60 protein-coding genes are annotated in these 54,999 nt (G+C 65.3%); 26 read left to right on the forward strand and 34 right to left on the reverse strand.

Features of this window, described 5'->3' with window-relative positions; genetic code table 11:
* Positions 1-349: 349 nt before the first annotated feature.
* The 3 genes from U1739_RS11075 (at position 350) to U1739_RS11085 (ending at position 3,072) form a co-directional block, all read left to right on the forward strand.
* Positions 350-715: a hypothetical protein gene (locus tag U1739_RS11075; RefSeq protein WP_332707979.1), complete on the forward strand. Its 366-nt coding sequence runs from the start codon at positions 350-352 to the stop codon at positions 713-715.
* Between the two features lie 341 nt (positions 716-1,056).
* Positions 1,057-1,833 carry an energy transducer TonB gene (locus tag U1739_RS11080; protein WP_332707980.1) on the forward strand — a complete coding sequence of 259 codons (777 nt, stop codon included), beginning with the start codon at positions 1,057-1,059 and terminating at the stop codon, positions 1,831-1,833.
* Positions 1,834-2,100: 267 nt separating this feature from the next.
* Positions 2,101-3,072 (forward strand): GGDEF domain-containing protein, encoded by a 972-nt coding sequence (locus tag U1739_RS11085; protein WP_332707983.1) that lies wholly within the window; start codon positions 2,101-2,103, stop codon positions 3,070-3,072.
* 248 nt (positions 3,073-3,320) lie between these two features.
* Here U1739_RS11085 and U1739_RS11090 read toward each other — a convergent pair whose 3' ends face one another.
* Positions 3,321-4,007, reverse strand: coding sequence for a GNAT family N-acetyltransferase (locus U1739_RS11090; RefSeq protein WP_332707985.1), 687 nt, complete (start codon positions 4,005-4,007; stop codon positions 3,321-3,323).
* A 261-nt stretch (positions 4,008-4,268) separates the two neighbouring features.
* Here U1739_RS11090 and U1739_RS11095 point away from each other — a divergent pair, with 261 nt between their 5' ends.
* Genes U1739_RS11095 through U1739_RS11105 form a run of 3 tightly spaced genes read left to right on the forward strand, consistent with a single transcriptional unit; the run spans position 4,269 to position 8,182 of the window.
* Complete coding sequence (locus U1739_RS11095; protein WP_332708702.1) at positions 4,269-7,013, forward strand: [protein-PII] uridylyltransferase; 2,745 nt, start codon at positions 4,269-4,271, stop codon at positions 7,011-7,013.
* A 15-nt stretch (positions 7,014-7,028) separates the two neighbouring features.
* Positions 7,029-7,412 (forward strand): VOC family protein, encoded by a 384-nt coding sequence (locus U1739_RS11100; RefSeq protein WP_332707987.1) that lies wholly within the window; start codon positions 7,029-7,031, stop codon positions 7,410-7,412.
* The gene (locus tag U1739_RS11105) at positions 7,409-8,182 is read left to right on the forward strand and encodes a glycine-rich domain-containing protein (RefSeq protein ID WP_332707989.1); all 774 of its coding nucleotides are present in this window, start codon (positions 7,409-7,411) and stop codon (positions 8,180-8,182) included. The genes U1739_RS11100 and U1739_RS11105 overlap by 4 nt, the downstream gene beginning before the upstream one ends.
* 249 nt (positions 8,183-8,431) lie before the next feature.
* Here U1739_RS11105 and U1739_RS11110 read toward each other — a convergent pair whose 3' ends face one another.
* From U1739_RS11110 to U1739_RS11125, 4 genes are all read right to left on the reverse strand, one after another.
* Entirely contained in the window at positions 8,432-11,221 is a 2,790-nt protein-coding gene (locus U1739_RS11110) for a TonB-dependent receptor (protein ID WP_332707991.1), read from the reverse strand.
* Positions 11,222-11,474: 253 nt separating this feature from the next.
* Entirely contained in the window at positions 11,475-11,978 is a 504-nt protein-coding gene (infC, locus tag U1739_RS11115; protein WP_332707993.1) for a translation initiation factor IF-3, read from the reverse strand.
* A 217-nt stretch (positions 11,979-12,195) separates the two neighbouring features.
* Positions 12,196-14,187, reverse strand: coding sequence for a threonine--tRNA ligase (thrS, locus tag U1739_RS11120; RefSeq protein ID WP_332707995.1), 1,992 nt, complete (start codon positions 14,185-14,187; stop codon positions 12,196-12,198).
* 222 nt (positions 14,188-14,409) lie between these two features.
* Positions 14,410-15,228, reverse strand: a complete 819-nt coding sequence (locus tag U1739_RS11125; protein WP_332707997.1) for an LD-carboxypeptidase — start codon at positions 15,226-15,228, stop codon at positions 14,410-14,412.
* Positions 15,229-15,293: 65 nt separating this feature from the next.
* On the opposite strand from U1739_RS11125, the gene U1739_RS11130 reads away from it, so the two are divergent.
* The 3 genes from U1739_RS11130 (at position 15,294) to U1739_RS11140 (ending at position 17,946) form a co-directional block, all read left to right on the forward strand.
* Positions 15,294-16,685 carry a UDP-N-acetylmuramate--L-alanine ligase gene (locus tag U1739_RS11130; RefSeq protein ID WP_332707999.1) on the forward strand — a complete coding sequence of 464 codons (1,392 nt, stop codon included), beginning with the start codon at positions 15,294-15,296 and terminating at the stop codon, positions 16,683-16,685.
* Between the two features lie 301 nt (positions 16,686-16,986).
* The gene (locus U1739_RS11135; RefSeq protein ID WP_332708001.1) at positions 16,987-17,241 is read left to right on the forward strand and encodes a DUF6356 family protein; all 255 of its coding nucleotides are present in this window, start codon (positions 16,987-16,989) and stop codon (positions 17,239-17,241) included.
* Between the two features lie 147 nt (positions 17,242-17,388).
* The gene (locus U1739_RS11140) at positions 17,389-17,946 is read left to right on the forward strand and encodes a CHAP domain-containing protein (protein ID WP_332708003.1); all 558 of its coding nucleotides are present in this window, start codon (positions 17,389-17,391) and stop codon (positions 17,944-17,946) included.
* Position 17,947: 1 nt separating this feature from the next.
* On the opposite strand, the gene msrB is transcribed toward U1739_RS11140, so the two are convergent.
* From msrB to U1739_RS11160, 4 genes are all read right to left on the reverse strand, one after another.
* A complete protein-coding gene (msrB, locus tag U1739_RS11145) occupies positions 17,948-18,436 on the reverse strand; it encodes a peptide-methionine (R)-S-oxide reductase MsrB (RefSeq protein WP_332708005.1) in 489 nt (162 codons plus the stop codon).
* Between the two features lie 203 nt (positions 18,437-18,639).
* A complete protein-coding gene (locus tag U1739_RS11150) occupies positions 18,640-19,875 on the reverse strand; it encodes a cytochrome P450 (protein WP_332708007.1) in 1,236 nt (411 codons plus the stop codon).
* A gap of 226 nt (positions 19,876-20,101) precedes the next feature.
* Positions 20,102-21,349, reverse strand: a complete 1,248-nt coding sequence (locus U1739_RS11155; RefSeq protein ID WP_332708009.1) for an ABC transporter permease — start codon at positions 21,347-21,349, stop codon at positions 20,102-20,104.
* Positions 21,346-22,287 carry an ABC transporter ATP-binding protein gene (locus U1739_RS11160; protein ID WP_332708011.1) on the reverse strand — a complete coding sequence of 314 codons (942 nt, stop codon included), beginning with the start codon at positions 22,285-22,287 and terminating at the stop codon, positions 21,346-21,348. The genes U1739_RS11155 and U1739_RS11160 overlap by 4 nt, the downstream gene beginning before the upstream one ends.
* 80 nt (positions 22,288-22,367) lie before the next feature.
* On the opposite strand from U1739_RS11160, the gene queG reads away from it, so the two are divergent.
* On the forward strand, positions 22,368-23,432 hold the full coding sequence (gene queG / locus U1739_RS11165) for a tRNA epoxyqueuosine(34) reductase QueG (protein WP_332708013.1): 1,065 nt from the start codon (positions 22,368-22,370) through the stop codon (positions 23,430-23,432).
* A 73-nt stretch (positions 23,433-23,505) separates the two neighbouring features.
* Positions 23,506-24,285, forward strand: coding sequence for a helix-turn-helix domain-containing protein (locus tag U1739_RS11170; RefSeq protein WP_332708015.1), 780 nt, complete (start codon positions 23,506-23,508; stop codon positions 24,283-24,285).
* A gap of 17 nt (positions 24,286-24,302) precedes the next feature.
* Here the strand turns inward: U1739_RS11170 and U1739_RS11175 are convergent, their stop codons facing one another.
* The gene (locus U1739_RS11175) at positions 24,303-24,659 is read right to left on the reverse strand and encodes a hypothetical protein (protein ID WP_332708017.1); all 357 of its coding nucleotides are present in this window, start codon (positions 24,657-24,659) and stop codon (positions 24,303-24,305) included.
* A gap of 11 nt (positions 24,660-24,670) precedes the next feature.
* On the reverse strand, positions 24,671-25,351 hold the full coding sequence (locus U1739_RS11180) for an EI24 domain-containing protein (RefSeq protein WP_332708019.1): 681 nt from the start codon (positions 25,349-25,351) through the stop codon (positions 24,671-24,673).
* A 133-nt stretch (positions 25,352-25,484) separates the two neighbouring features.
* Between U1739_RS11180 and U1739_RS11185 the strand changes: the two genes are divergently transcribed.
* Positions 25,485-26,477, forward strand: a complete 993-nt coding sequence (locus U1739_RS11185; protein WP_332708021.1) for an adenosine kinase — start codon at positions 25,485-25,487, stop codon at positions 26,475-26,477.
* A gap of 100 nt (positions 26,478-26,577) precedes the next feature.
* Here the strand turns inward: U1739_RS11185 and U1739_RS11190 are convergent, their stop codons facing one another.
* The 9 genes from U1739_RS11190 to hisB form a co-directional block, all read right to left on the reverse strand.
* The gene (locus U1739_RS11190) at positions 26,578-28,155 is read right to left on the reverse strand and encodes an amino acid permease (protein WP_332708022.1); all 1,578 of its coding nucleotides are present in this window, start codon (positions 28,153-28,155) and stop codon (positions 26,578-26,580) included.
* 107 nt (positions 28,156-28,262) lie between these two features.
* Entirely contained in the window at positions 28,263-28,640 is a 378-nt protein-coding gene (locus U1739_RS11195; protein ID WP_332708023.1) for a histidine triad nucleotide-binding protein, read from the reverse strand.
* Between the two features lie 112 nt (positions 28,641-28,752).
* On the reverse strand, positions 28,753-29,073 hold the full coding sequence (locus U1739_RS11200) for a phosphoribosyl-ATP diphosphatase (protein WP_332708025.1): 321 nt from the start codon (positions 29,071-29,073) through the stop codon (positions 28,753-28,755).
* 32 nt (positions 29,074-29,105) lie between these two features.
* Positions 29,106-29,294: a hypothetical protein gene (locus U1739_RS11205; RefSeq protein ID WP_332708027.1), complete on the reverse strand. Its 189-nt coding sequence runs from the start codon at positions 29,292-29,294 to the stop codon at positions 29,106-29,108.
* Between the two features lie 177 nt (positions 29,295-29,471).
* Positions 29,472-30,242, reverse strand: coding sequence for an imidazole glycerol phosphate synthase subunit HisF (gene hisF / locus U1739_RS11210; RefSeq protein WP_332708029.1), 771 nt, complete (start codon positions 30,240-30,242; stop codon positions 29,472-29,474).
* Positions 30,243-30,353: 111 nt separating this feature from the next.
* Positions 30,354-31,091 (reverse strand): 1-(5-phosphoribosyl)-5-[(5-phosphoribosylamino)methylideneamino]imidazole-4-carboxamide isomerase, encoded by a 738-nt coding sequence (gene hisA, locus U1739_RS11215; RefSeq protein WP_332708030.1) that lies wholly within the window; start codon positions 31,089-31,091, stop codon positions 30,354-30,356.
* Complete coding sequence (gene hisH, locus U1739_RS11220) at positions 31,079-31,681, reverse strand: imidazole glycerol phosphate synthase subunit HisH (RefSeq protein ID WP_332708032.1); 603 nt, start codon at positions 31,679-31,681, stop codon at positions 31,079-31,081. The genes hisA and hisH overlap by 13 nt, the downstream gene beginning before the upstream one ends.
* Positions 31,678-31,989 carry a YciI family protein gene (locus U1739_RS11225; protein WP_332708034.1) on the reverse strand — a complete coding sequence of 104 codons (312 nt, stop codon included), beginning with the start codon at positions 31,987-31,989 and terminating at the stop codon, positions 31,678-31,680. Before U1739_RS11225 ends, hisH begins: the two co-directional genes overlap by 4 nt.
* Positions 31,989-32,576 carry an imidazoleglycerol-phosphate dehydratase HisB gene (hisB, locus tag U1739_RS11230; RefSeq protein ID WP_332708704.1) on the reverse strand — a complete coding sequence of 196 codons (588 nt, stop codon included), beginning with the start codon at positions 32,574-32,576 and terminating at the stop codon, positions 31,989-31,991. The genes U1739_RS11225 and hisB overlap by 1 nt, the downstream gene beginning before the upstream one ends.
* Before the next feature lie 70 nt (positions 32,577-32,646).
* On the opposite strand from hisB, the gene U1739_RS11235 reads away from it, so the two are divergent.
* The 5 genes from U1739_RS11235 (at position 32,647) to gmk (ending at position 35,985) form a co-directional block, all read left to right on the forward strand.
* Positions 32,647-33,129 (forward strand): SspB family protein, encoded by a 483-nt coding sequence (locus tag U1739_RS11235; RefSeq protein ID WP_332708036.1) that lies wholly within the window; start codon positions 32,647-32,649, stop codon positions 33,127-33,129.
* Between the two features lie 97 nt (positions 33,130-33,226).
* Positions 33,227-34,612: a class II fumarate hydratase gene (gene fumC / locus U1739_RS11240; protein ID WP_332708038.1), complete on the forward strand. Its 1,386-nt coding sequence runs from the start codon at positions 33,227-33,229 to the stop codon at positions 34,610-34,612.
* Positions 34,613-34,804: 192 nt separating this feature from the next.
* Complete coding sequence (locus U1739_RS11245; protein WP_332708040.1) at positions 34,805-35,029, forward strand: hypothetical protein; 225 nt, start codon at positions 34,805-34,807, stop codon at positions 35,027-35,029.
* On the forward strand, positions 35,026-35,232 hold the full coding sequence (locus tag U1739_RS11250; protein WP_332708041.1) for a hypothetical protein: 207 nt from the start codon (positions 35,026-35,028) through the stop codon (positions 35,230-35,232). The genes U1739_RS11245 and U1739_RS11250 overlap by 4 nt, the downstream gene beginning before the upstream one ends.
* Positions 35,233-35,322: 90 nt before the next feature.
* Positions 35,323-35,985 (forward strand): guanylate kinase, encoded by a 663-nt coding sequence (gene gmk, locus U1739_RS11255; protein ID WP_332708043.1) that lies wholly within the window; start codon positions 35,323-35,325, stop codon positions 35,983-35,985.
* 97 nt (positions 35,986-36,082) lie between these two features.
* Here the strand turns inward: gmk and U1739_RS11260 are convergent, their stop codons facing one another.
* The 7 genes from U1739_RS11260 to U1739_RS11290 form a co-directional block, all read right to left on the reverse strand.
* Entirely contained in the window at positions 36,083-36,766 is a 684-nt protein-coding gene (locus U1739_RS11260; RefSeq protein WP_332708045.1) for an ATP12 family chaperone protein, read from the reverse strand.
* A 7-nt stretch (positions 36,767-36,773) separates the two neighbouring features.
* Positions 36,774-36,992 (reverse strand): hypothetical protein, encoded by a 219-nt coding sequence (locus U1739_RS11265; protein WP_332708047.1) that lies wholly within the window; start codon positions 36,990-36,992, stop codon positions 36,774-36,776.
* A gap of 1 nt (position 36,993) precedes the next feature.
* Complete coding sequence (locus U1739_RS11270) at positions 36,994-37,650, reverse strand: HAD-IA family hydrolase (RefSeq protein WP_332708049.1); 657 nt, start codon at positions 37,648-37,650, stop codon at positions 36,994-36,996.
* Positions 37,647-38,249 carry an FMN-binding negative transcriptional regulator gene (locus U1739_RS11275; protein ID WP_332708051.1) on the reverse strand — a complete coding sequence of 201 codons (603 nt, stop codon included), beginning with the start codon at positions 38,247-38,249 and terminating at the stop codon, positions 37,647-37,649. The genes U1739_RS11270 and U1739_RS11275 overlap by 4 nt, the downstream gene beginning before the upstream one ends.
* Positions 38,250-38,385: 136 nt before the next feature.
* Positions 38,386-39,591, reverse strand: a complete 1,206-nt coding sequence (locus tag U1739_RS11280) for an RluA family pseudouridine synthase (RefSeq protein WP_332708053.1) — start codon at positions 39,589-39,591, stop codon at positions 38,386-38,388.
* Complete coding sequence (gene crcB / locus U1739_RS11285) at positions 39,588-39,974, reverse strand: fluoride efflux transporter CrcB (protein ID WP_332708055.1); 387 nt, start codon at positions 39,972-39,974, stop codon at positions 39,588-39,590. Before crcB ends, U1739_RS11280 begins: the two co-directional genes overlap by 4 nt.
* Positions 39,975-40,135: 161 nt before the next feature.
* Positions 40,136-40,906, reverse strand: coding sequence for a hypothetical protein (locus tag U1739_RS11290; RefSeq protein WP_332708057.1), 771 nt, complete (start codon positions 40,904-40,906; stop codon positions 40,136-40,138).
* 116 nt (positions 40,907-41,022) lie between these two features.
* On the opposite strand from U1739_RS11290, the gene U1739_RS11295 reads away from it, so the two are divergent.
* The gene (locus U1739_RS11295) at positions 41,023-41,265 is read left to right on the forward strand and encodes a hypothetical protein (protein WP_332708059.1); all 243 of its coding nucleotides are present in this window, start codon (positions 41,023-41,025) and stop codon (positions 41,263-41,265) included.
* A 57-nt stretch (positions 41,266-41,322) separates the two neighbouring features.
* On the opposite strand, the gene U1739_RS11300 is transcribed toward U1739_RS11295, so the two are convergent.
* From U1739_RS11300 to U1739_RS11310, 3 genes are all read right to left on the reverse strand, one after another.
* Positions 41,323-41,865, reverse strand: a complete 543-nt coding sequence (locus U1739_RS11300; RefSeq protein ID WP_332708706.1) for a glycine zipper 2TM domain-containing protein — start codon at positions 41,863-41,865, stop codon at positions 41,323-41,325.
* 98 nt (positions 41,866-41,963) lie between these two features.
* A complete protein-coding gene (locus U1739_RS11305) occupies positions 41,964-42,392 on the reverse strand; it encodes an OsmC family protein (RefSeq protein WP_332708061.1) in 429 nt (142 codons plus the stop codon).
* Positions 42,393-42,464: 72 nt separating this feature from the next.
* Positions 42,465-42,776, reverse strand: coding sequence for a glycine zipper 2TM domain-containing protein (locus U1739_RS11310; protein ID WP_332708063.1), 312 nt, complete (start codon positions 42,774-42,776; stop codon positions 42,465-42,467).
* Between the two features lie 920 nt (positions 42,777-43,696).
* Here U1739_RS11310 and U1739_RS11315 point away from each other — a divergent pair.
* On the forward strand, positions 43,697-44,326 hold the full coding sequence (locus tag U1739_RS11315) for a trimeric intracellular cation channel family protein (protein ID WP_332708065.1): 630 nt from the start codon (positions 43,697-43,699) through the stop codon (positions 44,324-44,326).
* A gap of 78 nt (positions 44,327-44,404) precedes the next feature.
* Here U1739_RS11315 and U1739_RS11320 read toward each other — a convergent pair whose 3' ends face one another.
* From U1739_RS11320 to sppA, 3 genes are all read right to left on the reverse strand, one after another.
* Entirely contained in the window at positions 44,405-44,779 is a 375-nt protein-coding gene (locus U1739_RS11320) for an endonuclease domain-containing protein (protein ID WP_332708067.1), read from the reverse strand.
* 89 nt (positions 44,780-44,868) lie between these two features.
* Complete coding sequence (locus tag U1739_RS11325; RefSeq protein ID WP_332708069.1) at positions 44,869-45,429, reverse strand: GNAT family N-acetyltransferase; 561 nt, start codon at positions 45,427-45,429, stop codon at positions 44,869-44,871.
* A complete protein-coding gene (sppA, locus tag U1739_RS11330) occupies positions 45,426-47,327 on the reverse strand; it encodes a signal peptide peptidase SppA (protein ID WP_332708071.1) in 1,902 nt (633 codons plus the stop codon). Before sppA ends, U1739_RS11325 begins: the two co-directional genes overlap by 4 nt.
* A 253-nt stretch (positions 47,328-47,580) precedes the next feature.
* Here sppA and U1739_RS11335 point away from each other — a divergent pair, with 253 nt between their 5' ends.
* The 7 genes from U1739_RS11335 (at position 47,581) to U1739_RS11365 (ending at position 53,791) form a co-directional block, all read left to right on the forward strand.
* Positions 47,581-48,984 carry an MATE family efflux transporter gene (locus tag U1739_RS11335; protein WP_332708073.1) on the forward strand — a complete coding sequence of 468 codons (1,404 nt, stop codon included), beginning with the start codon at positions 47,581-47,583 and terminating at the stop codon, positions 48,982-48,984.
* A gap of 274 nt (positions 48,985-49,258) precedes the next feature.
* Positions 49,259-49,531: a hypothetical protein gene (locus U1739_RS11340; RefSeq protein WP_332708075.1), complete on the forward strand. Its 273-nt coding sequence runs from the start codon at positions 49,259-49,261 to the stop codon at positions 49,529-49,531.
* 285 nt (positions 49,532-49,816) lie between these two features.
* Complete coding sequence (groES, locus tag U1739_RS11345) at positions 49,817-50,104, forward strand: co-chaperone GroES (RefSeq protein ID WP_332708077.1); 288 nt, start codon at positions 49,817-49,819, stop codon at positions 50,102-50,104.
* A 91-nt stretch (positions 50,105-50,195) separates the two neighbouring features.
* Complete coding sequence (groL, locus tag U1739_RS11350) at positions 50,196-51,842, forward strand: chaperonin GroEL (RefSeq protein WP_332708084.1); 1,647 nt, start codon at positions 50,196-50,198, stop codon at positions 51,840-51,842.
* Between the two features lie 221 nt (positions 51,843-52,063).
* Positions 52,064-52,633, forward strand: a complete 570-nt coding sequence (locus U1739_RS11355) for a Uma2 family endonuclease (RefSeq protein ID WP_332708087.1) — start codon at positions 52,064-52,066, stop codon at positions 52,631-52,633.
* 1 nt (position 52,634) lies between these two features.
* Complete coding sequence (locus tag U1739_RS11360) at positions 52,635-53,195, forward strand: Uma2 family endonuclease (RefSeq protein ID WP_332708089.1); 561 nt, start codon at positions 52,635-52,637, stop codon at positions 53,193-53,195.
* 80 nt (positions 53,196-53,275) lie between these two features.
* A complete protein-coding gene (locus U1739_RS11365; RefSeq protein WP_332708091.1) occupies positions 53,276-53,791 on the forward strand; it encodes a hypothetical protein in 516 nt (171 codons plus the stop codon).
* 44 nt (positions 53,792-53,835) lie between these two features.
* On the opposite strand, the gene U1739_RS11370 is transcribed toward U1739_RS11365, so the two are convergent.
* Positions 53,836-54,885: a mannose-1-phosphate guanylyltransferase/mannose-6-phosphate isomerase gene (locus tag U1739_RS11370; RefSeq protein ID WP_332708093.1), complete on the reverse strand. Its 1,050-nt coding sequence runs from the start codon at positions 54,883-54,885 to the stop codon at positions 53,836-53,838.
* Positions 54,886-54,999: the final 114 nt, after the last annotated feature.

Here is a 54,999-nt window from a genome sequence, read left to right on the forward strand (position 1 = left end):
GCCATCGCTCTGGTCGGCGTGCCGGGGCTAATCGCTGCGATGCAGGCCTGAGCGCCCCGCGCTAGCACGCGCCGCTATCAGCGCTGCTCGACCACCGTTCTCACACAGCCTCGGTGGGAAGCGGACCTTCCGCTTTCGGGCCCGCATCCCAGGAAACCAGCCACTGATTGGGTGTCCCAGATGCATCAGCCTTTTGCATCGGCGGAACCCCATGCTTCCTTCCGTTCTTTGCTCGATGCAAAACTCGTGATTTTCGCATCGCGCCGTCGTGGATCGTGGCGTTGACCCTTTCGTTACGACTGCGCCTTAGCATCCTTGCGGTCGAGGTAGTCGCGCTAAGGGTGTCCCAATGCTATGGAAGATATTTGCCGTAATCTCGGCCATTGTGTTAGCAGATGGAATATTCAGATTTGATCCAAAAGACTGGATAGACGTTGCCGCTATTCCTGTCGAACTTATCGCAATCACAGGCATAGTAATCTATGCCTTTAACATCACTTATGGCAGATCAACTTACTGGATGGGCTTTGCGTGGTTCTACGCAGCATTCGCCATTTTTGAACTATATGTTGGCGCATCTCGCAGTGCGGCGCAGAAACTATCCATACCTATTATCATAGTTGGGACAATAACTGCCGCCGCATACCTATCCATTAACTGGATCGCGCTCCACCGGCTCGGTAAAAAAAGACGTTCTCTGCCAAGTACGGCCTAAAACATATCCGACATTCTCATTTTGATGCAAAATTATTGATTTTTGCATCATGAATTTCCGAGTGGCATCATCGTGATGAACGGATGTCCGCTTTCTGGCCTGCGAGTTTCCCATCGGAACGTCCGACTCTGGGCGTTAGCTGCCGTGGCCGAAACTGGTGGAAGTCGGGCTCCCGCGACACAGGAACGAGATCATCAGCGTCGGTTTGTCGCTCTGCAGCACGTCAGTCACAAGCGGGGCCACTCCTCAGCCGAAACATAGTTGCTTGTGATTAGATCATCCTCGGATCAACAAGAGCAAATTGCGCGGCGTTTCTTCGCGTTCTTGGAGTTGGTAATACCATGCTTGTCGTTCTGAACTTGCTCCAAGCCGTGACGGCGCCTGTGCTGCAACCCGTGAGCCGGTGGGTCGTCTCGTACAACGAGACTGAATGCTCGGCTTCCCGCAGCTTCGGCGATCCCGAACATCCGGTCGTGGTGACGTTCGTTCCTTATCCCACTAACAAGGAAGGTTATGTGTATTTCAGCGTTCCCGGGCGTGCGACAAACGTCAGGATCGGTGCAGCTGCTGTTCAACTGATGCCCACTGGCGAGACGTCGTCATCCACGGTCGTCGGAGCGAAATACGCCTCAGGCAGTCACGTGATACGCTTATTCGCCGACGAGGCATTATGGGCCAACATCTACAAATCGTCGGCGCTGAAAATTAGTGGAACCCGTAGGGATGACCTATTCGTCACACTGCAGGGCATTCAGCAGATTCGAGCAGCCGCAAAAACATGTGGAGACGATCTGCTGAAAAGCTGGGGAGCCGATCCTAGCGCAATGGTTTACCTAAAGCCGAAAAACGGAACCAGTCCTTTTTGGTTTACCAATAACGATTATCCGATCAATGCCATCGAAAACGACGAAGAAGGCAGGTTGCAGAGCCTGACCAGTATCGATCGAGACGGAAAACCAATTGCGTGTCGCGTCGTGGCCAAGTCCGGGTCGGAGACGCTGGATGTAAATACCTGTCGACTTCTTGTCGAACGCATACGTGCACCTGCTGTTGGTCCAGAGGGTCCTGCAACGCGATATTTCTATCACGCGGTGACCTGGAAACTGCCACGAAACTAGCCGAAAATGGGCGGCTTGATCGGCCTGACATTATTTGAACCGCGACCATTGGTGGAATACGGCATGGCCCGTGAAGCGACGATCCGAGTAAGCGTACTTCGTTCTTGTCTCAGGACCTTCGCTACGGCCCTAACCTCTGTCGTTGTCGGCGCGGCCGTTGGTTCTTCGGGCAGCCATTGAAGCTGCGCCAATGCCCTCTCACGCCCGATACGGCTTGGCCGAGCCATCGTAATACAAGCTTTACCCTCTTGTCGTTACGGCAGCAAAATGAATAAACGTTCGTTTCCTCAAGCGATGCCGCCGGCCCGGCGCTGGCATGACCGGCTGGACGCTGTGATTGCCTGGACCACCGCGCTCTCGCGCGCCCAGGCATGCACCGTGACCGCCGCCGCTGTGGTCGTCGCCGGACTCGCCGATCGTGCGACCGGAAATACCCTGTGGTTCGGCCCGATCTACCTGCTGATCGTCTGCCTGCCGGCCTGGACCTTGGGGTGGCGCGAGGCTGCGCTGACCAGCGTCGCGTGCGTGGCGGTATCGCTCGCCGTGAACGGGTCGGAGGCGTATCCGCTCGGTCACACGGCGTTCGCGTGGAACATGGCCATGCGGATCCTGGCGGTGACGATCATCATCGTATTGATGTCCGGCACGCGTCGCTCGCACGATCGCGAATGGACTCGCGCGCGCAGCGATCCCTTGACCGGGCTCGTCAACGAGCAGGCCTTTTACGACAACGCCAGTGCGGCCGCGCGGCATCGGGCGTGGGGCATACTCGCCTATGTCGATCTCGACGGCTTCAAGCAGATCAACGACCGGCACGGCCATGCCGCGGGGGACGAAGCACTACAGGCCTTCGCGAGCGGGGTCCGCGATATGATTCGATCGAGCGACGTGTTCGCCCGGATCGGGGGCGATGAATTCCTATTGTTCCTGCCGGTCGACAGCGAAGCCGAAGGCTATCGGCTCGCCACGGCGCTGCATGTGCAGATGAACTGCATGCAGACGCCATTCCCGCTGGGTTGCAGCATCGGCGCCCTGGTGTTGAACCTGAGCGAAACCCGTGTCGATAAAGCGCATGTCGCGGTTGCCGACCGGCTGATGTATCAGGCCAAGAACGAGGGCAGCGCCATCTGGATTCGCACGCCCGGGGAGCCGGAAGGTGGCGGCTGGACGGCCCCGACAGCGGCCAGCGATCGCCGCGATATGTTCAGCCTTATCCCAGTCTCGACCGTGCTGCATTGATGTTCGCGCGGCATATCGATGCCTGCGGAAGACGTTAAGCGAGACCGAGCCTGCCAGGCATGCCGAGAAATGATTTTAAGGGGCGCTTCAGAGCTCGATCATCTTCACGAACACATTGCCCCTCGTGATGCTTCGGATCGTGCTTGAAAGCCGCCGTCCGGCCAAAAGTGACCGGGTTGGGAAACGCCCGCGGCGCCTGAACGTCGTGTTGTGGGCGCTCGCCGACTGTTTGCTGTCCCGCCGATGATCTAGGCGTCTTCGAGGATCGTGTAGAGCATTTCGCGGCGGAAACGGAAGCCGAGCGCTTCGTAGAGCGTGATCGCGCCGGTGTTGGTCGCATAGACGTGTAGGAACGCGGCATCGCCGCGCGCGAGAATGCGGGCGATGACGATTTGCATCAGCGCGCGCGCCAAGCCCTGGCCGCGGTGAGCGGGGTGGGTGCACACCGCGCTGACTTCGGTGAAGCCGGGCGGCTTGGTGCGCTCGCCGGCCATGGCGATCAACTCGCGCTCGTGGCGGACGCCGATGAACGCGCCGAGCCGGTGCGTTTCGGCGAAGAAGGGGCCGGGCGCGGTGAGCGTGGCGAGTGCGAACATATCGGGGGCGTCGCGATCGCCGAGCTCGTCGAACGCGCTCGTGGCGCCGGTGGTGGTGAGATCGGTGAGCACCATCTGGTTGATCGTGGCGCGGGAGCGGATCCGGGTGCCGGGCGGGGGATCGCTTGCCTCCGCCTGGAGTAGGCCGAGCGTGCCGCCGGCGGGCCGCAGGCGGGCGAGGGCGACGAGGCTGTCAGGGCCGTCGTCCGGGGTGGCGGCGAAGAAGTGGATGTCGGGGCGGTAGCGTCGCGCGGTGCCGTCGCCGAGCGCGAGCGGGGCGTGGGGGCCGCTTAGGGAGTGCCAGATCGGGCGGTCGAGCGGGTGGGCGGGGGGTGCCATGGCGCGATGATGCACCGATTGGGGGAGGCGATCATCCTGATTTTTGTGGTGGAATTTGGGAGCGGCTATCTACTCCGCCCCGGAACGGGGAGGGGGACCGTTCGGCTTCTTCAGGCGAATGGTGGAGGGGGGGCGCCGCATACGCCACGGTTGCGCTGCCGGCCTACCCCCTCCGTCATGCTACGCATGCCACCTCCCCGTGCCGGGGAGGAGTGCGAAGCCGGGTGACGCGGTGGCCGAGACTCCCTATCTGCAATGGCAATGCACAATCGCTTCGACTCCCTCCCGCAACGCCGCGCGATCATCGATCGGCCCCGCATCGCCGAGCAGCTCGCCGCGCTCGAGGGCGACGACCGCGTCGCGCTGCGCCGCGCGACGGTGCCGATCCTCAAGGCCGCGCTCGACGCGGGGCGGGTGGAGATTGAGCGGCGCTTGATCGAGCATCCCTCGCGCGGGCTCGAATCCGCCGCCGGCCAGGCCTATCTGACCGATCGGTTGCTGCGGCTGATCCAGGATTTCACGCTCGAGCGGCTCTATCCCGTCGGCAATGCTACCGCCGGCGAGCGGCTGACGTTGATCGCTGTGGGTGGCTATGGCCGCGGCGAGATGGCGCCTTATTCCGATCTCGATATCGGCTTCCTGACGCCGTGGCGGCAGACCGGCTGGGCCGAGCAGGTGATCGAGACCATGCTCTACACGCTCTGGGATCTGGGCTTCAAAGTCGGCCATTCGAGCCGCTCGCTTGACGAGATGGTGCGCCAGGCCAAGAGCGACATCACCATCCGCACGGCCTTGCTCGAGGCGCGCTATGTGTGCGGCGATACCGCTCTGTACGAGGAAGCGGCGCGGCGCTTCAAGGCCGAGGTGCAGACCGATACGCCGCGCTTCGTGGCCGACAAGCTCGCCGAGCGCGAGGTGCGGCACAAGAAGATGGGCGATACGCGCTATGTCGTCGAGCCCAACGTCAAGGAAGGCAAGGGCGGACTGCGCGATCTGCACACGCTCTTCTGGATCGGGAAATACGCCTATAACGTGCAGCGCGCGGCCGAGCTGGTCGATGCCGGATTGCTCACCGCCAACGAATATCGCCAGTTCCACCGCGCCGACAATTTCCTCTGGGCGGTGCGTTGCCATTTGCACAGCATTGCCGGGCGGGGCGAGGACCGGCTGACTTTCGATCTGCAGCGCGACATTGCCGAGCGCATGCGCTTTGCCGATCGCCCGGGCAAATCGAGCGTCGAGCGGTTCATGCAATATTACTTCCTGCAGGCCAAGACCGTGGGAAATCTGAGCGGGGTGTTCCTGGCCCATCTCGACGAGAAGTTTGCCGCGCGCGGGCGGCGCTTCGGGCTGCCGACGCTGCGGCGATCGCCGCGCAAGCTCAACGGGTTCACGCTGGATCGGGGGCGGCTGGCGCTGCCGGCGGACGATTTCCTGGCGCAGAAACCGCTGCGGTTGATCGAACTTTTCGCATTGGCCGACCGGCATGGCCTGGAGATCCATCCGCTGGCCATGCGCATCGCCGCGCGCGACGCCAAGCTGGCCGACGAACTGCGCCCCGATCCGGCGGCCAATGCGTTGTTCCTCGATATCCTGACCTCGCCGCGCGATCCGGAGATCGTGCTCAGGTGGATGAACGAGGCGGGCGTGCTGGGCCGCTTCGTGCCCGATTTCGGCCGTATCGTCGCGCAGATGCAGTTCGACATGTATCATCACTATACGGTCGACGAGCATACCATTCGCGCCATCGGGCTGCTCAGCAAGATCGAGCATGGCACGCTGGCCGACGATCACCCGCTGGTCACGGCGATCTTCGAGCAGATCGTGTCGCGCCGGGTGCTGTACGTCGCGGTGCTGCTGCACGATATCGCCAAGGGGCGCGGCGGCGATCATTCGATCCTGGGCGCGGAAGTGGCCGAGCGGCTGGGGCCGCGCTTCGGCCTGACCCCGGCGGAAACCGAGACGACGGCGTGGCTGGTGCGGTTCCATTTGTTGATGTCGGCCACCGCGTTCAAGCGCGATCTGTCCGACTTCAAGACGATCCTCGATTTCTGCGACGTGGTGCAAAGCCCCGAGCGGTTGCGGCTGCTACTGGCGCTCACCGTGGTCGATATCCGCGCGGTGGGGCCGGGCGTGTGGAACGGCTGGAAACGGCAATTGCTCTCCGATCTGTACGAATCGGCCGAGGAAGTGCTGCGGCTGGGGCACAAGCAGAAGGGGCGCAGTGAGCGGGTCGCGGCCAAGCAGGAAGCGCTACAGGCGGCGCTGGGCTGGGACGCGGCGGCGTTCGCCAGTCTCGTGCGGCGCTTGCCCGAACCCTATTGGGTGGCCGAACCCGAAGACGTGCTGGTGCGCAATGCGCGGCAGATCGTCGCGGCGGGCGACGCGCAATTGTCGATCGCGGCGCAGGTCTATCCCGAGCGCGGCGCGACCCTGGTCACGGTGTATGCGGCGGATCATCCCGGTCTGTTCTACCGCATCGCCGGCGCGATCCATGCCGCCGGCGGCAACATCATCGATGCGCGCATCCACACCACGCGCGATGGCATGGCGCTGGATAATTTCCTCGTCCAGGATCCGCTCGGCCGGCCGTTCGACGATACCGGGCAGTTGGACCGGCTGAAGATCGGCATCGAGGATGCGCTGGCCAATCGCGGCCGGCTGGCCGATCGCTTGCGCGCCAAACCCTTGCCGCGGACCCGCGCCGAGGCGTTCGACATCGCCCCCAACGTGCTGATCGACAACAAGGCGTCGAACCGCTTCACCGTGATCGAGGTCAATGCGCGCGATCGGCCGGCCTTGTTGCACCAATTGGCGCACACCTTGTTCCAGTCGAAGGTGACGATCCATTCCTCGCACGTCGCCACCTATGGCGAGCGCGCGGTGGATACGTTCTATTTGACCGATCTGACCGGCGACAAGATCCGCGTGCCATCGCGGCTCAAGGCGTTGGAGCGGCGCCTGCTTGATGCCGCCGCCGGGATCGATATGATCGAGGCTGCCTGAGGGGAGAGACTCGACATGCCGGTGCTGGGTATTGGGGGATTGTTCTTTCGTGCGCAGGATCCCGACGCGCTGAGCGCCTGGTATCGGGAGCATCTTGGGATCGGCGCGGGCTGCGTCGCGACCGAGGGGGCGACGCCGGAAGAATGGAGCTGGCAGGCCGAGGGCGGCCCGGTGGTGTTCGCGCCGTTCAAGGCCGACACCGATTACTTCCCGGCCGACAAGCAGTTCATGCTCAACTTGCGTGTGACGGATCTCGATTCGCTGCTCGAGCAACTGAATGCGGCTGGCATCGAGATCATCACCAAGCCGGAATGGAACGATCCGGCGACGGGCCAGTTCGCGCGGATCCACGATCCCGAGGGCAATGTGATCGAACTGTGGGAGCCGCCGGTCGCGTGACGCCGGCACACGCTGCCTTGTGGACCAAGATCGCCGCGCTGGCGATCGATCCGCCGGGCGCGCGGCTGACCTTCGTGTCGCGGCTGGCGGACGAGAATGACTGGGATGCGGCCTATGCCGCCGCGGTGGTGCATGAATATCGGCGCTTCCTGTTCCTGGCGGCGACGGGGACGCGCGCGGTAACGCCGTCCGACGCGGTCGATCAGGCGTGGCACCTGCATCTTGCCTATACACGCAGCTATTGGGACGATCTGTGCGGCGGCGTGCTGGGCCGGCCGCTGCATCATGGGCCGACCGCCGGCGGCGGGCAGGAGCGCGCGCGCTACCGTGCGCAATATATCGCGACGCTGGCAACGTATGAAACGGCGTTCGGCATGGCGCCGCCGCCGGCGATCTGGCCGCCGGCAGAGCAGCGTTTCGCGGCGCGGTTCGTACGGGCCGATCGTGATCTGGTGTGGCTGGTACCGAAACGCGCCGCATGGGTAACCGTCGCCGCGCCGGCGGCGGGCGTGGCGCTGATCGCCGCGGCCGGCGGCGACGCGTTCGGCTTCATTGCGCCACTGGTGGCGGTGGCGATATTGGCGGCAATGGCGGTGCGGTTCATCCGGCAGTACGGGCAGGACAACCAGCGCGGCAAGCGCGATGGCAGCGGCTGTGGATCGAGCTGCGGCAGCAGCGGGCATGATGGCGATTCGGGCTGTGGCGGGCATAGCGACGGTGGCGGCGGCGATAGCGGCGGCGGCGGTGGCTGCGGGGGCGGTGGGGACTGACCGTGCGGATCCACGATATCGAGAGCAATGTGGCCGAGCTTGGAGCCGGGCATAACGGGTTGAGCCCCTTCGGCCTTTCTCCGGCAAAGGCCGGGGCCCAGTCACGCCGGCGGTGATAACTGGGCGCGGCGCTGGCCGATGATCGTTGCGTAACTGGGCCCCGGCCTGCGCCGGGGAACGCGTCGGCATGAAACAAAACGGCCCGCCTCCTTGCGGAGACGGGCCGTTTTGGCGTCAGATACTCTCGTGTCAGAAGCGCGAGCGCAGCGTCAGGCCGTAGGTGCGGGGTTCGGCCAGGTACGAGGTGAAGATCTGGTTGCCGGTGCCACCGAAGGCCTCGACCTGTGCCTGTGAGCCGGCGCCCTGGAACGGGGCGTTGAAGGCGACCTGTTGGTAATTGGTATCGAGCAGGTTCTGCGCCCAAAGCTCGACCGCCCACTTCTTGTCCGGCCCGCGCAGGCCGATACGGGCGTTCATCACGAAGAATGCATCCTGCTCCTTCTCGACGAACAGATCCGAGCCGGTGTTATAGTCCGACGACATACGGCCATCGACGTAGAACAGGCCGCTCAGGCCATTGCCGCCCAGTTCCGGCGTCCAGCTTACCGAGCTCGTCACCACGTTGCGCGGCGCGTTGGACAATTGCTTGCCAGCGAGCAGGAACAGCGCGGGATCCAGCGCCTCGCCCGAATTGCTGCCGACCAGATTGTTGCGGAACTTGGTATCGGAGAAGGTGTAGCCCAAAGCGACCGAGAAGTTGCGCGCCGGATAGAAGCCCGCCTCCAACTCGACGCCCTGCGACACCACGCCATATTGCGTGTCGCCATTGGCGCAGCCACCGGTCGTCGCGCTGGCATCGGTGTCGCCGCCGTTCAGGCTGGTCTTGCACGACTGGATGTTCTGCACGACGAAGTTGGTGCCGTTGAACGTGTTGAGCTGGAAATTGGCGAATTCCTGGCGGAAGGCCGCGGCGTTGAGGGTGAACTGGCGCGAGCTGTATTTCAGGCCGATTTCATAGGCATTCACCGTTTCCGAATCGAAGCGCAGGCGCGACGCATCCGGGTTGGCGAGCGTCGATGCCAGATAGGCAGTCCCCAGATCGGAACGATCGAGATTATAGCCGCCCGCTTTGTAGCCGCGCGAATAGCTCGCGTAGGTAAGCAACGAGTCGACCGGTTTCCACGAGAGCACGCCGGTGCCGGTGAACTCGCCTTCGCTCAGGCTGTCTTCGAGTTTCACATTGTTGAGGTTCGAGCTCGAATTGCCGGTGCAACCGAGCGTGATGATGCCGGCCGCCAGTGCAGCGAGCTGCGGGTTGGCGAGCAGGCCGCCCAGGCCGCCCTGTGCCGAGCCGGCCTGCAGCGCCGGGCAGATCGTGTTGTTGTTCTGGAAGTTGGCGTCGAAATCCTTCTTCTCGCGCGTATAGCGCAGGCCCGCGGTGATGCTGAGGCGATCGGTCAGCTTAAAGATGTTGTGCGTGAAGAAGGCGTAATTGTTGCTCGTCTGGTTATAGACGTCGCGGCTGCTGCCGAGATCGTTGAGCGTGCTGAGGCGGCGGAGGTTGCCGATGATCAGCGGCGCGGCGGCGCCGAAGGTGTTGGTCACCACGGCAGTGCCGGTCGCGCTGAGGCAGCCCGCAGCGCTGGGGTCACGCAGCGCCGCAGAGGCGCTGATCGACGAGACGACACGGCAGGCAGCGAACTGGCCATATTCAGTGCCGAACTTGAGGTTATCGACGACCTGCAGCTGTTCGTTGCTGTAATAACCGCCGACCAGCCAGTCGAGCTTGCCGCCAAACGCTTCGCCATTGAGCCGCAGCTCCTGCGTGAAGGTGTGGAACTGGCGGTAGTTGTTGCCGTCGTCGGGGCGATAGCCGATGTCGAGGCTGCCATAATCGATGTCTGCCGCGCCGCCGGCCTTATACTCGCGATAGGCGGTGATCGAGGTCAGCGAGGCGCCACCGAGATTGATGTCGATCTGGCCCGAGCCGCCATAATCCTTGGTCGTGTTGCTGTAGGCGCGACCTTCCGTATTGGCGATGCGACGGTTGTACGGGTCGCCCGCGCTGGGGAACACGGCGCCGAGGCTGGTCATGATATCGACGATGCGGTTGCCCGCCGGATTGGTGGTGTAATCGCCGGGGACGCCGGGGGTCGGATCGATCTTTTCGCTGAGATCGGTATAGACCGCGCCGCAGCACTTTTCCTTGCGCTCGCTGTAATCGCCGATCAGGCGGACGCGGATGTCGCTTGACGGTTCCCACAGCAATTGCGCGCGGCCGAAGAAGCGGTTGCGATCATTGTAATCGGTCTTGTTGACGACATCGTAATAATAGCCGTCACGCTTGGCATAGATGCCGTCGATGCGGAAGCCGAGCGTTTCGCTGATCGGGCCGGTGATGGCGCCGGCGAGGCGGATATTGTTATAATTGCCGTAGGTGCCTTCGACATAACCGCCGAAATTGTTCAGGTCGGGCGCCTTGGTGATCACGCTGATCGTACCGGCCGAGGCGTTGCGGCCCGACAGCGTGCCCTGCGGGCCGCGCAGCACTTCGATGCGATCGACTTCGCCGAGATCGTTGAGACCCGAGCCGGTGCGGCTGCGATAGACGCCGTCGATGAACGTCGCGACCGAGCTTTCCAGGCCGGGATTGTCGCCCACCGTGCCGATGCCGCGGATACGCGCGGAAGCGTTGGATTCGCTGCCGGTCGAGCTGACCAACAGCGAGGGGGCGAGCTGGCTCAGCTGGCGGATATCGGTCGCGCCGGAATTCTGCAGCGCTTCCTGGCCGACCGCGGAGACGGCGATCGGCACGTTGGCGAGGCGCTCGCTGCGGCGCGTGGCGGTGACGATGATGTCACCGGCATTGATGTCGCTGTCGGCCGTGTCGGTAGAAGCGGGGGCGGTGGCTTCGGAAGCGACCTGCGCGTCCTGCGTCGTCGTCTCGGTGGTGGTCGTGCTGGCGGTAGCATCCTGCGCAAATGCGGGGGACGTGAGCGCCATCGTAGCGACGGACAACAGTAATGCGGTTTTGCGCATAGCGAGCCTCTCCTTGATATTTTTGCCCGGCATTTTTGCCGTTAAGCGCGATGTCATAGAGCGCAGACGCGTTAGGTCCAGCCCATAAATCGCGGGAAAACCGCCATTTTTGGCCGGATCGGCTCTATCTGGAGGATTGCGATTGCGCTTTACGCAATCGTTATCGCATTTTCCCTTACGGAAAGCGCCGATGGTAACAGGCCGGCAACAATGACGATTGTCATCTTTGCAACCGGCCCGATTCGCTGTGTCGTTATTTCGGCGCGAGCACCATCAGCATCTGACGGCCTTCCATGCGCGGATAGGCTTCGACCTTGGCGGTTTCGGCGATATCCGTCTGCACGCGCTGGAGCAGCGCCATGCCGAGCTGGCCGTGGCTCAGTTCGCGGCCGCGGAAGCGCAGCGTGATCTTGACCTTGTCGCCCTCGTCGATGAACTCGGCGACCTTCTTCATCTTGGTGTTATAGTCATGGTCATCGATGTTCGGACGCATCTTGATCTCTTTGATCTCCTGCGTCTTCTGGCTCTTGCGGGCGAGGTTGGCCTTCTTCTGCGCCTCGTACTTGAACTTGCCGACATCGAGGAACTTGGCCACCGGCGGATCGGCGTTGGGCGACACTTCGACCAGGTCGAGACCGACCTCGCGCGCCTGCTCCATCGCTTCGCGGGTGTACATCACGCCGAGATTCTCGCCCTCTCCATCGATCACGCGGACCTTGGGCGATAGGATGAATTCGTTGAAGCGAGGGCCGTTCATCGGCGGCGCCTGGCGGGTCATTGGGGGTCGGATAGGTGTAGCTCCTGTGGTTGTGACAGATGTATATAGCGATTTAGGCGTTCAAGCGAAAGGTGTGCGCTGTAGAAGCAGTCCGCTTACCTCACCGTCACCCCGGGCTTGACCCGGGGCCCAGCTTTCCACGCGGGCAAAGAAGAAGCTGGGCCCCGGGTCAAGCCCGGGGTGACATCATACTGCCTTAAAGATCCGGCGCCTTGGCATCCGCCACCAGCTTAGCGATCACCTCGTCCAGTCCTAGGAATTGCTGGCGGTCGCTGCCCAGCTGGCGCAGCGCGACGGTGCCTTCCTCGGCCTCGCGCTTGCCCACCACCAGCAGGTTTGGCACTTTGGCCAGTGAATGTTCGCGCACCTTGTAGTTGATCTTCTCGTTGCGCAGATCGGTCTCGACTCGCAGCCCCGCGGCACGCAGCTTGGCCGTTACCTCAGCGGCATACTCGTCGGCGTCCGAGACGATCGTCGCCACCACCGCCTGTACCGGTGCGAGCCATAGCGGGAAGCGCCCGGCATGATGCTCGATCAGGATGCCGAGGAAGCGTTCGAACGTGCCGAGGATCGCGCGGTGCAGCATCACCGGGCGGTGGCGCTCGCCGTCCTGCCCGACATAGCTCGCATCGAGCCGCTCGGGCAGCACGCGATCCGACTGGATCGTGCCGACCTGCCAGGTCCGCCCGATCGCGTCGGTGAGGTGGAATTCGAGCTTCGGGGCATAGAAGGCGCCTTCGCCGGGCAGTTCCTCGAACTTGGCCTTGATCGAGTCGCTGAGGCTCGAGACCATCACCGCCTCGCGCAATTCCGCCTCGGCCTGGTCCCACATCGCATCGCTGCCGAAGCGCTTGTCCGGGCGCAGCGCGAGCTTGACGGCATAATCTTCGAACCCGAGATGCTTGTAGACGCTGTCGAGCAGATCGATGAACTGCGCGACCTCGCCGATCAGCTGGTCCTCGCGCACGAACAGATGCGCGTCGTCCTGCGTGAACTGGCGCACGCGCATGATGCCATGCAGCGCGCCGTGCGGCTCGTTGCGGTGGCAGCAGCCGAACTCGGCCAGCCGGAGCGGCAGGTCGCGATACGATTTGATGCCCTGGCGGAAGATCAGCACGTGCGCCGGGCAGTTCATCGGCTTCAGCGCCATCAGATCGGCGGTGCCGCTGAAGATCGCCGCCGCGTCGTCGGTGTTCGGAATCTCGTCCGGCACGACGAACATGTTCTCGCGATACTTGCCCCAATGGCCGGACTGCTCCCACTGGCGCGCGTCCATCAGCTGCGGCGTCTTGACCTCCTGATAGCCCGCGGCATCGAGCCGGCGGCGCATATAGGCCTCCAGCTCGCGCCACAGGATATAGCCCTTGGGATGCCAGAACACGGAGCCCTGGGCTTCGGACTGAAGATGGAACAGATCCATTTCCTGGCCGATCTTGCGATGATCGCGCTTGGCCGCTTCCTCGAGCATCAGGAGATGCGCATCGAGCTGCTTCTTGTTGAGCCACGCCGTGCCGTAGATGCGGCTGAGCATGGCGTTGTTCTGATCGCCGCGCCAATAGGCGCCGGAGACGCGCGTCAGCTTGAACGCTTGGGGGTCGAGCTTGCCGGTCGAGACCATGTGCGGGCCGCGGCACATGTCGAGCCACTGGCCCTGGCGGTAGATCGTCAGCTCCTCGCCATCGGGCAGTTCGGCGGCCCATTCGGCCTTGAACGTCTCGCCCTGCTTGGTCCACGTCTCGATCAGCTGCTCGCGGCTCCACACTTCGCGGATGAACGGCTCGTTATTGGCGATGATGCGGCGCATCTCGGCTTCGATCGCGGGGAGGTCGTCTTCCGTGAACTGGCGGTCCTTGGGCGCGAAATCATAATAGAAGCCATCGTCCGTCGCGGGGCCGAAGGTGATCTGCGTGCCGGGAAACAGATGCTGTACGGCTTCCGCCATGACATGCGCGAAATCGTGTCGCGCGAGCTCCAGCGCATCCTTTTCGTCGCGCGCGGTGACCAAAGCCAGTTGCGCGTCCTGCTCGAATGGCCGCATGATATCGCGCAGCTCGCCGTCGACGCGCGCGGCGATCGCTGCCTTGGCCAGGCCAGGGCCGATCGCCGCAGCGATGTCCGCCGGGGTAGTGCCCGGCGCTACCTCGCGGACGGAACCGTCAGGCAGCGTTATGCGGAACATCTCGGACATCGGGAAACGGTCTTTCGTGACTAGGGCAGAGGGCGGGGCTTATGCCTGGAGCGGGTATATAGGCAAGGTTGCGTGTAGAGGCGAGGCGCCTCCACACCACCGTCATCCTGAACTCGTTTCAGGATCCATTGTGCCGGGATGGCAACGCTCACGCCATGCCGCCGAACTTAGCCGCCCGATGGATCCTGAAACAAGTTCAGGATGACGGTAGTGTTGTGCCGCTCACGCCACCCCGAACGGGACCACGCAATTGGCGGCATAATGGCCGATCTGCGCGCGGCCCAGATAGGGCACGCCCATGTCCCGGCACCAGCGTACGATCATCTGCTCGGGCGTGTCGTTGAACACCACGTCATTCTCGATCACGTCGCCCACCACGCCCAATCGCACGCCGGCAATGCCCTTCAGCTGCGTGGCGTGCGCCATGGTGAACAGCATGCGATCGATGCGGTACAAGGGCTCGCTGATTTCCTCGATCATCAGCACGTGATCGGTCAGATCGGGAAGATATTTCGAGCCGATCAGCGCGCTGAGGATCGACAGGTTGAAGGCGGCATGCGGCCGCGCGTCGATCGTCGGTTCGAGCGAACGGCGATCGCCGCTGGCGAGCCAGGAGAGCGACCGCGACACGCAGGCGGCATGATCGTTCTTGCGGCGGATCTCGCTTGGCATCGGCCCGTGCGCCTGGCGCCCGATGCGGCTGGCGTAGAGCGCGCCGAGCAGGAAGCCCATGTCGGAATAGCCGAGATAGGTCTTGCGCCGCGCGGCGTCATTCAGTTGCGGCAATACCGTATCGAGGATGCGATTGGCGCCATACCCACCGCGCGCGAACCAGATCGCGTCGAACGCGGGATCGTTGGCATAATCCAGGAAGGCGGCGGCACGCACCGGGTCCGCGCCCGCGAAATGCCCGTCACTCAGAAAGCATTGCGGGTGGAACACGATATCCACCTCGGGAAAGCTGACCGCGACGAGCGCCTGCATCATGCTTTCGACCGATGGGTCGATCGGTCGTGCCGGGCTGACCACCCCAATGCGCATGCGTGCAATCGCCTCATCTCTGGAGCGCTTGCCCCGTTGTCGAATTGCCGCGATAGCCCGGCGCTATGGACACGCGCAAATCCTACTTCTTCGTCGGCGTCGGCGGTTCGGGCATGATGCCGCTGGCGATGATCCTTGCCGGCCGCGGTGAGCAGGTCGCGGGGTCGGACCGCACGCTGGATAAAGGCGCGTTGCCGGCCAAGTTCGCCGATCTCGCCGCCAAGGGCGTGGCGCTGTTCCCGCAGGATGGCAGCGGCATTACCTCCGCCAATCAGATCGTCGTTGCCTCTGCCGCGGTCGAGGCAACCGTGCCGGATATCGTCGCTGCCGAGGCGATGGGCGCGGCGCGATTGAGCCGCGCGGAATTGCTCAGCCAATTGTTCAATGCCAGCGTGCTGCCGATCGGCGTGGCCGGGACGAGCGGCAAATCGACCGTTACCGGCATGATCGGCTGGATCCTGCACGCCTGCGGGCGCGATCCGACGGTGATGAACGGCGCGGTGATGAAGAATTTCGTGGCCCCGCAAGCGCCGTTCGCCAGCGCGTTGGTCGGGGCGGGCGAGGCGTTCGTCTCGGAAGTGGACGAGAGCGATGGCTCGATCGCGCTCTATCATCCCAAGATCGCCGTGCTCAACAATGTCAGCCTCGATCACAAGAGCCTGGAGGAATTGCGCGACCTGTTCGGTACGTTCGCCGGCAAAGCGGTGACGACGGTCGTCAATGTCGGCGATGCCGAATCCGCCGCGCTGGCGATGAGCTTGCCGCGTGACCGGCTGGTGACCTTCGCGATCGACGCCTCGGCCGATCTGCGCGCGGAGAATTTGGTGCCCGAGCCGTTCGCGATCAGCTTCGAACTGGTCAAGGGCGGCGAGCGCCACAAGGTGCGGCTATCGGTGCCGGGGCGGCACAACGTGGCCAACGCGCTGGCCGCGCTCGGCGCGGTGCGGGCCGCGGGCGTGCCGCTGGCGGAGGCGATCAAGGCGATCGCCGGGTTCGTTGGCCTCAAGCGCCGCTTCGAACTGGTGGGGGAAGCCGGCGGCGTCGCGGTGATCGACGATTTCGGGCACAACCCCGATAAGATCGCCGCCACGCTGGAGACGTTGCACGCTTTCCCGGGGCGCTTGCTCGTGTTGTTCCAGCCGCACGGCTATGGCCCGCTGAAGGTCATGCGGCGCGAACTCGTCGCCATGTTCGCCGAGCGGCTGGCGCCGGACGACATGCTGGTATTGCCCGATCCGGTCTATCAGGGCGGCACCGTATCGCGCGACGTGACCAGTGCGGATATCGTCGCAAAGATCGTGGCGGCGGGGGCACAAGCGGTGCATATCGCCGATCGCAGCGGTGCGGCGGCGCATCTGGTGGCGCTGGCGCGGCCGGGGGATCGCATCGTCGTGATGGGCGCGCGAGATGATACGCTGAGCCAGTTGGCGGCGGAGATGCTGAAAGGGCTGGGCTGACTGCTTTCGATCCCGGCAGCGCCAAATCACACCGTCACCCCGGAACAGCTCGACGGTTATCCTCCGACAATTAACCTGTAGTTCTGCTGCGAAAGCAGGAGCCCAGGGTTACAGGAGACGACGCTCGAGATTCCTGGGCTCCTGCGTTCGCAGGAGAACTAGAAAGTATGTGCGGGCGGTACAGGTACCCAACAGGTCCGGGGTAACGGTTGGAAGCGGCATCGTCGGTTGGCCCGCGAGGCTGACACTCCCTACGCCGCATGATAAGCTGCCCCCAAGCACCAGCCACGAGGTCCGCCCCATGATCCGCCGCCTGTTCCTCGATCACCCCGAATCGGTCGGCGAGAGTTTCGCCGAGCATTTCGGCGTCGCGTCCAGCTTCGGGCTGACGATGATCGCCGCCGGCTGCGCCAGCCTGGTCCACGCCTTCGTGCCGGCGTTGTTCAAGACCACCGGCAGCCGCACCGTCGCCAAGCTCCACCAGCGGATCGTGGACATGCGGGCGGCCAAGGCGGCCGATGAGGCGCAGCGCAAGACGGTGGAATACGTCATCTGACGTGCGATTGAGACGGGCGAGGGGGCTTCGTCGTACGGTCAACTCACTTCACCCTGAAAGGTTCCCGATCGCCTGACGGTGGGGTTTCCACCGCGCCGCCGACCTGCTTTGAGACCCTCACTGAACGATTGGACCTGAGGGGGTCATATGAAATTCCGGGCTTTTGCAGTGCGTTGTGCACTGGCAGTATCGTGCGTCCTGATGGGATCGACCCCTGCCGCCGCGCAATTCTGGCAGTGCGCGCCGTATGCTCGGTCGATCTCCGGGATCAATATCCATGGCAACGCCAATACCTGGTGGGCGCAGGCCGCCGGCCGGTATCAGCGCGGCCAGGCGCCGAAAGTCGGCGCCGTGCTGTCGCTGCAGTCGAGCGGCCGCATGCGGCTCGGCCATGTCGCGATGGTTTCGGGCGTGGTCAGCGACCGCGAGGTCAAATTGACCCACGCCAATTGGTCGCGCCGCGGCGGGATCGAACGCGACGTGCGCGCGGTCGACGTGTCGGCGGCGGGCGATTGGTCGATGGTCAAGATCTGGTTTGCCGCCAATCACGATCTCGGCACCTCGGCCTATCCGGCCAATGGCTTCATCTATTCGAGCGGCACCGCGGCGAGCGACGATGTCGCGCCGCTGCCGCGGGTGACGATGGCGTCGGCCAAGACGCAGACCGTCGGCGTGCTCTCGCTGGTCAACCGGGTGGCGTTCTAAGTCACCCCTTGGCGCGGAACGTCATCGCCACACCGTTCATGCAATAGCGCTTGCCGGTCGGCTTGGGCCCATCGTCGAACACATGGCCGAGATGCCCGCCGCATTTGCGGCAATGCACTTCGGTCCGCGTAAAACCCATCGAGCCATCGCGCCGCGTGCGCACCGCGCCCGGCAGGGGTTGCCAGAAGCTCGGCCAGCCCGTCCCGCTCTCGAACTTGGTGGCCGAGGAATAGAGCGGCAGGGCGCAGCCGGCACAGCTGAACAGCCCGGCGCGATGCTCGGCGTTGAGCGGGCTGCTATACGGCCGTTCGGTGCCCTCGTGGCGCAAGGTCTGGTAGGCGGCGGGCGACAATTTCGCCTTCCATTGAGCATCGCTGAGCACGAACTCGAATTTTTCCGGCGCGGCGGTGGCACCGCGGCAGCCGAACAATGCGAACGCGGCCGCGCCGGTGCCGGCGACGGTGAGGAAGTGGCGGCGGGTCTGGGTCATGGGCGTTCTCGCATCGGGCATCGGGGTCAGATGTAAGTACGCGCGGGCTTGGTTGCGAGATGCACTGAACCCTCTCCCGCCCTTTGCGGGAGAGGGTTGGGTGAGGGTCTTCTTCTTTTCTGCCAACGTCGCAAAGAAGAAACAGAAGACCCTCACCCAACCCTCTTCCATGAAGAATGGGAGAGGGCTTTAGAAGGAACGCCTCAGTATTTGCTGATCGTCACCGGCAATTTCTTATAGCCGTGCACGAAGCATTGCGCGACGCGCTCCGGCTCGCGCACCACGTTGACCCGCATGCGCCGCTTGGCCATTTCCTCGAGCAAGGTGGCGATCTGCAGCTCCGCCAGCCGCGCGCCGACGCAGCGGTGGATGCCATGTCCGAAGGCCAGATGCCGCCGCGCATTGGGGCGATCGACCAGCAAGCTATCGGCATCCTCGAACACGCTCTCGTCGCGATTGGCCGAGAGATACCACAGGATCAATTTGTCCCCGGCGCGAATCTGCTGCCCGGCCACCACGGCGTCCTGCGTGGCGGTGCGGCGCATGTGCGCCAGTGGCGTCTGCCAGCGGATGATTTCCTGCACGGTATTGCCGATCAGCGCCGGATCGGCTTCCAGCTTGGCGCGGCTGTCGGGGAATTTGTCGAGCGCATAGACCAGGCCGGTCATCGTGTTGCGCGTCGTATCGTTGCCGCCGACGATCAGCAGGATCAAATTGCCGAGAAATTCGAGATGATCCATTTCGCGCATCGCATCGGAATGCACCATCATCGAAATCAGGTCCGGCGTCGGCGGCTGGCCGACCTTCTGGTCCCACAATTTTTGGAAATAGCCGCCGCATTCGTACATATAGCCGAGCCGTTCGGCACGCTTGCTCTCGTCCTTGACCAGTTCGATATCGCCCGCCCAGTCCGACCAGAAGGTCAGCTTGCGGCGGTCCTGCCAGGGAAAATCGAACAGGATCGCCAGCATCTGTGTGGTCAGTTCGATCGACACGGTATCGACCCAGTCGAATTCCTGCCCCCATGGCAAGGTATCGAGGATCTCGCCGGTGCGGCGGCGGATATCGTCGCTCATCCGCACCATTTCCGAAGGCGTGAAGGCGGGCGCGACGGTGCGGCGCTGGCCGGTATGTTTGGGCCGGTCCATGGCGATGAACATCGGCATCTTCACCGTATCGTCGCTCTCGATGAAGTCGGCGATGGTGATCCCGCCGGCCTGGCTGGAAAACACCTCGGGCAGCGATTCGATCTCGATGATCGGCTTGTATCCGGATACCGACCAATAGGCGCCGTAGCTGCTGTCGGTGACGCGGTGGACCGGGGCAGTGGCGCGCAGCGTGCGAAACGGCGCATGCCAGGTGTCGTCGCGGTATAATTCCGCGCGGCTGACGTCGAGCGAATCCGCTCGCGACTCCACCGGCTGCAGCATCGTGGCCATGATCGCCTCTCCTACGTGTCCGCTCGCATTGCGCGCCGGCGGTTGAGCGGCAGTCAATCCTTTACTGACACTGAGGTCAATAGTGTTGCGACCAACCGCTCCACCGTCATCCTGAACTTTTTTCAGGATCCGGGCGCGGTCAGCCGATCCACGGAAAGTTTCTGTTGGGCGGATGACCGCGCCTGGATGCTGAAACAAGTTCAGCATGACGCCGTAGGGATGGATGTCAGCCCCGCCCCAGCAACGCCTTCACGCTGAACTTTCCGCTGCCCGATTGCAGCACGCCCCAGCGGAACGCGCGCGCGCCGATGGTGATGACGATCGCCACCCACAAAGCTTGCCACGCCAGCGCCAGCAGATGCGGCCAGATTTCCGGCCGGTTGGCCGCGCGCGCCGCCATGGCGAACGGCGACGACAATGGAAACCATTCGGCAAAGGTCGCCACGGCGGTGCCCGGCTGCGAGGCGGCGACCGAAGCGAGCCCGAACATCGCCACCTGCACGATGGTGATCGGCAGCGACAGCATCTGGATCTCGCGCATGGTCGAGGCCTGCGCGCCGACGCTCAGGAACACCGCACCGAGCAGCATATAGGCCATGGTGAAATAGGCGAAAAACAGCATGACATAGATCGGCATGCCGACCGCCGGCCCGATATTGGCCATGGCTGCCGCCATGCCGGGCGGGGCGATCGCGCCGATCTGGCTGACCAGCGTGCCCCAGAAGGCGACGAACAACACCGCCACACCGAACATGCCGAGCAATTTGCCCAGAAACACCGATTCGAGCGGCACGGCCGCGGCGAGCACCTCGATCACCTTGTTGCTGCGCTCCTCCGCCATCGTGCCGACTGCCTGGCCCGCCAGCAGCAGCGTGAGGAAGAAGATGCCGAACACGGTGAAGAAGGCCGCCTGGTTCTTGCCGCCGTTTGAGACCTGTGCGCGGATCACCGATTGCTTGGTGGCGCGGCTCAGCGCTGCGCTGCCGCCGCTGCGTTCGGTGCGCAACGTCGCTTCAGCCAGTTCGGCGAGGTAATCGGCGGTGCGCGATCCCTGCGCGCCGTACAGGATGGTCGGCGTGGTCAGCGGGCCGTAGAGAATGGCGGAAACGTCATAGTCCTTGGCGTTCAGCTCGGCGCGGGCGCGCGCGGCGGGATCGCCGCCTGGCGCTTCGATGGTCAATTGGGGCGGGCGCTCTTCGCGGCCGCGGAAGATCGCGCGCAGCCGCGTATCGACCGCCTTCATCGTCGCCGCCTGCGCGGCCGGCACGATCGCGACGATGCGATCCTTGGCGTCGTTGCCGTTGTTGATGCTCGCCGCGCCCAGCCCGCCGATCGCGCCGAACGATCCCATGATCAACGGCGCGAACAGGAAGATCAGGAAGGTGGGAGTGAATACCGTGGCGATGAAATCGCGCCGCGCGATGGTCAGCGTCTGGCGGATCAGCCGCCGCGTGTTGCTGGTCTGCGCGCTCATGCTGCCGTCTCCAGCGATGCCGCTTCATCGTCCTGCGCCGCCGCGCCGACGATGCGCACGAACGCGTCGTGCAGGCCGGGCCGCTCGATCGACAGCGTGGCAATGCCGAAGCCGGCGTCGATCAGGCGCTTGAGGATCGCCTCGGCGCCGTCCTCCGGCACGGTGAAGGTCCAGCCGGCGCTGTCGCGCACGGCATCCGTTGGCAGCAAGGCGGCGATGCCGTCGCCATCATGGTGCGGCACATAATGCGCCTTCATCGGCAGCGTGCCGCGCGCCTCCGCCACGGTGCCCTCGAAGCGGCGCTTACCGCCGGCGATGATGCACAAGCGGTCACACAGCCGCTCGGCATGGGCCATGACGTGGGTGGAAAACAGGATCGTCGCGCCGCGATCGCGCTCGGCGATGATCAGCGCCTCCAGCCGCTCCTGGTTGACCGGATCGAGCCCCGAAAACGGCTCGTCCAGCACCAGCAGATCGGGCCGGTGCACGACCGAGCCGAGCAACTGCACCAACTGCGCCATACCCTTCGACAATTTGCGGATCTTCTGATCGACGGCATGGCCGAGTCCCGCCGCCTCGAGCAGTTCCACCGCGCGCTTGCGCCCGGTCTTGCGATCCAGCCCGCGCAGCGCGCCAAGAAAGGCGATCGCATCCTTGGCCTTCATCGCCGGGTAGAGCCCGCGCTCCTCGGGCAGATAGCCGACCTGGTCGCTCGCTTCGCGCGGGCGTTCATGGCCGAGCAGGGTGCGGGCGCCGCCATCGGGCTCGATGATGCCGAGCAGCATGCGCAAGGTCGTCGTCTTGCCCGCGCCATTGGGCCCGAGCACGCCGTATATAGCGCCCTTGGGCACGGCGATATCGACGCCGTCGACCACGCGGCGGCCGCCGAAATTCTTGATCAGCCCGGTGGCGCTGATCGCCAGAGTGTCGCTTGTCACTTGGGCGCCCCTTATATCCGCTTGGACCTCCGCCGTACGGCAGAGGTGTTGGCGTTTCCTCAACGTGGTAGCGGGGTGTGGTGCAGCAAGACAAGTCACTCACCGATCGACTGAAGGCGAAAGCGGCGGAACTGGGGTTCGTCGCCTGCGGCGTGGCGCGCGCCGACGCCGCGCCGCTCACTGCCATGCGGCTCAGGCAGTGGCTCGGCGAGGGGCTGCACGGCGACATGATCTGGATGGAGGAGCGCGCGCATCACCGCGAATCGCCCGCCGGCCTGTGGCCCGAGGTGCAGAGCGTGATCGCGCTCGGCATGAGCTATGCGCCAGCCACGGATCCGTTGGCGCTGGCCGGGGCGGGGGAAGTGGGGCGCATCTCGGTCTATGCGCAAGGCGGCGATTATCACGACGTGATCAAGCGCAATCTGAAGGCGCTGGCCCGCTGGCTGGTCGCCGACCTGCCCAAGGATGTGCCCCACGACCTGAAAGTGTTCGTCGATACCGCGCCGGTGATGGAAAAGCCGCTGTCCGAGGCGGCGGGGCTCGGCTGGCAGGGCAAGCATACCAACCTGGTCAGTCGCGATCATGGCAGCTGGCTGTTCCTCGGCGCGATCTACACCACGCTGGAACTCGCCCCCGATAGGCCGGGCCTGGACACGTGCGGCTCGTGCGACGCGTGCCAGCGCGCCTGCCCCACGGATGCCTTTCCGGCGCCGTACCGGCTCGATGCGCGGCGCTGCATCTCGTACCTGACGATCGAACATGCCGGCCCGATCCCGGAGGAATTCCGCCCGGCGATGGGCAACCGCATCTATGGCTGCGACGATTGCCTGGCGGTGTGCCCGTGGAACAAGTTCGCGGCCTCGGCCAGCGCCAACCTCGCCTTTGCGCCGCGCGCAGAGCTGACGGCGCCGGACCTGGCGGATCTGCTCGCGCTGGACGATGCGGGGTTCCGCCAGGTGTTTGCGGGGTCGCCGATCAAGCGTATCGGGCGCGACCGGATGGTGCGCAACGTGGCGATCGCGGCGGGGAATAGCGGGGCGGCGGCTTTGATCGCGCCATTGTCGCGCTTGCTGCAGGACGAGTCGGATGTGGTGCGCGATGCGGCGGGCTGGGCGCTGGCGCGGATAGCGGCTGTTTCGCGATAGCCGGGCACGTGTTGGACGATACAAGTTTTTGGGGGTAGCTGCGGCACAGTGCCCGACCTAGTTCGGCAAGGGTATGAACATGCAGGTCAACAGCGGTGCCTGGGCGCTGACCGAGAGGGAGAAGCAGACCCTTCGCCTGATCGTCCGGGGGCATGACGCCAAATCGGTCGCCCGCAATCTTGGGCTGTCGGTGCACACGATCAACGAACGGCTGCGCGACGCGCGTCGCAAGATGGCGGTATCCAGCAGCCGCGAAGCCGCCCGCCTGTTGCTGGAAGCCGAAGACAGCGCGGCGCCGCCGACCCCCGATTTGTTGGGGGACGTTGAAATCGGGGAGGACGCGCCTCGCTTCGAGGGCGATCAGGAAGACGCGCCGATCAGCGGCGTGAGGCGGGCGTATCGCGCGCCTTTGATCTTCATCGGAGTCCTGCTCATGACCTTTGCTCTCGGCCTATTGGCGCTCGCCATCTTGCCTCCCGCAGCGGCGCCCCCGGCGACTGCGCCAACCGTGTCGCAAGCTGCGCCAGACGCGGCGGTGGTGGATGCGGCGCGGCAATGGCTCGTCTTGGTGGATCAAGCGCGGTGGGACGATAGCTATCGCGGTACCGGCACCGCGTTCCAGAAGCTCAACACCGCCGAGGTCTGGGCGGCAACGTCCGACAAGGTCCGCGTGCCCTTGGGGGCGGTGATCTCCCGCACGTTCGTCAGTCAGCAAGATCTGCCCGCCCCGCCGGCCGGCTATCAGGTGGTGAAGTTCCGCACGCGCTTCGCCAACAAGGCGGAGGCGATCGAGACGGTCTCGCTCGAGCGTGAGGCTGGCGCCTGGCGTGTGGTGGGCGTGACGATCGAGTGAGGCTGAGCGGCGCGCGGCTATTTCCCGCCGCGCGCCTTCATCTGCAGCGCCGAGACGCAGCTGGCGCGGTCGACCGGGCTGCCATCGCTCTGCCGTGCGTCGAGATAGGTCACTACCGGCTCGGCATTGCCCTTGGGATAAAGATAGGCATCGAGCACGCACGTGCCGCTGGCGAATTGCAATTTGCGCGCGCTGCCCTCGGTCAGGTCGGCGACCGGCGTGCCGAGCCGCGCGACCAGGCCGCGGGCGTTCTGGCCGATCACGCCTTCCAGCCCCAGCGTGCCGGTCGGGATCGGCACGAACGGCGCACGGGCAGGGCGGGCGGTGCCGCCCGCAGCGCAACCGGCGAGCAGCAGGCCCGGCAGGATAGTCATCGCAATGCGCTTCATTTTCGTCGTCCCTGATGAAACCAGTGCGTCGCCATCGCCGCGACTATAACGGGCGCGGCCAGGTTGACGATCGGTACGACGAACAATCCCGTGCCGATCAGCCCGAGCGCGAACCGGCTCAGCGCAGTCGCGCCGCGCCAACCTTTCAGCTCGCTCGCCCCCAGGTGCCGCGCCGCCACCATGTCGCCGAGATCGCGGCCGAGCAGCCAGCCATTGACCAGGAAGAACAGGATCGCCGGACCGACCCCGGTGACCAGCAACACGATATAGGCGGGCAGCAGCAGCAGGTTGATCAGCACGAACCGCCCGACCGAGCCCAGCCCCATGGCGAGCGACCGCGCCAGCGGCACGTCGCGCGCGCTGGCCAGCGCCTGGGGATAATGTCTGGCCTCGACTGCCTTGACCACGTCGTCGGCGAACACGCCGATCACCAGCACAGCGACGGCGCGAAACAGCACGCCGGCGGCGACCAGCGCCAGCACTACCGCGGCCATGCCGGCGATGCTTTGCGCGCCGCTGCCCCAGCCCCAATAGGCCGCGAGCCAGGTCAGCGCATACCACGCGCCGAGGCCGAGCGCGGCGAGCAGGGCGATGGTCAGCGCGAGCGATTTGAGGAACACCGCTAGGATGCGCCGATCGCAGAGTTGACCAATTGAGAGGAAGAAGGCGCGGATCATTGGGTGCGGTGTACCTCGCCGGCAAGCCAAGTCCAGCCGTGTCCTGCGCATGCAGGAGAACGGGACTTGGTTGCACGCACGGGGCCGCCCCTTTACGGCCGACGCAACATTTCCCCGCTCAGGAGCGCACCTTTTGACCAGCCCCACCTATGACGTCGTCGCGATCGGCAATGCCATCGTCGATGTCCTGTCGCATTCCGACGACGCCTTCCTCGCCGCCGAGAACATGGCCAAGGGCTCGATGCAGCTGATGTTCTCGCCGCAAGAGGCCGATGCCTTGTACGACAAGATGGGCCCCGGCATCGAGGCGTCGGGCGGTTCGGCCGCCAATACCGTGGCCGGCATCGCCGCTTTGGGCGGCAAATGCGGCTTTATCGGCCAGGTCGCCAAGGATCAGCTGGGCGATGTCTTCGCGCATGATATCCGGGCGATGGGCGTGACGTTCGGGACGCCCGCGCGCGACGGCGAGCCGACCACCGCGCGCTGCCTGATCTTCGTCACCCCCGATGGCCAGCGCACGATGAACACCTTTCTCGGCGCGTCGCAATTCCTGCCCGAGGCGGCGCTGGATCGCGCGCTGATCGCCGATGCCGCGATCCTGTATCTCGAAGGCTATCTGTGGGATCCGGAAGAGCCGCGCCAGGCGATGCGTGCGGCGATCGAGGTCTCGCGCAAGGCCGGGCGCAAAGTCGCTTTCACGCTCAGCGACGTGTTCTGCATCTCGCGCCATGGCGGCGATTTCCGCCGCCTGATGGCCGATGGCCTGATCGACATCATGTTCGCCAACCAGGCCGAAATCCTCGCGCTGATGGAGACGGACGATTTCGAGGCGGCGGTGGCGGCAGCCGCGGCGCAGGTGCCGATGCTGGTGGTGACGCGCAGCGAACAGGGCGCGATCGCGGTGTCGGGCGGCAAAACGGTGGCGGTGCCGGCTGCACCGGTCGAGCGCGTGGTCGACACGACCGGCGCGGGCGATCTGTTCGCCGCCGGTTTCCTGTCGGGCCAGGCCAACGGCAAGAGCGTCGAGCAGTCGCTGAAGCTCGGGGCGCTGTGCGCGGCCGAGATCATCAGCCATGTCGGTGCCCGCCCGCAGGTGGATCTGAAGGCGCTGGCCGCGAAGCTCTAAGCAACAATAAGCCCCTCTCCTTCAGGGGAGGGGCTCAAAACAATAAAAAGGGGCCGGGAATTGCTTCCCGGCCCCTTTCTTGCGTCCGACAAGCCGTCCGTTACGGCTGCACGCCCACCGGCGCGACATATTCACCCATTTCCGGGGCGTCCTCTTCGTCCAGCCCCTTGGCCAGCCGGCTGTTATGCATGCCGTAGACGAAATACAGCACCATTGCCGCCAGCGTGTACCAGCCGAAGAAGATCAGGATCCGCGTTTCCACGGTGAAGATCAGCAAGATGCAGCAGACGATGCCGAGTGCCGGCAGGAACGGGAACAGCGGCACCTTGAAGCCGCGCGGGATTTCCGGATGCGTCTTGCGCAGCCAGATCACCGACAGGCAGACGATCGCGAACGCCGCCAGCGTACCGACCGAGGTCGCATCCCCCAGGAAGTTGATGTCGAAGAAGGCCGCCGCAACGCCGGTGATCAGGCCAACCAGGATGGTGTTGACCCACGGCGTCTGGAACTTGGTGTGCACGCGCGAGAAGATGCGCGGCAACAGGCCATCGCGCGCCATCGTGTAGAAGATGCGCGTCTGGCCGTACATCAGCACCAGCACCACCGAGGTTAGCCCGACGATCGCGCCGGCCTTGACCAATTTGGCGAACCACGCCCATTGCGGGCCCAGCGCATCCACCGCCACGGCGACCGGATCGGGCACGTTCAGCGTCTTGTAGTTGACGATCAGCGTCATCACGATCGACACCAGGATGTAGATCAGGGTGCAGGCCGCCAGCGAGCCGAGCAGGCCGATCGGCATGTCCTTCTTGGGATCCTTGGCTTCCTGGCCTGCGGTGGAAACCGCCTCGAAGCCGATATAGGCGAAGAACACGATCGAGGCGGCGCGCAGGATGCCGCCCCAGCCGAACTTGCCGTCCTCGCCGGTCGCCGCCGGGATGAACGGGTCCCAATTGGCTTTCAGCGTGTCGATATGCGCGATCACGTAACCGCCGCAGATCAGGATGAAGGCGATGATCACGGTCAGCTTCACCGCAACGATGAAATTGTTGACCTTGGCGCTTTCCGACACGCCGATCACCAGCAAGGCGGTCATCGCCATGCAGATCAGGAAAGCGGGCAGGTTGAACAAATAGGTGATCGGCGCGCCGTTCACCAGCACCGGCACCAGATCGCTGCCATTGCTGCGCAGGATGGTGTGCCCGGTCGGCCCGGTCAGTTCGACCGGAATGACCAGCCCGAAATCGCGCAGCAGGCTGACGACATAGCCGGCCCAGCCGACCGCGACGACCGAAGCGGCGAGCCCATATTCGAGCAGCAGCAACGCGCCCATGATCCACGCGGCGAACTCGCCGATCGTGGTGTAGGAATAGGTATAGGCCGATCCTGAGACGGGCAGCGTCGACGAAAGCTCGGCATAGCACAAGCCGGCGAGTGCGCAGACGAAGCCGGCGATCAGGAACGAGATCAGCACGGCGGGGCCGGCATGCAGCGATGCCGCGCTGCCGGTGCGGACGAAGATGCCCGCGCCGATGATGCAGCCGATGCCCAGGAACACCAGGTTCCAGGCGCCAAGTGTACGTTTCAACGGACTGCGTTCGGTCTCGCGCTGCACCTGTTCCACCGTCTTGCGGAGCAGCATGCGCGAAAGGATACCCGTGGTGGGCGTGGTCGCCATGATCGATTTTTTCCCCTTGTGCCGCTATTGCCGGGCGGCGCGATTATGGGGCGGAGCCTAATGACAAAACGGAGACGTGCAATCCCCTAATGGCGGATTGCCGCGGTTTACCGCGCCAGCATCGGCCCGAGCGGCTGGCCGGCGAACAGGTGGACGTGCAGGTGCGGCACTTCCTGCCCCGCCTGGCGGCCGGTATTGGCCAGCAGCCGATAGCCGCGCGGCACCAGCCCCGCCTCGCGCGCCACCGTGCCGACCGCCCGGACGAAGCCGGCAATCTCGTCGGCCGAGCCGTTTGCGCTGAAATCGTCCCACGAGACATAGGCGCCACGCGGGATCACCAGGATGTGGATCGGCGCCTGCGCGTTGATATCGTGGAAGGCGATGGCCCATTCGTCCTCATAGACGCGGCTCGACGGGATTTCGTCGCGCAGGATCTTGGCGAAGATGTTCTGGTCGTCATACGGCTTGGTCGCGTCGATCGGCATGTGAATCCCCCTCCCGCATGCGGGAGGGGCTAGGGGAGGGCGTGTCCCAGCGTCCCGGCGGTCGTGGCTTACATGCCCTCCCCCAACCCCTCCCGCAAGCGGGAGGGGAGCTTTAGGATTTTCGCGCCGCCTTCTCGTCGATCCCCGAAACGCCTTCGCGGCGCATCATTTCCGCGCGCACATCGTCCAGGCTCAGTCCGGCATCGGCCAGCAGCACCATCAGATGGAACAGCAGATCGGTCGCCTCGGACACCAGCTCCTGGCGATCATCGGCCACCGCGGCGATCACCGTCTCGACCGCTTCCTCGCCGACCTTCTGCGCGATTTTCGCGCGCCCGCGGGCGAACAATTTGGCGGTATAGGAGGTGGTCGGATCGCCGCCACGGCGCGCCCGGATCGTCGCTTCCAGCGTATCGAGAAAATCTTCGGCCATGCGCCCTTCGCTGACGCAAGCCTCGGGTCAGGTCAATCCTTGCGCCGCTTGGCGAAGCGCGCGCGCAGCGCCCGGCGGACCACGAACACGCCGATACAGGCCATGGCGAACAAGGCGATATCGGACCATTCCGGGCTGGTGCGCACTTTCGGCACGCCGGTATGCGCGGCGAACACTGCGGTCGGCACGACGAGGATCAGGAGCAGGAAGAGCGTGCGCATAGGGGGTGCGATAGCGCCAGGTGGTTAACATCCCCCGACTTCACCCCAAAAGCTGGCGTCATCCTGAACTTGTTTCAGGATCCAGGCGCGGTCGGCCGCCCCAATGATGGCGTCTGTTAGACGGGCGACCGCGCCTGGATGCTGAAACGAGTTCAGCATGACGGTAATAGATGGTGGTCATGCATAAAGCGGCCGCCGTACCGCCACCCCCGCCTGCGCCAGCGCGGCATGCGCGTCGGCGATGCTCGCCTCGCCGAAATGGAAGATGCTCGCCGCCAGCACCGCGCTGGCATGGCCCTGGATCACGCCGGCGACCAGATCGTCAAGCGCGCCGACGCCGCCCGACGCCACCACCGGCACCGCCACCTGATCGGCGATCGTGCGGATCAGATCGAGATCGTAGCCGCCGCGCGTGCCGTCGCGATCCATCGAGGTGACCAGCAACTCGCCCGCGCCGAGCCGTACGAGGTTGAGCGCATGCTCGACCGCATCAATTCCGGTCGCGCGCCGCCCACCATGGGTGAACACTTCCCAGCGGCCATCCGCGCGCCGTGCGTCGACGGATGCGACACAACATTGGCTGCCGAAGCGATCGGCAATGTCGGCGACCAGCTCGGGCCGGGCGACGGCGGCGGAATTGACCGCCACCTTGTCCGCGCCCGCCAGCAGCAACGCGCGGGCATCGTTGGCCGAGCGTACCCCGCCGCCGACCGTCAGCGGCATGAAGCACACTTCCGCCGTGCGCCGCACGACATCCAGGATCGTGCCGCGCGCCTCGTGCGTCGCGGTGATGTCGAGAAAGCAGAGTTCGTCCGCCCCCGCTGCGTCGTAGGCGCGGGCTTGCTCGACGGGGTCGCCGGCGTCCTGCAGATCGACGAAGTTGACGCCTTTGACGACGCGGCCATTGGCCACGTCGAGACACGGAATCACGCGCGCGCGGACGGTCATATTACCCTCCCGCTTGCGGGAGGGGCTAGGGGAGGGCGTGTCAGCGAAGCGTAGGTCATCGTTTGGGACATGCCCTCCCCCGACCCCTCCCGCAAGCGGGAGGGGAGAAGGTCACGCCGCCGCCGCCACGCTCAGCGCGGCGGCCAGATCGAGCCGGCCGTCGTACAGCGCGCGGCCCGTAATCACGCCCTCGACGCCATCCTGCGCATGCAGCGCGAGAATGTGGATCTCGCCGATCCCGGCCACGCCGCCGCTGGCGATCACCGGAATGCGCACGGCGCGCGCCAGATCGACGGTCGCCTCGACGTTGCAGCCCTTCAGCATCCCGTCGCGGCCGACATCGGTGAACAGCAAGGCGGCGACGCCCGCATCCTCGAAGCGCCGTGCCATATCGACCACCGCGACGGTCGACACATCGGCCCAGCCGCGCGTCGCGACCATGCCGTCCTTGGCATCGACCGCGACGACGATGCCGCCGGGAAAGTCGTTTGCCGCCTGGCGCACCAGCTCGGGATTCTCCAGCGCGGCGGTGCCAATCACCACGCGCGACACGCCGAGATCGAACCATTTCTCTATCGCCGTACGATCGCGAATGCCACCGCCGAGCTGCACATGGCCGGGAAACTGGGTGACGATGTCGCGCACCGCATCGCCATTGACCGACGCGCCGGCAAACGCCCCGTCGAGATCGACGACATGCAGATAGTCCGCGCCCTGGCCGGCAAAAAGCATCGCTTGGTGCGCCGGATCGTCGCCATAGACGGTCGCGCGGTCCATATCGCCCTCGGCCAGTCGCACGACCTGCCCGCCCTTGAGATCGATGGCGGGGAACACGATCAGGGACGCCATGCGAGAAACCTTTCGAGGAGCGCCAGGCCGTAACGCTGGCTCTTTTCGGGGTGGAATTGCACGCCGAGCAAATTGTCGCGGCCGATCGCCGCGGTGACCGCGCCGTCATGGTCGGTGGTCGCGATTACGTCGGCCCCGCGATAGGCATAGGAGTGCAGGAAATAGGCCTCGCCTGGCTCGATCAGGGCGTGGGGCAGGGCGGTGACGTCGTTCCAGCCCATATGCGGCACTTTGGCTGCCGGGTCCTTGGGCTCGAGCAGCGCGACCGTGCCCTGCATCCAGCCGAGCCCCTGGTGCACGCCATGCTCTTCGCCGGTTTCCGCCATCAATTGCATGCCGACGCAAATGCCCAGGAACGGCGCGCCTTCATCGCGCACCCGCCGCTCCAACGCCTCGATCATGCCCGGCACGGCGCGCAGCGCTGCCGCGCATGCCCCGAACGCGCCCACGCCGGGCAGCACGATGCGATCGGCGCGGGCTACCGCGTCGGCGTCGGCCGTGATCAGAATGTCCGTCGCGCCCGCCGCCTTCAGCGCATTGTGCACCGAATGCAGATTGCCCGCGCCGTAATCGATCAGCGCCAGCGTCATGCGAGGAGCGCCGCAATCTCCGGTGCCGCGAAGCTCGCGTTGAAGGCGATGACGCGCGCCGTGGCCACGCCGCTGGTCACGAACGGATCGCTCGCCGACAGTGCCTCGGCCTCGGCGCGCTCGCCCCGTGCGACAATCACGCCGCCGACGCGCGGATCCTGCCGCCCGGCGATCAGGAACACGCCCGCGTCGAAGCCGCGCTCCAGCCAGGCGACATGCGCCGCCATCTGCGCATCGACCTCGGCCAGCGGCGCGACATAATCGAGCAGGATCAGGCAGAGCGGCCCGGCGGCGCGGTGCTTGGCCATTACAGCACGCCCTTGGTGCTCGGGATCACGCCCACTTTGCGCGGATCGATCTCCACCGCCTCGCGCAGTGCCCGCGCCACGCCCTTGAACGCGGCCTCGGCGATATGGTGGTTGTTCTGCCCGTAGAGCGTCTCGATGTGCAGCGTCACGCCCGCGGTCTGCGCGAACGAGTGGAAGAAATGCTCGAACATCTCGGTATCCATCTCGCCCAGCCGCTTCTGGCTGAACGCGGTCTTCCACACCAGATAGGGCCGTCCCGATATGTCGATCGCCACGCGCGCGAGCGTCTCGTCCATCGGGCTCAGCGCATCGGCGTACCGGCGGATGCCGCGCTTGTCGCCCAGCGCCTGGGCGATCGCCTCGCCGATCGCGAGCCCCGTATCCTCGACCGTATGATGCTGGTCGATATGCAGATCGCCGACCGTCTTGACGTCGAGGTCGATCAGCGAATGGCGGGATAATTGCTCGAGCATGTGATCGAAGAAGCCGACCCCGGTGGAGACGGTATAGGCCCCCGTGCCGTCGAGATTGACGGAGACGGCGATGCTGGTTTCGCTGGTCGAGCGATTGATGGTGGCGGTGCGCATCGCCTCCCAATAGCGACCTGCCCAACGCATGCAATCTTGACCCGCCCCCAAAGCGCGCTACCCAAGGGCCATGAGCGATGGACTGCCCGATAGCCTGATTCCTTATGACGAGATCGTGCAGGAGGCGCTGCGCGCGGTGGTCGGCCGCGTGCTCGGTTCCGTAGCGGAAAATGGTGGCCTGCCGGGCGAGCATCATTTCTACATCACGTTCAAGACGCAGAATCCGGGCGTGGATATCCCGCAGCGCCTGATCGAGCGTTTCCCCGACGAGATGACCATCGTCATGCAGAACCGCTATTGGGATCTGCTGGTCGATGACGAGCGCTTCTCGGTCGGCCTGAGCTTCAACCAGGTACCGTCCAAGCTGGTCATTCCCTATTCGGCGGTGACCGGGTTTCACGATCCCAGCGTCAATTTCGAACTGCGCTTCCAGGCGCAGGAAGGGCCGGACAGCCCCGATCCGCATGACGAAGCGGAGAATGATGGGCCAACGCTGGTGCCGGTCGAGGATGGCTCGAACGTCGTGGCGGTGGATTTCAAGCGCAAGAAGTGACGCATTGCGTCACCCCAGCGCAGGCTGGGGTCTCGTGCCGCATGGGCGCGTTCTCGGCCTGAGATCCCAGCCTGCGCTGGGATGACGAGGATTGCACATGACCGACACCCGCACCGAAACCGACTCGTTCGGCCCCATTGCCGTCGCCACCAGCGCTTATTGGGGCGCGCAGACGCAGCGCTCAATCGAGAATTTCCCGTTCGGCGCGCGCGAACGCATGCCGATCGAGATCGTCCACGCGCTTGCCCTGGTCAAACAGGCCACCGCGCGGGTGAATCGCAAGCACGGCCTTGACGCCAAACTTGCCGACGCGATCGACACGGCCGCGGCGGAAGTCGCCAGCGGCCAGCTCGACGATCATTTCCCGTTGGTCATCTGGCAGACGGGCAGCGGCACGCAGAGCAACATGAACGTCAACGAGGTCATTGCCGGCCGCGCCAACGAACTGCTCAGCGGGACGCGCGGCGGGAAGTCGCCGGTCCATCCCAACGATCACGTCAATATGAGCCAGTCGTCCAACGACAGCTTCCCCACCGCCTTGCACGTCGCCGCCGCGCTGGCGGCGCGTGATCGCCTGATCCCGGCGATCGCGCAGCTCGAGGCGAGCCTGCTGGCCAAGGTCGAGGCGTGGGGCGAGATCGTCAAGATCGGCCGCACCCACCTGCAGGACGCGACGCCGCTCACGCTGGGCCAGGAATTCAGCGGCTATTACGCGCAGCTGCGCCTTGCTCGGACGCGCATCCTGCCGTTGATCGAACACGGCCTGAGCAAGCTCGCGCAGGGCGGCACGGCGGTCGGCACTGGGCTCAACACACCCGCCGGCTTCGCCGAGGATTTCGCCGCGACGATCAGCGAGCTGACCGGCTTTGCGTTCGAGACCGCGCCCAACAAGTTCGAGGCATTGGCCACGCATGACACGCTGGTCGAATTCTCCGGCCGGCTGAACACGCTGGCCGTGTCGCTTTCCAAGATCGCCAACGATATCCGCCTGCTCGGCTCCGGCCCGCGCTCGGGCATTGGCGAGCTCAATCTGCCCGAAAACGAGCCGGGCAGCTCGATCATGCCGGGCAAGGTCAATCCCACGCAGTGCGAAATGCTGACGATGGTCGCCGCGCAGGTCATCGGCAACCACACGGCGGTGACGGTCGGCGGCCTGCAAGGGCATCTCGAGCTCAACGTGTTCAAGCCGCTGATCGGTGCGGCGGTGCTGCGCTCGATCGATCTGCTCAGCATCGGCATGGAAAGCTTCGCGGAGCGCTGCGTCGATGGGCTCGAGCCGAACCGCGCGCGGATCGACGAACTCGTCGCGCGCTCGCTCATGCTGGTGACGGCGCTGGCGCCGGAGATTGGTTATGACAATGCCGCCAAAATCGCCAAACATGCCCATGCCGAGGGGCTGACGCTGAAGGAAGCCGGGCTGGCGCTCGGGCTGGTCGACGAGCCGACGTTCGACCGCTTGGTCCGCGCCGAAGATATGGTGTGATCCTCCCCGGAATGGGAGGGGGACCGCCCGGCTTCTTCAGCCGGGTGGTGGAGGGGGCTATCCCCAGACGCACCGCGAGCGTTACCGGCGTACCCCCGCCGTCAGGCTTCGCCTGCCACCTCCCCGTTCCGGGGAGGAATGGAACAACATCGTTGTTCCCGCTTTATGCCACTCGAAGCAGGGAGACGTGACGTGGGTGCAACGACGATAGGCGCGCTGATCGGCGGCGCGATCGATTCGATGAGCGGCGACGATGGCTCGGCCGATGGCGCGATCAAGGGCGCGATCGTCGCCAATGTGCTGAAGGTCGCGCTGCCGCTGGTCGTCACCTACGCGGTCGGCTGGGCCGTGTTGCGCGGCGCGGCGGAATTGAAAACGGCCGTGTTCGGCGGCACTACAGACGGAGAGCAGGCATGATTCGCGGTATTATCGGGGCATTGGTCGGGCGCGAAATCGATCGTCGCGACGGCAGCGGCGGGCTGAAGGGCGCGGCGATCGGTATGGTCGCCAGTCGCGTGCTGACCCGCATGGGCCCGCTCGGCCTGGCGCTGGGCGGTGCCTATGTGGCGAAGAAGGCCTATGATCGGCATCGCGACACGCGTCGCAATACGAGCATCTGACTCGTCGCGTTGCCGGGGCGCGATGCCCCGGCGACGCGTATTCTCACCCTGCGACTTGACGTAGCAGGCGTCGCCACGCCAGTAGCGCGCATGCCGACACCCGAAACGCCCGCCACTCCCGAAGATCCCCACGGCTTCAAGCGCCGCGGCATGATGTTCGTGCTCTCCTCGCCCTCGGGCGCGGGCAAATCGACCATCGCCGGCAAATTGCTCGAATCCAATCCCGAGCTGCAGGTCTCGGTATCCTACACGACGCGCCCGATCCGCCCCGGCGAGGTCGACGGTGTGCATTACCATTTCACCGATCTCGAAACGTTTCGCGCGATGGTCGCGAACCACGAATTCCTCGAATGGGCGCATGTCTTCGATCACCGCTATGGCACGCCCAAGGCGCAGGTATGGAACGCGCTCGAACAAGGGCATGACATCCTGTTCGACATCGATTGGCAGGGCGCGCAGCAATTGCACCAACTGGCCGGCGGCGACGTGGTGCGCGTGTTCATTCTGCCGCCGTCGATGCCGATCCTGCGCGAGCGGCTGATCGGCCGCCGCACCGATTCGATGGAAGTGATCGATGCGCGCATGGATCGTGCGGCCAATGAAGTCAGCCATTGGGACGGCTACGATTACGTACTGGTCAATGACGATGTCGAGACGTGCTTCGACTGCGTGAAGACGATCCTCGGAGCGGAGCGGCTGAAGCGCTCGCGGCAGACCGGGATTATCGGGTTTATCCGTAAGCTGCTGCGCTGATTGTGATGTTCCCCTGCGAAAGCAGGGGCCCAGGGTTACAAGCGCTGCGCGTAATACTCTGGGCTCCTGCTGTCGCAGGAGCATTAAGTCGGGATATTTAGGCGAGCAGCGCCAGAAATCCCGCGCCGCCGAAAAAGTCCCGCCGCCTGGCCTCCAGCGCCGCCAGTGACACCTCGTCGCGGCCCCATTGTTCGGTCTGCCAATCCTCGTCCGCTTCGACCGCGCGCCACGCCGTCTCGGCATCCACTGCGCGCTCCAGCAGGGCCAGCGCGGCAACCAGCGAGCCGCCGATCGTCACCACCGGCGATAAGCCCGCCAATTCCCAAGCCGAGCGCGCCGCCACCGCCTCGCCCAGTCGCGCGATCGTCGCGGCTGGCTGCGCGCGGTGCATCACCCCGCCGATCACCTCGAAATGCACGTCGTAACGCCCGCGCGCCCAGGCAAGCAGCGGATCCCACAAGTCGGCTTGGCGACCGACCAATGCCGGCGGCTCTTCCGCGCGATAACAGAGCAGGTCGCTCTCCCCGAACCGCGCCAGGTTGGCGGCAAAGCCAGCTTGGTCCTGCGGCACGCGCTCGATCGCTGCGTTGGCGAGGCCGGTCAGCGGCATGGTGCGCGGATCGATCTCGCCGGTCACCGCGCGCCATTCCTCGGCCACCGCCTCGGCCAAGGCAGGGAAGGGGATCGCCAGCGGCAACCGCCCCGGCGTGCGCACGGGCTTGCCGTCGAGCGTCACCACCCCCGCGGCATCGACGCCGACCTCGCTCCAAAATCTTTTCACGTCTGCCTCAAGCTTCCGGCGGCGTGCGCCAGCGCCGCGCCAGCGCGCGCGGGACCACGGCGATGAACAGCATCGCCGCCAGCACCAGCGCCAGGCCGATCAATTTCTGCTCCATCGCCACGGCGCGTCCGATCAGCACCAGCCCGAGCAAGGCGCCCGCCACGCCGAGCAGCCGACTGCCGGTCATCAGGAAATAGCGGTTTCGCGCGGTGTCCGGCTCGCTCATCTCAGGCCTCCATATGCGCGGGCAGATCGGTGGCGTCCTCGGCCACGGCATGCGCACCGGCGGCGCGCAGTTCCTCGGGGCGATGATAGCCCCATGCCACGCCCAGCGCCCGCGCGCCGGCCGCCCGCGCCATCAGCATGTCGTAGCTCGTATCGCCGATCATCACCGTCGTTGCCGGCACGGCGCCGGCCTCGGCCATCGCCGTGTCGATCATCGAGGGGTGCGGTTTGGAGGGATGCCGGTCGGCGGTCTGCAGCGTCACGAACCGGTCGGTGATGCCGTGCACCGCCAGCACATGCGCCAGGCCGCGATCCGATTTGCCCGTCGCCACGCCGAACACCCAGTCGTCCGCTGCCAGCACGTCCAGCGCTGCGACGATGCCCTCGAACAGTGGCTCGTCATCCATCTCGCCGGAGTCGCGCATGCGCCGGAACGCGCCCTTATAATCCTCCGCCAGCGCATGGTGCTGCGCATCCCCGGCCTCAGGCAGCAGCCCGCGCATCGCCTCGACCAGGCTCAAGCCGACGATACGCCGGATCGCCGGCCGCGCTGGCGGCGCCAGCCCATGCAGCGCGAACGCCTGCTCCATTGCCTGACAGATATTGGCCTGGCTATCGACCAGCGTGCCGTCGCAATCGAACAAAGCGAGCTTGTTCATACCGCTGCACGCATCAGATGGGCGATCGCGCGCCGGCCCGCCGCTTCGGCTCCGTCGGCGGCACCGATCCGCGCTGCCTCCGGCTTGTGCTGCCCGAGCTTGCGCGTGCCACGCCAGCCGGTGATGTCCATCCGGAAGCCGATGATTCCGCGCATCATCTGTCCCAACAATTTGGCGTCCATCTTGTCGCGCGTCCAGGGTGTCTTGGGAACGAGTTGCGCTTCCTGTACGGCGGAAATGCGATCGAGCTGGTCGATCAACCCCGCATCGTCCATCCGCCGCATAGTGCCTTCCAATTCGACCGCCAAATAATTCCAGGTCGGTACTTCGTTCGGCCCGAGCCCATACCAGTCGGGGCTGACATAACCGTCCGGTCCCTGCGCCACGAACAACGCGGCAGCGCCATCCAGATGCCGTGTGATGCCATTGCCACGCGCGACATGCAGCGCGATCGTATCGTCATCCAGCCACACGATCGGCACATGCGCAACGCGCGGACCATCGGGCGTGGCGGCGAACAGCGCGCCAAAGCCAAGCGCCGAGACGAGCTCGCGCATCGCCGCGCGGTCTTCCCAGCGGAAGGTGGCGTTGGGGTGCATCCCTAGCCCTCAATCGCCACCCCGGCGGACGCCGGGGGCCAGTCGCGCAACCGGAAAGAGCGTGCGTTGCGCTTAGTTGCGACCACCGTCGCGACTGGGCCCCGGCCTCCGCCGGGGAACGGCAGGGAGACGTGCATCAATATTGCGTCCGCGGGCGCGGCTTCGGGCCCGGCTTCGCCCCGGGTGCCTTTGGCTTGGGCTTGGGTTTTGCCTTGAGCGGCGGCTTCGCGCCGGGCCGTGCCGCCGCCTCGCTGCCGCGATTGCGCCGTTCGCCCTTGCGATCCTTGCGCACGTTCTTGGCATGCTGCTTGGCCTGTTGCTTCTTCACTGCCTTGCTGGGCGGCGGCGGGGTGTCGAGCGGCATCATGTTGCCAAGCATCTCGTCGAAGCCGAGATGCTTAAGGCTCTCGGCAAAATGCGTCGGCAGTTCGGCCTGCACGTCGATCTCGCCGCCATCGGGATGATCGATGCGCAGCCGCCGCGCGTGCAGATGCATCTTGCGCGAAATGCCGCCGGTCAGGAACGCCGCTTGGCCGCCATATTTGCCGTCGCCGACGATCGGATGGCCGATCGCCGCCATGTGCACGCGCAACTGGTGCGTGCGCCCGGTATGCGGGATCAGCTCGACCCAGGCGGTGTTGTTGCCGGCGCGCTCGATCACGCGGTAGCGCGTGCGCGCAGGGCTACCCTCGGCCTCGTCGACATGCATCTTCTCGCCGCCGCTGCCCGGCTGCTTGCCGATCGGCAGATCGATCGTGCCATCCTCGATCGAGGGCACGCCGACGATCAGCGCCCAATAGATCTTCTTGGCGGTGCGCGACGAGAAGGCCTTGGCAAAATAGCCCGCCGCGCGCGTGGTGCGGGCGATCAGCAGGACGCCGCTGGTGTCCTTGTCGAGCCGGTGGACCAGTTTCGGCCGGCTCTCGCCGTCGAACTGGATGCCGTCGAGAAGCGCATCGACATGCTCGATCGTCTTGGTCCCGCCCTGGGTGGCCAGACCCGGCGGCTTGTTGAGCACGATGCCCTGTTTGTCGCGGTGGATGACCAGTTCCTGGATGAACTTGGTCTGCTCCGGGCTCAGCTCGGGCCGGTCGCGCTTCTTGGGCGCGCCGGGCATTTCGGGGCGCGCCGGCTCCTCCGGCGGCACGCGGATCTGCTGGCCGGCGGCGATGCGATCGCCGGGCGTGGCGCGGGCACCATCGATGCGGACCTGCCCGTTGCGCGCCCACATCGCCACCGTGGTAAAGCTGGTATCGGGCAGATGGCGCTTGAACCAGCGATCCAGCCGGATGCCGTCATCGTCGAACCCGACGTTGAAGTTGCGGACGTCTTGTTCGCTCATGCGACAGTTCCAAAAATCGATCGGGTCAGCATCAGCCCGGCAAACAAAGCGGTGATCGAGCCGATCACCGAGACCAGCACGTACAGCGCCGCGGTGCCCAGCGCGCCGCGCTCGATCATCATCACGGTGTCGAGCGAGAAAGCGGAAAAAGTGGTGAACCCGCCGAGCGCGCCGACCGCGAGCAGCAGGCGCCAATTCTCGCTCGCATCATTGCGGGCAAGCACGCCGACCAGCGCGCCCATCAGGAACCCGCCGATCAGATTGACCGCCAGCGTGCCCCAGGGATAATTCGGCCCGAACGCCTCAAGCGTCGCCCGCCCGGTCAAATACCGCGCGCCGGAGCCGACCGCGCCGCCGGCCATGACAAGAAACAAGGAATACATGGCGGCTCCACTAGCGCGGATGGCGCTGAAATAGAACTGCCTCATTGGAACCTGGGTATCGTAACGCGTTTAGTGCTCCTGCGAAAGCAGGAGCCCAGAGCCACGCACGCTGCGCTTGGCAACCCTGGGCTCCTGCGTTCGCAGGAGCACAAGCCCGCCGCTCAAGACCCCTTGTTCGCCACGATATCGACGTCGGTCCCGCCATCGCTCCGGCTGGTCAGGAACAGCGCAAAGGCGCCGTCGTCGCGCGCGCGCGTCCCGCCCAGCACATGTTCGCCGCCGTCGGCCTGGTGCTCGGCGGAATAGCCGGCATTGGTGGTGCGCGTGTAATACCAGTCGAGCACTTTCTGCAGCGGCGCCGAGCTGGCGAAACTCACCGCGCGGATCGAGCAGCCGCCCTGGTTATTGCCCGCCGCTTCGCTGACCCGCGCATCGGGATAGAGCGGCAGGTCGGCCGGCAGGCGTTGCGCCCAGCGGGTCGAATATTGCAGCTTGGCCGCGCAGGCGCCGCCGTTTTTCTGCCGCGCCGCCAGCGCGCCCAAGGTGAGCGATTCGCGCGCCGTGGCGCAGCCCGGGCAATCCGCATTCTGCGGCGCCGGGGTGGATTTCAATCGTTGGGACGTGCCCGCGCCGGTCAGCGCTGCCGCGCCGGGGGCGCCGGCAGCGATGCCGTCGGCTGGCACCCCGCCGGAATAGGGCTGGGACGGAGGCCGCACGGCATCCTGGTTGGCCTGCGCCGCGAGCGTCGGATCGACCATGATCTGATCCTGTAGCGCGCTCATCAGCGCGGGGTCGCGCGTGTTGCCGGTGGCGCTCGCGTCGATCAGCTCGTTGTCGAGCGAATCCACGTTGCGTTCGTTCTGCCGCGGTCCGCACGCGGCCAGCGCGACCGGCAGAAGCAGGGCCAGACCCCAAGGTGCATAGCGAACCATCAACCACTCCAATCGTTTCGTGCCACGGCTCATAGCCGAAATCCGGTTAATATCGCGTTTGCCGCATGCGGGCGCAGCAACCAACGCTTACAAGCGTGCTACTTGCATAAAACGCCATGGCCCGCCATTATCGGATCATGTTCAATATTCTCTCGATCCTCATCGGCCTCGTCGCCCTCGTCTTCGCTATTCCGGGGCTGATCCCCCTGCTTGGCTGGCTCAACTGGCTGGCCGTGATCATCGCCGTGATCGGCCTGGCGGTCGGCGCGCTGTCGAGCGGCAATGCCGGGCGCAACCTCAACATCGTGGTGCTGATCGTCGCGTGCATTCGCCTGTTTGTCGGCGGCGGCCTGTTCTAAAAAGCAAAGGCCCGGCGATCGCTCGCCGGGCCTTCCCGTGTCGTTAGTGCGTCGCGCTTAGCGGCAGCGCACGTTGCCGCGGTCGATCGACGATCCAAGAGCGGCACCGGCGCCGGCGCCGAGCAGCGTGCCCAGCGTGCTCGACCGGCCGTTCGACAGCGAATTGCCGAGCAGCCCGCCGGCCAGCCCGCCGATGATCAGGCCGGTCGTGCCGTCGTTGCGGCGGCAATAATATTGCCCGTTGCCGCCGCGATAGATGCGGTCGTTGCGGCCCAGGCGGCGCGGCTGATAATAGCGCCCGTCGCGATAGTAACGCTCGGCATAATAGGTCTGCTGCCCGCGCTCGTAGCGGTTGTAATCATAATTGCGATACTGGCGCCAATCGCGATTGCGATCATCGCGGCGGTCGGCCCGTCGGTCATCGCGGCGGTCGTCGCGCCGATCGTCGCGCCGATCATCGCGGCGGTCGTTGCGGTGATCGCCGCGGCCGTCGCGGTCGTTGTCGCGATAGTCCTGATGGGATTGCGCCGCCGCCGGCAAAGCGGGAAGCGTGGCCGTGGCGATCGTGGCGATCGCGGCCGCTAACAAAGTGAAGCGCATGGGGAACTCCGTTCTCTTCATGGTGTGAAGCCTGAACGGGTTGGCCGCGTATCGGTTGCGTGAACGGGATACTACGCCCCGCTCACGCGCCCGACAGGTCAGCCGTTGAGCGTGTAATCCAGCGTGATCTCGGCGTTGAGCACCTTGGAGATCGGGCAGTTCTGCTCCGCACCCTTGGCGATTTCGGCGAACTGCGCCTCGTCGATTCCCGGCACGGTCGCTTTGAGATCCAATGCCGACTTGCTGATCTTGAAGCCGTCGCCTTCCTTGTCAAGCGTGACCTTGGCGCTGGTCTCCAGCGTGCCGTCGGTAAAGCCGGCGCCGGCCAGCGCGAAGCTCAGTGCCATGGTGAAGCAGCTGGCATGCGCCGCGGCGATCAGCTCTTCCGGGTTGGTGCCGGGCTCGTCGCCGAACCGGGTGTTGAAGCCGTACGGCGTGTCGGAGAGGATGCCCGACTGAGTCGAGACATGGCCTTTACCGTCCTTGCCGAAGCCTTCGTATTTGGCCGAACCGGTGCGCGTCGTCATGTGCGATCTCCAGATATGAAAAGGGGCGCAGGCTTGTCGCCCACGCCCCTGATCAGATGGTGTCGCTAAGGCTTAGCGGCAACGGCGCTTGTTGTTGCTGTTGGTACGATCGATCTCGCGACCGGCCAGCGCGCCCAGGGCCGCGCCGCCCAGCGTGCCGACCGTACGGTCGCCGCGCGTGTCGATCGTGCGGCCGAGCAGTGCGCCGCCAACGCCGCCGACGATCAGGCCGGTAGTGCCATTGCTCTTCTTGCAATAGGTCCGGCCGTCCTTGCCGCGCCATTCGCGATACTTGCTACGCGCTTCGGCCTGGCTGGTCGGGAACGCCATCGTGGCGGGGATGGCGAGCGAGACGGCAGTGAGAGCGAGAACGAAATTACGCATGATAAATTCCCTTACCTTGAAACTGGTAGCTGCAGAACGCAGGCTTTCTAGAATTCGTTGCATGAACGTAATACAACCTGTCGTTGTCGCCCGTTCAGGCGCGGCGGCGGGCCATCCTTGTCCACGATATCCACGTTATCCACAGGGCCGCCAGCGCGAATCATCCTAGGCGCGGGGCCCATTCGGTGACACCTTTCGTCTTGTAGGAAGCGGATGCGGACGTCGGAAACGGCAACAACATCAGCAACTTATGCCGGACGAGACGGTAGGGCGGCCCGCCAGGGCAGGCCGGCCGACGGATCCGGGGGAATGCCGATCCGACTTGTATCGGGCGCCACGCGAAAGCGCTGCGCGACCGCACGACGAGGCAGGCGTTCCGAACCGTCCTTCTGCGTTTTCGGACCGGGAGGGTGGGGCAGCGGCGGCGCGGAACAGCACGGAGCATCCTTCGGGAGAGACCGAGCGGGTCAAGCAATGCAGCAGCCAAAGGCATGGGCGTTCCGGGCCACCGGGCGCACACGCCGGTCATCACGGAATGGGGTGCCGAGCGCCGCAAGGCGATGCGATCCCGGACCCGATGACCAAACACCTGGCGCCGGCCGTTCGCGGCAGACACCAGGCGTGCCGCCACGATGCGGGTGAGGGCAGGGGCGCTCCTTGGGGGGCTCAGGCGCGAGCTCCAAGTCGCGGCGACAGAGGGGTCGGCAGCAATGCCGGCCCCTTTTTGTTGTTGCGATTGCTTGCCACACCATCACCGCCTCCCCGGCGAACGCCGGGGTCCAGTCGGGAGAGCGTGGTTGGCGAACGCTGCGCGCTGTTACATCGGCCTTCGCGACTGGGCCCCGGCGTCCGCCGGGGTCGTGAGGAAAGGGCGGATCGCATCCCTTCGCCTGGTCGCCATCCTGCGCTAAGCCCACCCCATGCTCCCCGTTCCCCACGTCATCCCCGATTTCGCCCCGTGGTTCGATCTCGCCGGCCTCGCCGTCTTCGCCGCCTCGGGCGCGCTTGCCGCGGCCAAGCGCGCGCAGACCATCGTCACGCTGACCTTCTTCGCGCTGGTAACCGGGGTGGGCGGCGGCACGATGCGCGATCTGCTGATCGGCGCGCCGGTGTTCTGGATCCATGACAGCCGCCCGGCGGCGGTATGCCTGCTGGTCGCCTTCACCATCTGGGCGACGCCCGAGCGCTGGTGGAAAGGCGCGGCGCTCGACTGGTTCGATGCGATCGGCCTCGCCGCCTATGCCGTGTTCGGCGCGGCCAAGGCGCTCAATTACGGCGTGCCACCGGTACCGGCGATGCTGATGGGGGTGGTGACCGGCTGCGTCGGCGGGATCATCCGCGACGTGCTGGCGGGCGAACCGTCGATTCTGATGCGCCCGGAATTGTATGTGACGGCGGCGGCCTTGTCGTCGGCACTGTATGTCGGGCTGACGTTGCTGGGGACGCCGACCGCGCTCGCCGCGGTGATCGCCGCGGTCGCCGGCTTCGCGCTGCGGGCGGCGGCGATCCGCTACCATCTGGGCCTGCCCGCCTATCGCGGGCGACGCTGACGGTTGGCGTGCAAGGCAAGTCATCCTCCCCCGCCAGGGGGAGGGGGCGCCGAAGGCGACGGAGGGGGCGGTAAGCGGTCAGCCCTCGAATCGTCTCCGCCGCTCCAGCGCGATCGCGATGATCTGCTGCGCCACGTCATTGACGTTCGCCAGTACGTCGCGCGCCGGATACCGCAATACGAGCAGCCCTTTGGCCGCGAGCCATGCATCACGCGTCGCATCACGCATCGGCCGATCGCCGCTGGAATGCGCCTCGCCATCCACCTCGATAACCAGACTGGCCGGCGCGCAATAGAAATCCAGCACGTAATCGCTAACCGCATGCTGTTTGCGAAAGCGTAATCCGGCCTCGTTCTGGCGTAACGCAAGCCAAAGCGCGATCTCTGGCGGGGTCATTTCCGTGCGCAACCGCTTGGCGTTGCGTCTGCCGCCTGGAGATCCTTCGAGCCGCACCGCTTGCCTCCCCCTCCGTCACGCTGCGCGTGCCACCTCCCCCTGGCGGGGGAGGATCACAGGATCGACGGCTGGCCGCTTTCGCGAGCCTAAACCCGCACCAACCCCACCGCACTGAACGGCTTGGGCTCGGTCGGCGGCGTGGTCGAGCGGTTGAGCTGGCATTGCCAGAAGCCGACATCGATCCAGCGGCCGTTCTTGTAGCCGACTTCGCGGTACACGCCCTGGCGGCGGAAGCCGGTTGCTTCGTGCAGCCCGATCGAGGCTTCGTTGGGCAATGCCAGCACGCCGATCGCCTGGGTGAAGCCCTGCGCGCGCAGCGTATCGATCAGCGCTTCGTATAACAGCCGCCCGACGCCCTGCCGCTCGACCGTGCCGGTGACGTAGATCGAAGTCTCGACGACATATTTATATGCCGGACGATCGCGGAACTTGGTGGCATAGGCATAGGCCAAGACGCCGCCATCCTCGTCGCCATTGGTGGCGACGATCCAGGGATACATGCCGTCCGAGGCGGTCATGCGGGTCCGCATCTGGCGCGCGTCGGGCGCCTCGGTCTCGAACGAGACGGTGCCGGTAAGCACGAACGGCGCATAGATTGCGGCGATCGCGGCGGCATCCTCGGGGCGGGCGGGGCGGATCGCGATCACGAGGCGAACTTCGCGAACAGCAGGTCGATCAGGCGCACGTCGCTGGCGGCGGGCATGCCGACCGGGCCCATGCCGACGCATTCGAGGCACTTGGCCTGGATCGACGAAGAGCGCGTCAGCCGCTGCATGTCGCCCAGCGCGCGTGCCAGGATCGCCTTGTGGTCCGCCCCGATCCGGGCGAACACATCGCCCCCCGCCTCGGCACCATCGTCCTCATCGTCATCGCCGCCGCGGAACTGCGTGGCGAGCTTGCCGAGCCAGCCGGGTTCCTTCTCCAGATACACCGCCTGCACATCCCCCTTCAGCCCGGCGCGCTTAGCCGCTTCGGCGATCGCGTCGCTCAGCGTGCCGAACTGATCGACCAGCCCGATCTGACGCGCCGTGCCGCCATCCCATACGCGGCCCTGGGCGATCTCATTGACCCGTTCGGGTGTCATTTTCCGCGCCTTGGCGACGCGGCCGATGAACTGCGCATAACCGTGCTCGATCGCCGATTGCAGCAATCGGTCGGTCTCGGCATTGGTGCCGCCCAGCACGTCCGGCTGGCCGGAGAGCGGGGTGGATTTCACGCCGTCGCTGGTCACGCCGATCTTGGCCAGCGTGTTTTCGAACGTCGGGATGATCCCGAAGATGCCGATCGATCCGGTGATCGTGGTCGGCTCGGCAAAGATCGTGTCACCCGCGGTCGCCACCCAATAGCCGCCCGAGGCGGCGACCGAGCCCATCGAGATCACCACCGGCAGCTTCTGCGCCTTGGCCTCGAGGATGGCGGTGCGGATCTTCTCTGAGGCGAGCGCCGAGCCGCCCGGCGAATCGATCCGCACGACCAAGGCCTTCAAATTCTTCTTGGCCAGGCCGTCGAGCAACGCCTTGGCGATGGTGTCGCCGCCGGCCGTGCCGGGGCCGGCCTTGCCATCCATGATCTCGCCGGCGACGGTGAGCACGCCGATCTGGTCGCCGCTGGTGCGCAAGGGGTTGGCGGCGAGATAATTGTCGTATTTGATCGTGTTGAAATTGCCTGCCGGCTTGTTCGTATCGGTGCCGGCCAATTGCCCGACGCGCTTGTCGAAATCGATCCGCTCGGCGAGCTTGTCGACGATGCCGGATTGCAGATTGGCCTTGGCGATATCCCCCGCCGCCGCGGTGATGACCGCGTCGGGCGTGTCGAGCATTGGCTGGAACTTGGCCTTGGGGCGAGCCTTGGCGACCTGCGCCTTCCACTGATCGAAGATCACGCCCTGCAGCGCCTGCGCCGCTTCCTTGGCCTCGGGCGACTGGTCGGCGCGCGTATACGGCTCGACGAACGACTTGTACTTGCCGACGCGGTAGATGTGCGCGTTGACGCCCAAGCGGTCGATCAGGCCCTTATAGTAAAGCTGCGAGCCGCCCGGGCCGGTGAACAAGGTGCCGCCCATTGGGTTCATCCAGATCTCGCTGGCATTGGCGGCGAGGCGATAGCCGCTGTCGGTATAGGCGGTGGCATAAGCGAGGACCGGCTTGCCCCCTCTGCCATCGACACCGTCGCGCACGGTGCGGATCGCCTCGGCCACTTCGGTCAGCGCCGCGGGATAGCCGCCGGCGAAACTGTCGAGATCGAGCACGACGACTTTCACGCGGCTGTCGGTCTTGGCCTTGTCGAGCACGCGCACCACGTCGCGCAGCCGGAATTCGCGCACCGGCGCGCGACCGCCGAGCGAGGCGAACGGATCGGCTTCGCTCGGCTGCTCGACGATCTGGCCCTTGAGCGCGAGCACCAACGCGCCGTCCTTGATCGTCGCTGGGCTTGGTCGCGCGGCGAGGCCGGCAAACAGCAGGCCGAAGAATAGCAGCATCGCGGCGAGGACGAGCGCGTCCTTGATGCCGACCAGAATCTTCCACGCGCCCCGAACGAGTTTCACAGGTCGGTCTCCTTCGTGGCCACCGCACGGGGCGGCCTGTCGCGTCGAGCCTTACCGTGCCGTGTGTGGTTCGGGCAATACGCCTTGTGGGCAGCGCGCGCGTCCGCCACACTTCCGTCATCCTGAACTTGCTTCAGGATCCCGGCGCGGTCATTGGCAAAAAGACAGTGTCAATGAGGCGGGCGACCGCGCCTGGATGCTGAAACAAGTTCAGCATGACGAATAGGCGGGTTGGAGCTAGACCCCGCTGCCGATGGACCTGCCCCTCGCCACGCCAGCCCTGACCGGCCCGCCGCCCGCCACCGCGCGGGGGGAATTGCGTGCGTTGCTGCTGCTCGCGGCGCCGCTGGTCGGTGCGAACCTGTTGCAGATGGCGGTGGCGGCGGTCGATGTGGTGTTCGTGGCACGGCTGGGCACGATCGATTTCGCTGCCGCGACGCTTGGCGTGTTCCTGTTCAACCTGCTGATGTTCGCGCTGATCGGGCTGACCAGCGCGGCCGCGCCGATCATCGCCGCTGAACTGGGTGCGCGCGCGCATGCCGTGCGCGAGGTGCGCCGCTCGTTCCGCATGGCGCTGTGGGTGGCCGGCGTCGGCGCGGTGCCGATGATCCTGATCCTCGCGCATGGCGAGACATTGCTGCTGCTCGCCGGGCAGGATCCGGAGGTCGCGCGCCGCTCCGGCCGCTTTCTCGATATCCTGCTCATCGCGCTCGTCCCCGGCGTTGCCGCCGGCGTGATGCGGACCGCCGCGGCGGCGCTCGGCCGGCCCAATTGGGCGCTCGGCGTCAGCGCGATCGCGCTCGCCATCGGCATCCTCGGCAATTGGCTGCTGGTGTTCGGCAATGCCGGCTTTCCGGCGCTCGGGCTGGAGGGCTCCGCCTGGGCCAGCGTCGCCAGCCTGACCGCGATGATGCTGGCCTATTATGTCATTCTGACGCGCGAACGCCGGCTCCGCCGCTTTCGCCTGTTCGGCCGCTGGTGGCGCACCGAATGGCCGCGCTTCCGCCAGATCGTGCGACTGGGCGTGCCGATCATGCTGACCTGGGTGTTCGAAGGAGCGTTGTTCGGCGGGGCGGCGCTGCTGATGGGCTTGATCGGCGTCAACGAGGTCGCGGCACACGCGGTCGCGCTTAACATCGCCGCGGTCGCTTTCCAGGTGCCGTTCGGCATTTCGCAAGCCGCCACGATTCGCGTCGGCATGGCATATGGCGCACGCGATCATGCCTGGATCGCGCGCGCAGGGGGAGTGGCGCTCGCGGTCGGGATCGGCTTCATGGGGCTGACCGCCAGCCTGATCTGGGCCATGCCGCGGCTGTTCGTCGGTGCCTATATCGCCGTCGATGCGCCGGCCAATGCGATCGTCGTCGGGCTGGCGGTCGACTATCTCGCCATCGCCGCGCTGTTCCAGCTAGTCGATGGCGCGCAGGCGGTGGCGGCGGGCGTGCTGCGCGGCTTGCAGGACACGCGCATGCCGATGGTGATCGCGCTGTTCGGCTATTGGGTGATCGGCTTCGGCACGTCGATCCTGCTCGGCTTTGGGCTGCGCTGGCAGGGCGTCGGCATCTGGCTCGGCCTGGCCGCCGGGCTGCTCGCGGTATCGATCCTGCTGATGTGGCGCTGGGCGCTGCGCGCGCGGCTGGGCCTGTTGCCGCGATAACGCGCTGCGGCCGGCGCCGACCCCTGTCTGGGATCGGCGCCGGCGCGTTGCACCTTACGGCACTAGTTTGGGAGCGGTTGGGATCCAATAGGGCGTCGGCGTCGGCGTCGGCGTCGGCGTCGGGGTGGGCGTAGGCGCGGTCGGCGTGGTGCCGGCGGGCGACTTTGGTGCGGTCGGGAGCCAATAGGGTGTCGGCGTGGGCGTCGGCGTCGGCCCTGGCTTGCTGTACGGCGACGGCTTGCCGCTCTGCAGGTTAGCGACGGCTTGAGGTGGGGTGAAACAGCTATCGAACTTGCTCCGCTCGTCGATCGGGCAGGATGCATCGGTCGTGGCGCGAGTAAAATGCCTTTTCCCCGCCGCGGCAGCTGTGTCAAAGGATGAATATATCGGCATATCGATCGCCGCCCAAGCCGATCCGGATATGAATAAGCTCGCGGTGATTAGTGCCGAAAACGCTTTCGATGCCGTCATCTTCTTTCTCCTCGATGAACCATACTTGGCGCTATTCGGCGGTATCGGCCGCAGACAGCAAATTACTTTAGGATGAGGAAAATTGTGGAGCAACGACGAAACTGCCGGTCGGGCCGGGAAGGCGTGGACGTCCGGACGTTGCGCGTCGCCGATCTGGCAGCGGTGCCGGCGCGATGGTCATGGCGCTGGGCGAGGCGCGCGGCTCGGCCTGCTGCCGGCTCGAACTGCCTGACTAAGGCGATTTTCGCGGCGTCACGCGGTTGACGCACGCATCTGCCACTATCATATGCGTCGTGCTGGCACTCACCTCGGGCGAGTGCTAACAAGCATTCACGTTACCACGATATAAGGATTGGCACGCATGAGCTTTCGTCCGTTGCATGACCGCGTCCTCGTCCGCCGCGTTGAGGCAGAAGAGAAGACCGCCGGCGGGATCATCATTCCCGAGACCGCCAAGGAAAAGCCACAGGAAGGCGAAGTCGTCTCCGTCGGCACCGGTGCTCGCAATGAGCAGGGTGAGATCCATCCGCTCGAGGTCAAGGCCGGCGACAAGATCCTGTTCGGCAAATGGTCCGGCACCGAAGTGAAGATCGACGGTGAAGACCTGCTGATCATGAAGGAATCCGACATCCTCGGGATCGTCGGCTAAGCCAATAATGATGGGCGGGGCGGGCGAAACGTGTGTTTTGCCCTAACCTTAGCCTAACCTTCCGTTCTCAAATCTAGAAAGGTTCAGCCACATGGCAGCCAAGGACGTAAAATTTTCGCGTGACGCACGCGAGCGCATCCTGCGCGGCGTGGATATCCTCGCCGACGCCGTGAAGGTCACTTTGGGGCCAAAGGGCCGCAACGTCGTGATCGACAAGAGCTACGGCGCACCGCGCATCACCAAGGACGGCGTCACCGTCGCCAAGGAAATCGAGCTCAAGGACAAGTTCGAGAACATGGGCGCGCAGATGCTGCGCGAAGTCGCCTCGAAGACCAACGACATTGCCGGCGACGGCACGACCACCGCGACCGTTCTGGCGCAGGCGATCGTCCGCGAGGGCATGAAGTCGGTCTCGGCTGGCATGAACCCGATGGATCTGAAGCGCGGCATCGACATGGCCGTGATCAAGGTCGTCGAGGACATCAAGGCGCGGTCGAAGCCGGTTGCCGGCACCAAGGAAGTCGCGCAGGTCGGCATCATCTCGGCTAACGGCGACACCGTCGTCGGCGAGAAGATCGCTGAAGCGATGGAGCGCGTCGGCAAGGAAGGCGTGATCACCGTCGAGGAAGCCAAGGGCCTCGAATTCGAACTCGACGTCGTCGAAGGCATGCAGTTCGATCGCGGTTACCTGTCGCCGTATTTTGTGACGAACCCCGAGAAGATGTCGGTCGAGCTCGCCGATCCGTACATCTTGATCCACGAGAAGAAGCTCAGCAACCTGCAGGCGATGCTTCCGATTCTGGAAGCCGTCGTTCAGTCGGGTCGCCCGCTGCTGATCATCGCGGAAGACATCGAGGGTGAGGCGCTTGCCACGCTCGTCGTCAACAAGCTGCGCGGTGGTCTGAAGGTCGCAGCGGTCAAGGCACCGGGCTTCGGCGATCGTCGCAAGGCGATGCTGGAAGACATCGCGATCCTCACCAAGGGCGAGATGATCTCGGAAGACCTCGGCATCAAGCTCGAGTCGGTAACGCTCGGCATGCTCGGCACCGCCAAGCGCGTCACGATCGACAAGGACAACACGATCATCGTCGATGGTGCCGGTGATCACGAATCGATCAAGGGCCGCACCGATGCGATCCGTCAGCAGATCGAGAACACGACGAGCGATTACGACAAGGAGAAGCTGCAGGAGCGTCTGGCCAAGCTGGCTGGCGGTGTCGCAGTGATCAAGGTCGGCGGGTCGACCGAAGTGGAAGTCAAGGAGCGCAAGGATCGGGTCGACGACGCACTGCACGCAACCCGCGCAGCGGTCGAAGAAGGCATCGTCCCCGGCGGCGGTACCGCACTCCTCTATGCCACCAAGGCACTCGAGGGCATGAAGGGCGCGAACGACGACCAGACCCGCGGCATCGATATCGTCCGCAAGGCGCTGTACGCGCCGGTCCGCCAGATCGCGCAGAATGCCGGTCATGACGGTGCGGTGATTTCGGGCAAGTTGCTCGAAGGCAATGACGACAATCTGGGCTTCAACGCACAGACCGACGTCTACGAGAATCTGGTGGAAGCCGGCGTGATCGATCCGACCAAGGTCGTTCGCACGGCGCTGCAGGATGCGGCTTCGGTCGCCGGCCTGCTGATCACCACCGAAGCGGCGATTTCGGAACTGCCGGAAGACAAGCCTGCCATGCCGATGGGCGGCGGCGGCGGCATGGGCGGCATGGGCGGCATGGACTTCTGATCGAGAACGGCCTGAGCTAAGTCTGCTTAGCTCAGGACTCGTTCCGATCCGGCCGGCGGGCTGGCGGCAACGCCGTCAGTCCCGTCCGACGCGAAGCCTCGGCTTTGCCGAGGCCCGGCCAAGGATCCAGACCTACCCAGCCACCAGCTGGCACCACGAAGGGCCGGGGGAGCAATCCCCCGGCCCTTTGTTTGTGGCCCCAAGCGGTGTAACTTCTACCCATGGCCTCCATCGCTCTCGATTCCGCCTATCGCCGCATCAGTGTCGAGGAATTCCTCGAGATGGATTTCGGCGGCGCTCGGGCAGAGCTGGAGGACGGCCTGATCTACATGATGGCCGGCGGCAACGAAGCACATGCTCGGGTGGCGGGCAATGTTCTGACCCAGCTGCGCATCGCGCTACGCGGATCCGGTTGCAGACCCTATGGGCCCGATTTCGCAACGCGTACCGCCGACCGCACCGTGCGGCTCCCCGATGTTAGCGTCTATTGCAACAATCCCGGCGCACCTGGGAACGAGGGGAAGCAATTACTGGGCGATCCGCAAATCGTGATTGAAGTGCTCTCGCCATCGACAATGTCCTATGATCAATCGGTCAAACTGGAGGAATATCGTCGACTTGCCGGCGTGCGAGAAATCGTCCTGATTGATCCGATCAAGCAGCAAGTGCGTCTCGTTCAGCGAGAGGGAGAGGGCGGCTGGAGCGACCGCTGGCTGAAGGCGGGATCCGACCTAGCACTGCCATCAGTCGCGATCACCATCCCCCACGCCGAAATCTTCGCGCGAGACTGACATGGCCACCGACCTCGACCAGCCCCGGCTGACCGCGGAACAGTTTCTGCAGATCGAGTTCGGTCCCGACATCAAGGCCGAACTCGACAATGGCGTGATCCGCATGATGGTCGGCGGCTCGCGCGATCACGCGCGGATCCAGATGAATCTGTATCGATATCTGGGAACCGCGCTTCGGGGCTCGGGCTGCCGCCCGTACGGTTCGGATATGGCCATCAAGACGGCAGCCGGATCAGTCCGCTATCCCGATCTGACGATCGATCGCGGCAAGGCCGGTAACGATAAGCCGCAGGATCAAATCCTGTCCAATCTCCGCGTGATCATCGAAGTGCTATCGCCCGGCACCAGTCGCATCGACCAGGGCGACAAGCTCTACGCATATAAAGCGATTGCGACGATCGATGCGATCGCCTTCGTCGATCCCGAGACCACGCACCTGCGCGTACTGCATCGTACCGGTGCCACTGCCTGGAGCGACGTCACCTTTTCGACCGCGGCCGATCTCGAACTGCCGACGCTCGGGCTCGTCGTCCCGCACGCAGAGATGTTCGCCGACGATTGATCGATTTGCCGCAGTCTCTATCAAGCGGTCATCGTGACGCGTCGCCATCGCTCGATCGGCGTCGGCATAAGGAACAAGACATGCGCTATCCCATCCTGTTGACCGCCGCCGCGCTGACGCTGTCGGCATGCGATTCCACTCCGGTCGCGAACAACATTGTCGCCGCCGCACCCGCGGCGCCGGCTGGCCCCGCCTTCGCCACGACCGGCGATCAGGCCGTGGCGCTGATCGAAGGCCTCGGCGCGCCCTGGGCCGGGGGCACGCGCAAGGATGGCATGCGCGACGCCAAGACCGGCGGCACGGTGAGCACGATCACCGCGGCCGGCGGATCGGCACAGGTCTTCGCCTGGCCCGGCGGCGCGGTATGGCAAGTGCGGCTGATCGCCGGCGGCGCGTCCGGCTGCGGCGACATCGCGCAGGTCCGTGCCGCGCTGCCCAAGCTGGTCGAGGGCGTCACGGCCAAGCCGACGCCGGCGCAGCTCGCCGCGATCAGCGACGATCTCAACGATCCCAAGACCAGCGACCACACGCTGCCGGCGGCCAAGGTGTCGGTGGTCGGCGGCTGCCGCCTGTGGGTGACGGCCACCGCGGCTTGAGCATCCGGCCGTCATCCCCATGAGCGGGATGACGGCCAGCCGCCTCAATCCTTCATCGCTTCCAGCAGCCGCTTCACTTCCTGGCTGCGGCCGCGCGGCACGATCAGCACGTCGTTGCCGCTGGCCACGACGATCAGATCCTCGACTCCGACCATGGCGATACGCACGCCGTCGCTGCGCACCAGGCAGTTGACCGTGTCGAGCGCGACGATATCGCCCTTGTGGGCATTGCCGTCATCGTCTGCGTCCAGCGCGTGCAAGGCGTCCCAGCTGCCGAGGTCGCTCCACCCCATGCTGACCGGCACCACGGCGACGCGGTCGGCCTTTTCCATCACTGCATAATCGATCGAGTCCGACGGCGATGCGGCGAATGCTGCGGCATCGGGGAACACGCGCCGTCCCTCGTGCCGGGCATCGCGCATCGCCGCCTGGCACGCGGCGAGCATATCCGGCGCATAGTCGGCCAGCGCGTTCAGATAGGTGTCGGCGCGGAACAGGAAGATGCCGCCATTCCAGGCGTAATCGCCCGAGGCCAGCATCGCCTGCGCCGCGTCCAGCGGCGGCTTTTCGACGAACCGCGCGACACGGTGGACGCCGGCGGCAATTTCGTCGCCAACCTGGATATAGCCATAGCCGGTTTCCGGCGCGTCGGGCGCGATGCCGAACGTCACCAACCAGCCCTCCGCGACCAGCGGCATGGCGGCGTGGATCGCGGCGTGGAAGGCGGAAACGTCGGCAATCACGTGATCCGATGGCATGACCAGCAGCGGCTCTGGCCCGCCGCCCGCAGCAATGGCCGCAAGCGCGATGGCAGGCGCCGTGTTGCGCCCGGCGGGTTCGAGAATGATTGCCGCGGCGCTGGCCTCGACGGCGCCGAGCTGATCGTCGATCATGTCGGCATGGCGCGCATTGGCGACGACGATCGGCGCGGCGAAGCGCTCGCCGGTCGCGCGCGTCGCGGTCAGCTGCAACATGGTCTCCTCGGCCGTCAGCGCGAGCATCTGCTTGGGCCGCTCGGGCCGAGACATCGGCCATAACCGCGTGCCCGATCCGCCGGATAGAATGACGGGAAAAATCGGTCGTGAAAGCGGCATGAATCTACTCCTGTTGCTCCTTATGTAGTCGGGGCGGCCGGGATTGCGAACCTGCTCTGCATCATGGCCTGCACGCGCCATTCAAGATTTGTTCGTCATTTTCTGCCACAGGCC

This window comes from Parasphingomonas puruogangriensis (assembly GCF_036663635.1).
GTDB lineage: Bacteria > Pseudomonadota > Alphaproteobacteria > Sphingomonadales > Sphingomonadaceae > Sphingomonas.

What these genes read in the sequence shown, in the direction of transcription:
- U1739_RS11305 (WP_332708061.1), bottom strand. Translation starts at nt 42,392, where the DNA reads ATGACGACGCGCACCGGTTCGGCCAAATACGAAGGCTTCGGCAAGGAC.
- thrS (WP_332707995.1), bottom strand. Translation starts at nt 14,187, where the DNA reads ATGTCCGAGATGTTCCGCATAACGCTGCCTGACGGTTCCGTCCGCGAG.
- groL (WP_332708084.1), top strand. Translation starts at nt 50,196, where the DNA reads ATGGCAGCCAAGGACGTAAAATTTTCGCGTGACGCACGCGAGCGCATC.
- gmk (WP_332708043.1), top strand. Translation starts at nt 35,323, where the DNA reads ATGCCGACACCCGAAACGCCCGCCACTCCCGAAGATCCCCACGGCTTC.
- U1739_RS11205 (WP_332708027.1), bottom strand. Translation starts at nt 29,294, where the DNA reads ATGCGCACGCTCTTCCTGCTCCTGATCCTCGTCGTGCCGACCGCAGTG.
- U1739_RS11315 (WP_332708065.1), top strand. Translation starts at nt 43,697, where the DNA reads ATGCTCCCCGTTCCCCACGTCATCCCCGATTTCGCCCCGTGGTTCGAT.
- hisF (WP_332708029.1), bottom strand. Translation starts at nt 30,242, where the DNA reads ATGACCGTCCGCGCGCGCGTGATTCCGTGTCTCGACGTGGCCAATGGC.
- U1739_RS11180 (WP_332708019.1), bottom strand. Translation starts at nt 25,351, where the DNA reads ATGATCCGCGCCTTCTTCCTCTCAATTGGTCAACTCTGCGATCGGCGC.
- U1739_RS11265 (WP_332708047.1), bottom strand. Translation starts at nt 36,992, where the DNA reads ATGAGCGAGCCGGACACCGCGCGAAACCGCTATTTCCTGATGACCGGC.
- U1739_RS11095 (WP_332708702.1), top strand. Translation starts at nt 4,269, where the DNA reads ATGCACAATCGCTTCGACTCCCTCCCGCAACGCCGCGCGATCATCGAT.
- U1739_RS11195 (WP_332708023.1), bottom strand. Translation starts at nt 28,640, where the DNA reads ATGCCGATCGACGCGACCAAGCCGTATGACGACCAGAACATCTTCGCC.
- U1739_RS11140 (WP_332708003.1), top strand. Translation starts at nt 17,389, where the DNA reads ATGAAATTCCGGGCTTTTGCAGTGCGTTGTGCACTGGCAGTATCGTGC.
- U1739_RS11175 (WP_332708017.1), bottom strand. Translation starts at nt 24,659, where the DNA reads ATGACTATCCTGCCGGGCCTGCTGCTCGCCGGTTGCGCTGCGGGCGGC.
- U1739_RS11150 (WP_332708007.1), bottom strand. Translation starts at nt 19,875, where the DNA reads ATGGCCACGATGCTGCAGCCGGTGGAGTCGCGAGCGGATTCGCTCGAC.
- U1739_RS11370 (WP_332708093.1), bottom strand. Translation starts at nt 54,885, where the DNA reads ATGCCGCTTTCACGACCGATTTTTCCCGTCATTCTATCCGGCGGATCG.
- U1739_RS11310 (WP_332708063.1), bottom strand. Translation starts at nt 42,776, where the DNA reads ATGCGTAATTTCGTTCTCGCTCTCACTGCCGTCTCGCTCGCCATCCCC.
- U1739_RS11355 (WP_332708087.1), top strand. Translation starts at nt 52,064, where the DNA reads ATGGCCTCCATCGCTCTCGATTCCGCCTATCGCCGCATCAGTGTCGAG.
- U1739_RS11225 (WP_332708034.1), bottom strand. Translation starts at nt 31,989, where the DNA reads ATGGCCAAGCACCGCGCCGCCGGGCCGCTCTGCCTGATCCTGCTCGAT.
- U1739_RS11080 (WP_332707980.1), top strand. Translation starts at nt 1,057, where the DNA reads ATGCTTGTCGTTCTGAACTTGCTCCAAGCCGTGACGGCGCCTGTGCTG.
- U1739_RS11290 (WP_332708057.1), bottom strand. Translation starts at nt 40,906, where the DNA reads ATGGTTCGCTATGCACCTTGGGGTCTGGCCCTGCTTCTGCCGGTCGCG.
- U1739_RS11200 (WP_332708025.1), bottom strand. Translation starts at nt 29,073, where the DNA reads ATGGCCGAAGATTTTCTCGATACGCTGGAAGCGACGATCCGGGCGCGC.
- hisH (WP_332708032.1), bottom strand. Translation starts at nt 31,681, where the DNA reads ATGACGCTGGCGCTGATCGATTACGGCGCGGGCAATCTGCATTCGGTG.
- U1739_RS11190 (WP_332708022.1), bottom strand. Translation starts at nt 28,155, where the DNA reads ATGGCGACCACGCCCACCACGGGTATCCTTTCGCGCATGCTGCTCCGC.
- U1739_RS11090 (WP_332707985.1), bottom strand. Translation starts at nt 4,007, where the DNA reads ATGGCACCCCCCGCCCACCCGCTCGACCGCCCGATCTGGCACTCCCTA.
- U1739_RS11170 (WP_332708015.1), top strand. Translation starts at nt 23,506, where the DNA reads ATGAACATGCAGGTCAACAGCGGTGCCTGGGCGCTGACCGAGAGGGAG.
- msrB (WP_332708005.1), bottom strand. Translation starts at nt 18,436, where the DNA reads ATGACCCAGACCCGCCGCCACTTCCTCACCGTCGCCGGCACCGGCGCG.
- U1739_RS11125 (WP_332707997.1), bottom strand. Translation starts at nt 15,228, where the DNA reads ATGCGCATTGGGGTGGTCAGCCCGGCACGACCGATCGACCCATCGGTC.
- U1739_RS11155 (WP_332708009.1), bottom strand. Translation starts at nt 21,349, where the DNA reads ATGAGCGCGCAGACCAGCAACACGCGGCGGCTGATCCGCCAGACGCTG.
- U1739_RS11235 (WP_332708036.1), top strand. Translation starts at nt 32,647, where the DNA reads ATGAGCGATGGACTGCCCGATAGCCTGATTCCTTATGACGAGATCGTG.
- U1739_RS11110 (WP_332707991.1), bottom strand. Translation starts at nt 11,221, where the DNA reads ATGCGCAAAACCGCATTACTGTTGTCCGTCGCTACGATGGCGCTCACG.
- U1739_RS11135 (WP_332708001.1), top strand. Translation starts at nt 16,987, where the DNA reads ATGATCCGCCGCCTGTTCCTCGATCACCCCGAATCGGTCGGCGAGAGT.
- U1739_RS11360 (WP_332708089.1), top strand. Translation starts at nt 52,635, where the DNA reads ATGGCCACCGACCTCGACCAGCCCCGGCTGACCGCGGAACAGTTTCTG.
- hisA (WP_332708030.1), bottom strand. Translation starts at nt 31,091, where the DNA reads ATGGCGTCCCTGATCGTGTTCCCCGCCATCGATCTCAAGGGCGGGCAG.
- U1739_RS11280 (WP_332708053.1), bottom strand. Translation starts at nt 39,591, where the DNA reads ATGAGCGAACAAGACGTCCGCAACTTCAACGTCGGGTTCGACGATGAC.
- U1739_RS11100 (WP_332707987.1), top strand. Translation starts at nt 7,029, where the DNA reads ATGCCGGTGCTGGGTATTGGGGGATTGTTCTTTCGTGCGCAGGATCCC.
- fumC (WP_332708038.1), top strand. Translation starts at nt 33,227, where the DNA reads ATGACCGACACCCGCACCGAAACCGACTCGTTCGGCCCCATTGCCGTC.
- U1739_RS11365 (WP_332708091.1), top strand. Translation starts at nt 53,276, where the DNA reads ATGCGCTATCCCATCCTGTTGACCGCCGCCGCGCTGACGCTGTCGGCA.
- crcB (WP_332708055.1), bottom strand. Translation starts at nt 39,974, where the DNA reads ATGTATTCCTTGTTTCTTGTCATGGCCGGCGGCGCGGTCGGCTCCGGC.
- U1739_RS11130 (WP_332707999.1), top strand. Translation starts at nt 15,294, where the DNA reads ATGGACACGCGCAAATCCTACTTCTTCGTCGGCGTCGGCGGTTCGGGC.
- U1739_RS11085 (WP_332707983.1), top strand. Translation starts at nt 2,101, where the DNA reads ATGAATAAACGTTCGTTTCCTCAAGCGATGCCGCCGGCCCGGCGCTGG.
- U1739_RS11075 (WP_332707979.1), top strand. Translation starts at nt 350, where the DNA reads ATGCTATGGAAGATATTTGCCGTAATCTCGGCCATTGTGTTAGCAGAT.
- U1739_RS11270 (WP_332708049.1), bottom strand. Translation starts at nt 37,650, where the DNA reads ATGAACAAGCTCGCTTTGTTCGATTGCGACGGCACGCTGGTCGATAGC.
- infC (WP_332707993.1), bottom strand. Translation starts at nt 11,978, where the DNA reads ATGAACGGCCCTCGCTTCAACGAATTCATCCTATCGCCCAAGGTCCGC.
- U1739_RS11295 (WP_332708059.1), top strand. Translation starts at nt 41,023, where the DNA reads ATGGCCCGCCATTATCGGATCATGTTCAATATTCTCTCGATCCTCATC.
- U1739_RS11250 (WP_332708041.1), top strand. Translation starts at nt 35,026, where the DNA reads ATGATTCGCGGTATTATCGGGGCATTGGTCGGGCGCGAAATCGATCGT.
- hisB (WP_332708704.1), bottom strand. Translation starts at nt 32,576, where the DNA reads ATGCGCACCGCCACCATCAATCGCTCGACCAGCGAAACCAGCATCGCC.
- U1739_RS11300 (WP_332708706.1), bottom strand. Translation starts at nt 41,865, where the DNA reads ATGCGCTTCACTTTGTTAGCGGCCGCGATCGCCACGATCGCCACGGCC.
- groES (WP_332708077.1), top strand. Translation starts at nt 49,817, where the DNA reads ATGAGCTTTCGTCCGTTGCATGACCGCGTCCTCGTCCGCCGCGTTGAG.
- U1739_RS11335 (WP_332708073.1), top strand. Translation starts at nt 47,581, where the DNA reads ATGGACCTGCCCCTCGCCACGCCAGCCCTGACCGGCCCGCCGCCCGCC.
- U1739_RS11275 (WP_332708051.1), bottom strand. Translation starts at nt 38,249, where the DNA reads ATGCACCCCAACGCCACCTTCCGCTGGGAAGACCGCGCGGCGATGCGC.